Raw genomic sequence first — 55,609 nt, 5'->3', positions numbered from 1 at the left:
GACACGTTCTGCACGATCATGTCGATGTTGATCTCGGCGTCGGAGATCGCCCGGAAGATCGTCGCGGCCTCGCCCGGCTTGTCCGGCACGCCGACGACCGTCACCTTGGCCTCGGAGGTGTCGTGCGCGACACCGGAGATGATGGCCTGCTCCACCGGCTTGTCTCCCTGCTTGATGGGCTCACTGCTGACCCACGTGCCCTGCAACCCGCTGAAGCTGGACCGGACGTGGATCGGGATGTTGTAGCGGCGGGCGTACTCCACACAGCGGTGGAGCAGCACCTTGGAACCGGAGGCCGCGAGCTCCAGCATGTCCTCGAAGGAGATCCAGTCGATCTTCTTCGCCTTCTTCACCACGCGCGGGTCGGCGGTGAACACGCCGTCCACGTCGGTGTAGATCTCGCACACCTCGGCGTCGAGGGCGGCGGCCAGCGCCACGGCCGTGGTGTCGGAACCGCCGCGGCCGAGCGTGGTGATGTCCTTCTTGTCCTGGCTGACGCCCTGGAAGCCCGCGACGATGGCGATGTTGCCCTTGTCGAGGGACTCCCGGATGCGGCCCGGCGTGACGTCGATGATCCGCGCTTTGTTGTGGACCGAGTCGGTGATGACACCCGCCTGGCTGCCGGTGAACGACTGGGCCTCGTGGCCCAGGTTTTTGATCGCCATGGCCAGCAGGGCCATGGAGATACGCTCTCCGGCGGTCAGCAGCATGTCGAACTCACGCCCGGCAGGCATCGGGGATACCTGCTCGGCGAGATCGATCAGCTCGTCCGTCGTGTCGCCCATCGCGGAAACGACGACGACCACCTGGTGGCCGTTCTTCTTCGCTTCCACGATCCGCTTGGCGACGCGCTTGATGCCCTCGGCATCGGCTACGGAGGAGCCTCCGTACTTCTGCACGACAAGGCCCACGTGCGCTCCTCGCTCAGTCAGTCACTATCCGCACATACGCATATGTACTGCGGTCGGCTCAGTCTAACGAGCGTCCGAAATCGACCTTCGTGATGCCACATGGTGAGACCCGGACGCCCAGCACGACCCTGCCCACCCGGACGATGAACACTCGGCAAAGTGGTCCAGGTCACCCGCCACCGGCCGTCTTTAAACTTCAAGCACTAGGGTTCGCCTGTGCGCGTACTGCTGGTGGAAGACGATGAGCCGGTCGCCGAGTCGCTCCGGCGCGGACTGCTGCGTTACGGCTTCGAGGTGGCTTGGGTCACCACGGGCGGGGCGGCCCTGGGGCACGCGGAGCCCTACGACGTCGTACTCCTCGATCTCGGTCTGCCCGACACCGACGGCCTCGACGTGTGCAAGGCGCTGCGCGAGCGCGGGAACGTGCCGATCATCGTGATCAGCGCGCGCAGCGACGAGACGGACCGGGTGGTCGGCCTGGAGCTCGGCGCGGACGACTACGTCTCGAAGCCGTTCGGGGTGCGGGAGGTCATCGCGCGGATAAGGGCGGTGATGCGCCGCGCCCAGCCGCGCACCGAGGTCGCGGCGGCCGGTCCCGACCGCTACGGCAGCCGCCTCACCATCGACCGCAAGGCGGCCCGGGTCCGCTTGGACGGCGCGGAGGTGGCCCTCGCCCCCAAGGAGTACGACCTGCTGGCCTTCCTCACCGAGGAGCCCGGCGCGCTGATGTCGCGCGAGCAGATCATGGAAGCGGTCTGGGACGCGAACTGGTTCGGCCCGACCAAGACCCTCGACGTCCATGTGGCGGCCCTGCGGCGGAAGCTGGCGGGCGCCGTCACCATCGAGGCGGTACGGGGCGTCGGCTTCCGGCTGGAGATCGCAGGGGACGCGTCGCCCTCATGAACCGGCAGCTCATCCAGAGTTACATCCTGCTCGTCGCGGTGGCGATCCTGCTGTTCACGGTGCCGGTGGCGTTCACGCTCACGGATCAGCTCCGGGACGACACCGAGCAGTCCCTCCTGCGCGAGGCGAACACCATGGCGGTGCTGCTGGGCAACGGCACCAGTTCCTCGTGCCAGGCCCTGCACGACGTCGCCAGAGCGTACGGCGACGTCCAGGCGACGCCCACGGCCGCCTGTGACCCGAAGCTGAGGACTCCCGTCGCGGACGCGGCGCTGACCCGGGCCGTGCGGGACGGCAAGCCGACCACCGACTGGGGTTCCGACTTCGTCTGGGGCAGCCATCTGACGGTCACCGTCCCCGTCGAGGGCGAGAAGGCCGCCGTACGGATCGTTTTCTCGACCTCGGACATGACCAGGCGGCTCTGGAGCATCTGGGGCTTCCGGGCCGGGCTCGCCGTGCTGGTCATCGCGGCCGCCGCCGCGATCGGCGCGTACGCCGCCCGCCGGATCACCGCCCCGCTCCGCGAACTCAACGCCATGGCCAGCAAGTTCAGCGACGGCGACCTGACCGCGCGCTCGCCGGTGACGGGCCCGCCGGAGACCCAGACGCTGGCCCGCACCCTGAACCAGGGCGCGGAACGCCTGGACACCCTGGTCGCCTCCCAGCGCATCTTCGTGGCGGACGCCTCCCATCAACTCCGCACGCCCCTGACGGCGTTGCGGCTGTCCCTGGACAACATCGCGGACGGCGTGGACGACGAGTTCGTACGGGAGGACGTGGAGCAGGCGACGGCCGAGGTGGTCCGGATGAGCCGCCTGGTGAACGGGCTGCTGGTGCTGGCGCGGGCGGAGGCGAAGGTGTCGGCCGCGGAGCCGTTGTCGCTCGGGGACATCGTCGCCGAACGCCTCGACGTGTGGAGGCCGGCCGCCGACGAGCGCGGAGTCACCATCGCGCTGGGGGGGAGTACCGCCGACGGCCGGCTGCTGGTGCTGGCCAGCCCCGGTCATCTGGACCAGGTGCTGGACAACGTGCTCTCGAATGCCCTGGAGGTGTCGCCGGACGGCGCCACGATCACGGTCGCCCACGAGGCGCGGGGCGACGAGATCCTGCTGACCGTGCGGGACCAGGGGCCGGGCATGTCCGACGCGGAGAAGTCCCGCGCCTTCGACCGCTTCTGGCGCGGCCAGGGTCTGACCGGGCGCTCCGGGTCGGGACTCGGCCTCGCCGTCGTCAAACAACTGGTGACCGACGACGGCGGGACCGTGACACTGGCGGATGCGCCAGGGGGTGGGCTGGTGGTGCGGATCAGCCTTCGGGCATCGCCGAAGAGTGGTGGTTGACGATCTTCCACTTGCCGTCGCGCTTCTCGTACTCGTAGGTGTAGCGGGCCTTGACGACGCGCTTGGCGCCGGTGTCGGGGTCGGTGAGCGTGAACTCGTACACGCCCGCGTCGAGGGCGGAGTTGGCGTCGAGGACGTTGATGTGCGTCTCGATCTTCTTGCCGACCGGCTTGTTCTTGAGGAAGTGCTCGAAGTAGTCGACGATGCCGGCGTGGTCGGTGCGGACCTTGTTGGAGACGGTCGGCAGCAGCACCGCGTCCTTGGCGTACCGGTCGGCGACGGTCTCGGCGTCGCGGGTTCGCAGGGCGGCGTTCCAGCCGTCGAAGAGGGCGGCGATCTCGGCCTTGGCGGGCTTCTTGGCGTGCTGCTGCTTCTCCGGCCCGGCGACACCGACCCCGGCGGCGAAGGTGCCGACGGCGACGAGGGCACCGGCGGTGACGACGGCTACACGCTTGGTTATCGGGCGAGGGGTCATCTCATCTCCAGTGCGGGCGAGGGGGGTTGGCTCCCGGTGCGGTTTTCGGTGCTCCGCTTCGGAAGTGACTCCAGGTTCGCGTGGCGCTGGTTAGGGGTGGTGCAGGTGAGATGCAGGGGAGAGCCAGGAAGGGGACAAGGTACGGAGGGTGATCAGCCGGTCGCTTCCGGTGGGGAGGCCAGACGGGCGTAGTGCGCTCGGAGCTCTTCGAGATGCGGGGTCTCGCCCAGCAGTCGTTCCCAGTCGGCGATGAGCTGGGCGAGCAGCTCGCGGGCGCGGTCGGAGGCGCCGACCGTACCCCACAGGAACGTGGCGAACGCCCGGCGGGTGTTGAGGGCGGCCCGGCTGGTCTCACCGTAGAGACGCTCCCTGCGCGCGATGCACCGCTCGAAGAGAACCGTGGCCTCCTCGATGTCCCCGGCGGCCGCGCGGACCCAGATGAGCTCCCAGTGGACATGGTCGTAGAACCTGTTGTCCTCGCCCTGGGCCGCCTCGACCCTGGCCAGCCATGTCTCGATCGCGTGGGCGGCTTCGGCCGCGTGGGCGCCGTCGTCCTCCTCGACGCTGTACCGCAGCGCCTTGGCCCACGCCGACCACACCCCGAGAGCGACCTCGTGTTCGCTCCCCAGGACCCGTTCGGCTCGCGTCGCGTTCCTCTTCGCCAGCTTCAGCGCCTCCTGCAACTGTCCCGCGTCCAGGAGAACTTCGGCCAGGTCCGCCCGGATCTCGAACGTCCCCGGGTTTCGCGCGCCGAACACCCGCGCGTGGTCGGCCAGATCCCGCTCCAGCAACTCGATCGCGCGGGCGTGATCACCGGCGTACCCATAGCCTTCGGCACGGTTCCGGCGAAACGAGAAGGTGAACTCGGCACGGGGCCCGAACGCGCGCTCCGCCGCCGCCACCGCCCGCTCGTGCAGTTCCGTCCTGCGGCTGTGCCCGTACTCCTGGGAGGACTTGAGCCCGCCCAGGTTGAACAGCCAGGCTTCGTGCTCGCCGTCGCTCTCCGGATCGGTGTGACCGGCGAGCGCCTCCAGATGCGTGAGCCACCGCACGTCCGCGTCGATGCCGCGGAACCTGTCGGCGTTGCTCAGCAGCACGAGGGCGGCGTCATGCCCCGCCCCGCCCTCCGCCCGCGCCACCGCCTGCACCAGCCGATGCACCGAGATCGTGTCGTCCTCATGCACCTTGACCAGACTGTGCGCGGCCAGCCGCCGCACGGCCTCCGTGACCTCCACCGGCGTCCCCATCGCCTCCAGATAGGCCCGCGGAATCCCCTCCGACGCCCACCACCCCACCACCCCCAGAATCCGCCCCGCCAACGGCGTATCGGCCAGCCGGTCCAAGGAGACCCGCCACACCCGCGCCACCGTACGGTCCTGATCGGTCCCCTCCGCCGACTGCGCGAACACCTCCTCGGGATAGGCGCCCAGCAGCTCCAGATACCGCCCCGCCGAGATCCCCGCCTCCGCGCAGTAGGCGGCTGCCTGCTCGACGGCCAGCGGCAGATACCCCAACTCCCGGCACAGTACGTCGACTTCCTCCCCCGGCCCGTCGATCCGCGCGAACAGCTCGGCCGCCTCCGCAGGTGACAGCACGTCCAGCGCCAGGGGCCGCGCCATCTTGTGCCACCCACTGGCCCGCCGCGTCGTGACCAGGAACCGCCCGCCCGTGGCCCGCCCCAACAGCCCCCGTACATCCGCCGGATCGGCCACGTTGTCCAGCACCAGCAGCCACCCCTCGTGCCGCGCCAGCCACTGCACCGCCCGCTCCCGCAACGCCTCCCGGGAGAGCACGTCCCGCAGCGCCGGCTGCAAGGCGACCGCCAACTCCGCGAGCCCCGTGTCCAGATCGGCCGCCGTCTCCGCGGTGATCCACCAGACCGGGTTGTACGACCCCACGCGCCCCGCCGCCCAGTGCGCCGCCAGCGTCGACTTGCCGATGCCGCCGAGCCCGTGGACGGCCTGGACGACGACCCCGTTCGCCTCCCTGAACGCCTCGTCGAGAAGCGCCAGTTCCCGCGCGCGGCCCACGAACAGCGACGTCCGGTCCGGCAGGTTCACCAGCCCCTCGGGCGCCGTGGCCGGCAGCGCGAACGCCTCCGCCGGAAGGTTCACCGACTTCTCGGCGTACAGCGCGACCGAGCCGTCCCCGGTCAGCGCCTGCCGTACTCCCTGCCCGGCCGCGATGGACCGCCGACCCACCGCCTCGGCCCCCGACTCCCCCGTCATACGGTCATCATGGCGCCCGCGAGCACGCAGACGCACCACGTTCCGGGCGAAGGAGACCGAACCATGACAGGCGACTGGCAGGGCGACGTACTGCTGGGAGGCATCGTTCTGCTCGGCTCCTCCGTCCAGTGGCTCACCGGCATGGGCTTCGCCCTGGTCGCCGTACCCGCCCTGATCCTGCTGCTCGGACCGGCGCAGGGGGTGGTGCTCGCCAACTGTGCCTCGGGGATCATCTGTGTCGTCGGGCTGGTGGGCGGGTGGCGGCGGGTGCGCCCGGCCGCGATGGTGCCGCTGTGCGTGGCGGCGGCCTGCACGGTGCCCGCGGGCGCCTGGATGACACGCCGACTCCCGGAACCTGTGCTCCTGTTGGTCATGGGAGGACTGGTGACCGTCGCCGTCCTCCTGGTCATGCGCGGCGCCCGCCTCCCGGCCCTGCGCGGCACGAAAGGTGCGGTTGTGGCCGGGGCGGCGGGCGGTTTCATGAACTCTGCGGCGGGCGTGGGCGGCCCGCCGGTGTCGTTGTACGCCCTCAACGCCGGTTGGACGGTACGGGAGTTCGTGCCGAACGCGATGTTCTACGGCGTGGTCGTCAACGCCTTCTCGGTCGCGGCGAACGGGGTGCCGGAGCTGAGCGCGCCGAGGTGGATCGCGGTGGTCGCGGCCATGACGGCGGGCGGCGTCATCGGCAGGACGCTCGCCTCGCGCATCCCCGAGCAGCGGGCCCGCCTGCTGGTCCTGCTGCTCGCGCTGACGGGCGGGGTCACGGCGCTGGGCAAGGGGTTGTGGGGGCTGTGATCAGTCCACGAACTCCTTGAGGGGCTCGGTGTCGAGGGTGATGTTCACCGGGTCGGGGAGCTGGACGGTGGCGCCGGCGCCATGCTCCGGAGACCGTGCGGCTGGAGTTCACCCATGGAAAGGTCCAGGTCAAGGCCGTGCCGGATGGCAACCACAGTGAGATTTACATGTGGCTTCTGGAGCAATGCATGCAGTTGCGTCCTGACCTCCGGCCATGGGGTGCGACGGGGACGGCAGGGCAGGGCTAGGCTGGGCGTAAGCCACGATCGAGGTTCCTTCGATCCGTAGGTCAGGCCCCGGAGCCGGTGTTCGTAGCACCGACCGGGGCCGAATTATTTGCTTGTTCGCCGCGAACCTAGAGCGGTAAACCCCACGGGAAGGGCTCGGGGCCCGAGGCTCAAGCTCCGGGCTGAACTGCGGAGATGAACGCCGACCAGGCGGGGGCGGGGATGTGGAGTTCGGGGCTGGAGGGGAGCTTGGAGTCTCGGACGTGGATTGCGGTGGCGAACGCTACTTCGACGCAGGCGCCGCCTTCGGAGTCGCTGTAGCTCGACTTGAACCAGTTCAGCTGCTCACTCATGGCTGATCCACCATCCGCTCGATGAAACGGGTCGACTCGCCTGGGCTGAGGGCCTGGGCGCGGATCATGCTAAGCCGCTCGATCGCACGACTGACAGCTTCTGGATCAGCCGACAGCTCGCTGCCCAACTGACCCTCCGCATACGCGAAGCGCTCGTGATCACGGGTTTCCAGTAGCACCAGAGGGCCCATGAGTGCCGCTGCCACCGCCCGCTCGAAGGGGAGCACCTGCACCACGACGTTCCACGGACGGGACACCTCAAGCAGGTGACGCAGTTCCTCAGCGCCCACCTGGGGAGCACGCAGTACCGCCTCGTAGAGAACGAAGCTCAAAGCCACTGGTGGCTTTCGGCTGTTGAGGATCGCCTGCCGTTCCACGCGGGCCGAGATCCGCTCCTCGACGGTCTCCTCGTCCAGGGGCGGGACGTGGTTCTGGCTGAGCGCCCGTGCGTACGCCTTCGTCTGCAACAACCCAGGGACATGCATGGTCTCGTACCACCAGAGACTGATCGCCTCCTTCTCCCGCTCCATGAAGTCCTGCGCCCGCGCCGGGAACTTCTCCCTCTGCAGGTACTCCTTGGCCGAGCTCAGCAACCCCTCCGCCCCGCACATGTCGTCCGCCACGTCCAGCACACGCGGCGTCGGCATCCGCACGCCCTGCTCCATGGCCTTGATCGTGTCCGGTGAGTAGTTGGACGCGGCGGCGAGTTGCTCACGGCTGACGCTCGCCTTCGTGCGCCAACGCTTGAGCTGGTTGCCGCTGTAGCGCCAGGCCACCGGCGCCGGCGGCGGGGAGTTGTACTGACCTGACACAGGACGCACCTCCGACCGATACACCCCGGCGTGTATCACCTCAGTCACTACCGAGCGTAGCCTCGCCGACGCCACCGTGTGACCATGACGAACGCAATCGACCCCCTTGAGTGGGTCCCCGCATCCGGCCACCAACTCTGTCTCGCCGGGATCCACTTCGACGCCGTACGGATCGAGGGGGTGCGTGGGGAGCGGGTCGCCGCGAGACTCATCGAGGCCACCGACGGCGACGCCGGGCCGATCGTGTGCGAGGTGCTCGGGTTCCGGTGGATGTACTTCCTGCTCGCGCCCGGCGAAGTGCGTGCGTACAGCTGGCCGTTGGGGGTGCAGCGGTTCGGCGGGAGAGGGTCGCGGACCGTCACGTACATCGGGATTCCGGCGCTGGACGGGAACACGTGGCCGCTCAGGTGGTACAGCGAGCCGACGGTTACGGCACCCTTCGTGGAGACGGGGTGCTTGCGGGCGGTGCTGGAGGATGCGGGGCTTTAGGTCAGGATTCCTCGGCATGTGCAACGGCCAGATTGTCGCGCACGAGCCGTGTCGTCGGGTGGTCCTCGCCCAGCACTCGGAGACAGGCGGCGAATGCGTGCTCGTACAACGGAATCGCCCTGTCCGGATCCCCTGCCGCCCGGTACGCGTAAGCCAGGTTGTTCCGCGAGAGCAACGTGTCCGGATGATCCTCACCCAACACCCGCACACGATCCGCCAACGTCCGCTCAAGCAACGGAATCGCCCGCCCCAGGTCCCCCACCGCCTCATACGCGGAACCCAGGTTGTTCTGCGAGGACAACGTGTCCGGATGATCCTCACCCAACACCCGCACACGATCCGCCAACGTCCGCTCATGCAACGGAATGGCCCGCCCCAGATCCCCCACCGCCTCATACGCGCCAGCCAGGTTGTTCCGCGAGGTCAGCGTGCGCGGATGATCCTCACCCAACACCCGCACACGATCCGCCAACGTCCGTTCTAGCAACGGAATGGCCCGCACCAGATCCCCCTCCGATTGATATGCGGCGGCCAGGTTGTTCCGCGAGGTCAGCGTGCTCGGGTCATCCTCACCCTTCAGTCGCGTGGCCGCCGCCAGAGAGCGCTTGAAGTACCCAATGGCCTGGCTCAGCTGCCCTTGCCCTTCAACGAAGCTCCCCGCCAGCGTGAGCATCAGGTCAATCTCGGCAGTGTCCTCCTCCGGGTTCACCACGTCGAGGAGCGCTTCGACGTGAGGGAGCAGGGCCCTCCAGGTTGGCCAACCTGCGACGTTTCGTTTGGGATCGTCCGGTAGCCCGACCAGCATCAGCTCCACGGCCCGATCACACGCAGCCCTGATGCGGTCCGGTTCGCGATGCGGATCACCTCCCGACTCCGACGGCGTTCGCGCCACCGTCTGGACCAAGCGATGCACGCCGATTCCCGCCTCGTCGAGCGTGATCATGTTGTAGTCGGCCAACAGCCCGAGGAGTTGTGCGAGGTCGAGCGCGTCCTCGGCCAGCGGCGCGAGCAGGGTGCGTGGAATGCCCGTCGGGGCGTACCACGCGGCGATCCTCAGGATCTCCACGGCCCGAGGGTCCCGTTCCTGGAGTGCGTCCAGGGTGATGCGCCAGATCCGGGCCACCGTCCGTGCGGGGTCCGAACCACCCGGCGCCGCGTCCGTGGTGCGGTCCGGGTGGCTGCGCAGCATGTCCCGGTACTCGGCGATCGTGATCCCGGTCTGCCCGATGAAGGCTCCCGCCTGTTCCAGGGCGAGGGGGAGATGGCCCAGGTCGTCCGCGAGCGCGCGGGCCTCGTCCTCGTCGTCGGCACCGCCGAGGCGGGAGAGAAGCGCCAGCGAGGCGTCCTCGTCCAGCACGGCCAAGGGGATCGGATCACAGACCCAGCCCCTCTTGTACCGGCTGGTGATCAAGTGGCGGCCCGCAGCCCGGAGTTGGCCTGTCCAGGCATACACGTCCTCCGCCCTCTCCGCGTTGTCGAAGACCAGCAGCCACCCCGGATGCGTCTGCAACCACCCGACCGCCCACTCGGCGGCTTGAGCCGTCGTGAGGTCGCCCTCCGTCTCCCCGCCCCGCAGGCGGAGCGTGAGTGCCGCGAAGCCCGCCTCGATCAGCTCAGGCGTGTCCGCGCGGATCCACCACACCATCCGGTACGCCCCCACGTGGTCGTGGGCGTAGTGCAGGGCCAGTGTCGTCTTCCCGACTCCGCCCAGTCCGTGCACCGTCTGGGTGATCGTCTGCGAATCCGCGGCCAGAGCACGCTCCAGGGCCGCCATCGCCTCCGCCCTGCCGACGAAGATCGGCGACGGCAGTTCCGGCAAGTTGTTCACGCCTCGCCGGACCTCGACGTCGTACGCCGTGCGCGCCCGCTCCTCATCCGCGGCCGTGACCTCCTCCGGGATCAGCTCCGCCCCGGCCGCCCTCACCTCCACGGCGAATCCCGGGCGAGCCGCCAGCGACGCCACCGACACCGCCGTCAACTGGTCGGCTTCATAGTCCCGTTGCCGGTCGGTCGTCACGACTCCGACGAGCCGCCCCCTCGCGAACAACGCCGCCCCCGACGCCCCCGCCCACCGCGACTTCTCGTCCGGCTTGCTGGGAACGGCGACATCGTCGACGTATGCCGTGATCAGCCCCTCGGACTTCAGCCCGGTCAGTGTCTCGATGTGGCCGCGGATCTCCTTGGTGTCCCGGAGACCGTCACGGACCTCCGACCGGGGGAAGCCGACCGCGACGCACCCCAGCCGCTTCTCCCCCACCACCGACCTGTCAATCCTGCCCCATCTGACAGGTTCGACGCCCGACAGCGCTCGCCACCCCGGGTCCGTGATCGCGACCAACGCCGCGTCGGCCTGCGGCTCCCTCTTCAGGTCAGGAAGCGTCTCCGGCCAGCGCACCTCAGCCGCCGCCCACGCCGCCCCCTCGTCACCCAGCCGCCGGACCTCCACCTGGTCGCAGCCCAGCACATTGTGAAGTGCCGTCAGGACCAACCCATCCGCAACCAGGTAGCCCGTCCCCGCACACTTCCCGACCGGATTCCAGACCTCCACGACCCGCCGCACGTCCACAGGCCAACACCCCCGTGCCCCCCGTTATTTGGGGCGTTCCCCCGAGTCGTCCTTGATACGCAGATCCGTCCCCTCGGCGTCGACCGGCTGGAGCGTGATCTTCACTCGGTTCGTCGTGCCCTTGGACCGTGCGAGTTTCGCCTCCGCGCTGAACGGCAGCACCAGGACCTTCGCCCGCGCCTCTCCGTCCAGCTTCACGTCCACCGCGAACTCGATCTCCACCGCGCCCGTCCGGAACTGGATCTCATCCCCCGCCCCGTCCCGCGCCGCCTGCCGCAGCTCGGAGCGGATCGCCCCGATCGCCTCCGCCAGCCCCGCCCACGCCTCGTCCGCCACCGAACGCCCCCGTCCCCGTAAACGCGTTGTGGGGCGCAGCGTACTCGCCGCGCCCCACAACGTACGGAAAAAGGAAAAAGGCGGTTACTTCCCCGGACGTACCCCCAGCGGTTCCCCGATCTCCTCCGCCATCACCTTGCCCGCCTCGAACTCCAGGGTCTCGTCGCCCATGCTCTGGTCGGTGTCCAGGCCGTCCAACTCCTCCAGGGGCTGGTTCAGGCGGACGTGGGCCAGGACCGAGTGCAGGGCGCGGAGGGTCGCCGACGCCGTCGTGCCCCAGTTGGAGAAGTAGGAGAACTGCCACCACCACAGGGCCTCCGTGGTGCGGCCCGCGCGGTAGTGGGCCATGCCGTGGCGGAGGTCGGTGATGACGTCCGTGAGGTCGTCGGAGATGCGGGCCGGGACCGGGGACTTGCGCGGCTCGTAGGGGTCGAAGACCTCCGAGTACACGTCGATCGGCTCCAGCAGGCGGGCCAGGTTCTCGCGGAGTTCGTCCACGTCCGGCTCCGGGCCCAGGTCGGGCTCGTAGCGCTCGTCCGGCACGATGTCCTCGTGCGCGCCCAGGCGGCCGCCGGCCAGCAGGAGCTGGGAGACCTCCAGGAGGAGGAAGGGGACGGCCGAGTCGGGCTCGTCGCCCTTCGCCACCTCGGTCACCGCCACCAGGAAACTCTCCACCTGGTCGGCGATCTGGACCGCGAAGTCGTCGGGGTCCTGCGCAGTGGCGTGCAGTGTGGCGTCAGACATCTAGGAGTCGTCTCCCCTCGAAGGCGCGGCCGAGGGTCACCTCGTCCGCGTATTCCAGGTCGCCACCCACCGGGAGGCCGCTGGCCAGGCGGGTGACCTTGAGGCCCATGGGCTTGATCATGCGGGCGAGGTAGGTGGCGGTCGCCTCGCCCTCCAGGTTCGGGTCCGTGGCCAGGATCAGTTCCGTGACCGTCCCGTCGGCCAACCGCGCGAGAAGTTCTCGTATACGCAGGTCGTCGGGACCCACGCCCTCGATGGGGCTGATGGCGCCGCCCAGGACGTGGTACTTGCCCCGGAACTCCCGGGTGCGCTCGATCGCCACCACGTCCTTCGGCTCCTCCACCACGCAGATGACGGAGGGGTCGCGGCGGGGGTCACGGCAGATGTTGCACAGTTCCTCCTGCGCGACGTTGCCGCAGGTCGCGCAGAAGCGGACCTTCGCCTTGACCTCCATCAACGCCTGCGCGAGCCGCCGTACGTCCGTCGGTTCCGCCTGGAGGATGTGGAAGGCGATCCGCTGGGCGCTCTTGGGACCGACGCCGGGCAGCCGCCCCAGTTCGTCGATGAGGTCCTGCACCACGCCTTCGTACAACGGACTGCCGTCCTTCCTGGGGTTCCTTACACGTACGTACGGTAGTTGGCGGACCGCCCTCTGAGGAAGGCGGGCTCGGTCCTGGGCCTGTCCTAGAACGGCAGGCCGGGGATGCCGCCGCCCAGGCCCTGGGCCAGCGGGCCGAGCTTCTGCTGCTGGAGGGTCTGCGCGTTCTCGTTGGCCGCCTGTACGGCCGCCACGATCAGGTCGGCGAGGGTCTCGGTGTCCTCCGGGTCCACCGCCTTCGGGTCGATCTTCAGGGCGCGCAGCTCACCGGAGCCGGTGACCGTCGCCTTGACCAGGCCGCCGCCGGCCTGGCCGTCGACCTCGGTCCTCGCCAGTTCCTCCTGCGCGTTCGCCAGGTCCTGCTGCATCTTCTGGGCCTGCTGGAGCAGCTGCTGCATATTGGGCTGGCCACCACCGGGGATCACGATCAGCTCCCGCTCTTAGGTCTGTGTCTTGTCCTCTGTCTTGAGCCTACGTGCTCCACGCAGGCATCGCCCCGGCACTCTTTCGAGTGAGATGACGACGAGTCCTATACCTGATCAAGGCCCACTTCCGGGCGGAAAAGAGGTGAAAGCCGTCCCTTCGCCACCCATTGGGAGGTAGGAAAGGTCCGGCACGTCGGCATCATGCGTCACACGTGCATTACGCAGCGTGATCAGTCGTGATCGGTCGTGGAGGGAGTGCCGGGTGGGTCAGCCGGAGATGCAGCCCGAGGGTCCGCCTCAGGACGAGCGGGGCGGGGAGGCGGCCGGGCCGCGGCCGGGCGACCTGACGGGGCGGACGTTCCCCCTCGGGGACTGGGGCGAGCCCGCGCCCCGGCTGGACGAGCTGTACCGGTGGGTGGAGCGCGGGGCGCTCGACACCGCCGCCTGGTATCTCGCGGACCGGGTGTGGAAGCGGCGGGGCGCGCGGGCCCTGCGGGGCGGGGCGGCGGCCGGTGCGCTCGCCGGGGCCTCGCTGCCGCTGCTCGACCTCACCGGGGTGGTCGGCTCCGTCGCGGCCTGGGGGTATCTCGCGCTGCTGCTCGCCGTCGCGTGCGTCGCGGTTGATCGGTTCTTCGGGGTCACGTCCGGGTGGATAAGGGACGTGGCCACCGCGCAGGCCGTACAGCGGCGGCTCCAGGTGCTCCAGTTCGACTGGGCCTCGGAGAGTGTGCGGGAGGTGCTGGGGCCGGCCGAGGGGACCGCCGGGGAGGCCGCCGAGCGGTGTCTCGGGGTGCTGCGCCGGTTCTCGGAGGACATCACCGAGCTGGTGCGTGTGGAGACGACGGACTGGATGGTGGAGTTCCGGACCGGGTCCGCGCCGCTGGGCATCCAGACGGCGGTGGCGGGGGCGCCGCGGGCGGACGCGAACGTGGTGCAGGGGAGGTTTCCGTTGCCTCCGGGGGCGGGGGGCACGCGGCCGAACATGCCTCGGCAGCGGCCGCCTGAGCCCAGGTGACGGGGAGCAGCCGGGTTGTCGTGCGGGTGCGTCGCGGCTGGGCGCGGTTCCCCGCGCCCCCGGGTGGGCGCAGTCACCCCGCGATCAGCAGCTCAGCCCCCACCAACACGTCCACCACCGCGCACCACTCCGCGAAGGTCGGCGCGACCACCCCCTTCAGCCTCTCCAGCGTCAGATGCGCCAGGTCCCACACCCCGTGGCCCAGCCATCCCGCCGCCACCACCCACCGCCCCACCTCCGGGTCCACCACCAGCCCCGTCACCGCCAGCGCCCCGAAGCCCACCACCCCCGCCGCCTGCAAGCCCCACGCGCGCGGCGCGCCCCGCAGCGGCCCCCACAGCAGTACGGCCAGTGCGATGCCGATCATCGCGCCCGCCGGTGAGACCACGTCCAGGGCCTGGAGGCCGAGGACGAGGACCAGGCCCCCGCCCAGCACCGGCCAGGTCGCCCTGGGTGTGCCCAGTTGGTTGATCACCACGTAGAGGAGGGGCAGCAGCGGCAGCACCTGCCCGAACCCCTCGACCGAGTCCGCCAACGTGTCCGACGCGCTCGCCGCCGCCTGGGCCGCCCAGAGCGCGAGCGCCGCGAACGTCGGCCAACGGCGGGTCAGCGGTGCCGTGTTGATGTGCGTCATGCCGTTCAGGGTCGCGGGGGCCGAAAAACGGCAGTAGTGCCGAGCACGCACGTCGTCGTATGACATCTGTCATCTCCCCGCTGCCACAATGACCGCGTGGACGAGGGGGCGGGGCTCGCGGGTTTCCGGCGGTACACGTGGTGGGCCGTGCCGGGGACCGTGCTGTGTGTGCTGGTGGTGGCGTACGGGACCTGGGCGCTGGACGGGGACGTGCCGCTGTGGGCACGGGCGCCGGTCGTGCCGGCGCTGGCCGTGCACGCCGTGGCCGCCGTCGTGCTGCTCGGCGGGTCGATGGCGGAGCGGGCGCCGGGCTCGCGGCCGCGCGCGGGATGGATCGTCACCGCCTGTCTCGCCGCCGCCGTGCTCGCCGTACCGCCGTTGGCGCGGCACAACTACGGGCTGTGGGCGGTCGCCCCGGCCGTGACCGTGGCGATCGTCGCGGCCGGTCTGCCCGCCGTCCCCGGCAGACGGTGGCTGATCGGGGCTGCCGTCGCGTTCGCGCTGCTGCCCGGCGGCGCGGTGAGTCTGGCCGCCGGCGACGGCGAGTTGGCTTACGCGGCCCTCTTCCCGGCCTTTCTGACGGCGTTCACCGTGTGGACCGTGCTCGGGCCGCTGTGGGCGTGGCGGATCGCGGGGCGGCTGGACCGGGCGCGGCGGCTGGAGGCGGAGCTGGCGGTGAAGGACGAGCGGCTGCGGTTCGCCTCCGACCTCCATGACATCCAGGGCCATCACCTGCAAGTCATCGCCCTGAAGGCCGAATTGGCGTCGCGGCTCGCCGAGGCCGATCCGCCCCGCGCCGCCGCCGAGATGCGGGAGATACGGCAGCTGTGCGCGGACGCGCTGCGGGACACGCGGGCCGTCGTGCAGGGCATTCGCCGTACGACGCTCGACGACGAGATCGCCAACGCCACCCGGGTGCTGGCGGCGGCCGGGATCGATGCGCGGATGTCGCTCGAACCTGCCGCGCGGGAGGGGCAGTTGGGTGACCCCGCCCGCGGTCTCCTCGGGCTCGTGATGCGTGAGGCCACCACCAACGTGCTGCGCCACAGCCAGGCCCGCACCGCCGAGGTCGACTACCGACGCGTCGACGACCGGGTCCGGCTGCGGATCGCCAACGACGGGGCCGTCACCCGTCCCGACAGCGCCGACGGCACCGGGCTGCGGGGGCTCGCCGAACGACTGCGGGGCGCGGGAGGGGAGTTGACCTGGGAGCGGGCGGACGGCGACCGTTTCACGGTGACCGCGACACTGCCCGTGCAGGGGGCCGCCGAGTGAACCGGCCCGACACCGCCCACCCAAGGGACCGCCGAGCGACCCCGCCCGACACCGCCCACCCAAACAACCGCCGAGCAACCCCGCCCTACACCGCCCACCCAGGGGCCGCCCAGTGATCCGGCTCCTCCTCGCCGACGACGAGGATCTCCTGCGCGGTGCCCTCGCCGCCCTGCTCTCCCTGGAGGACGACCTCACCGTGGTCGCGGAGGCCACGACCTCCACCGACGCCGTGCGGCTCGCCCTCGAACACCGGCCCGACATCGCCGTACTGGATCTGGAGATGCCGCCCACGGACGGGCTGCGGGCCGCCGAGGAGATCCGGGCCGGGCGGCCGGGCACCCACGTCGTCCTCGTCACCCGGCACGCCCGGCCCGCCGTGCTGCGCCGCGCGCTGGCCGCAGGGGTGCGCGGGTTCGTGCCGAAGACCACCCCCGCCGCCCGGCTGTCCGAGATCCTCCGGGACATCGCCGCGGGGCGCCGCTACGTCGACCCCGACATCGCCGCGTCCGCGCTGACCGAGGACGACTGCCCGCTCAGCGCACGGGAGTTGGAGGTGCTGCGGGCGGCCCGCACCGGGGCGTCGGTGGCGGAGATCGCCCAGCAGGTCCATCTGGCGCAGGGGACCGTGCGCAACTACCTCTCCGCCGCGATGTCCAAGCTGGGGGCCACCACCCGGCACGCGGCGGCCCATCACGCCTGGCAGCAGGGCTGGATCTAGAGGTCAGCCCGGTCAGGCCGGTCAGGCCGGTCAGGCCGGTCAGGCCGGTCAGGCCGGTCAGGCCTGTGGGTCGGGGAAGGCCACCGGGCTTCTGAGCCCCTTCGTGTTCACCGCCCGTACCCCGAAGAAGACGTTGTCCTTCGACAGGTCGACCTCGTACGTCGTCACGTCGCCGACCGGGACGACATGCGTCCACTCGGGCGCCGTCGTCTCCCGCCACACGATCTCGTAGCCGGCGAGGTCCGGTTCCGTGCCCCGCGTCCACACGAGCCGGGTGGAGTTGGTGAGCAGGGTCGTGACGATCTTCGCGCCCCTCGGGGTGCCCGGGGCCTGCGCCAGCGTCCACAGGGCGGCGCCGTTGACCTTGGCGACGCGGGCGGTGAAGTCGAAGTCGCAGAACTCGGGGAGGTCGCCGTACTGCTTGCCGTCCTCGACACGGACGTCCTGGTGCTGGTGGGCGAAGTCCTCGGCGGGCTCGGTGAAGCGGGCGGCGGGGTAGGCGCGTTCGAGGAACGGGATGTGGTCGCCGCCGCGGCGGTAGCGGTCCCGGCGGTAGACGACGCGGATGTGCATGCCGGTGGCGTCGTTGTCGGCCACGTCCCGTACGAAGCGGGCGAGTTGGCGGGTGGCCGAGTCGTTCTCGCCGCCCACCGAGCGGCGGATCGCGGCCTGCTCGGCGGTCTCCGAGGACGGCACGCCTTCCGCGAAGAGCCGGATGGTGTACGGGTCGCGGGTGCCGTCGTCCGCGGTCGGGCTGCCGACGATGTCGTTGGTGAACATGCCCTGGACGTCCGCCCCTGCGGCCTTGAACTGCTGGGCCAGGTAAGCCGATCCGAACAGGCCCTGCTCCTCCCCCGCCACCGCCGCGAACACGATCGTCGCGGCGGGTCGGCGTTTCGCCATCACCCGCGCCAGCTCCAGGACGACCGCCACCCCGGACGCGTCGTCGTCCGCGCCCGGCGCGTCGGAGGTGGCGTCCATGACGTCGGTGACCCGGGAGTCGTAGTGCCCGGAGACGACGTAGATCCGGTCCGGCGTCACCGAGCCGCGCAGGGTGGCGACGACGTTGGTGATCCGGGTCGGCGTCGGGATGCGCGGGCCCGGTTCCTGGACGTACGACTGGAGTTCCGCCGTCATCCGGCCGCCCGAACCGGCGGCGTACGAGCGCAGCTCCGCCAGCAGCCAGTCGCGGGCGGCGCCGATGCCGCGGGCCGGGTCGTCCTGGGTGGAGAGGGTGTGGCGGGTACCGAAGGAGACGAGCTTGCGGACCGTGGCCTCGATGCGGGCGGGGTCGATCTCCCTTAACAGTGCTCGGAGTTCACGGGTCGGGGGCTGGGCGGTGGCCGGTGGCCGGCCGCCGAGCGGTGCCGCCTCGGCTGCCCCGGCTGCCTCGGCCGCGCCGGTACCCGCGGCCAGCGCGGCCCCTCCCGTCACGGTCAGGACCGTTCTTCTGCTGGGACGCATGCACTCTCCCGGGGTCGGTGGGATCAGTGGGCTCAGTGGGTCAGGTGTCGTCACCCACACAACTCCTCTTGCCGCTCGCACGGAAGATGGCCGTACTCGCGGATCACGTCCTGGCTCGTGGCCTCGTCGAGGTAGGCGAGGAAGGCGGCGGCGAGCGAACCGGGCCGCGCGGCGCGGTGGGTGTAGGCGTACTCGACGCCCCGGTAGGGGTAGCGGTCGGTCTTCACGGACGGGGCGATGCCGTCGAGCGGCACGGTCCGCACGCCCTCGTGGCCCGCCGCGACGGTGAGTTCGCTGTAGCCGATGGCGCCGGGCACCTTGCTCACCGCCTCCAACACGTCCTGTGTGGAGTCGAGTTCGCAGCGCACGACGGATGCCGAGCGGTCGTCCTGGTGGACGCAGTCCAGTGACGTGCTCGGCACCCGCTCCCAGGTGCCGAGGACGCGCTGCTGGAAGGTCTGCCGGGTGCCGGAGTCGGCGTTGCGGCTGACGAGGGTGACCGGCAGATCGGGGAGGGCGGGGTCGAGTTGGCGCCAGCGAGTGATCTCGCCGCCGTAGAGCCGTCGTACGTCCTGTTTCGACAGACCCTGGGCGCCGAGGGCGATCCGGTCGTTCACGACGAGGGTGAAGGCCGACAGGGCCACCTTCTCGCCGTGCAGGCCCAGCCGGTCGCCCATGGCTCCGTCCGAGAAGGCGATGACGTCCTTCGTCCCCTCGGCGGCGAGTTCGGCGACCCCGGCCTCGCTGCCGCGCGCCTGGACGGTGATGTCGGCGCCCTCGCAGTCCTTCTCGTACTCCTTCGCGAGCGTCCTGACCACGGGCGCGAAGGCGGTCGAGCCGGTCACCGTGAGGCTGCCCTGTTCGCAGCCGAGCGGGGGTCTGGTGTCGTCGCGGGCGACGATGATGCCGGCGAGGGCGACGACGGAGAGCGTGAGCAGGGCGGTGAACAGCCGCGCCGGGCCGCTGAGCAGGGGCGGGGTCTCGTCCGGGGTCGCGCTGCGGTTGGGGTGCACCTCGCCCTCGCGCAGCCCGCCGGTGAGCCGTATCCCGCGGCCCACGTCGCCGCCGGACAGCAGGACGAGCAGCTTGAAGTGGTCGCCGCGGTTGAGCGGGACGCGGGGGATGCGCAGCCGGTTGCCCTCGTAGCCGAAGCCGCGTTCCGGGGTGAAGTGGTCCATGAGGTGGTCGCGGTCGGTGGGCTGGGTGACCGAGACGCCGCGGATGGTGCGGTCGGTGAAGACCGCGGTCAGGCCGTGCGGGGCGGGGCCCGTGTAGTCGTCGCGGTCGATGCCCTGCGAGCCGTCGTTCTCGACGCGGAGGAGGACGAGCGTGGCGTCGGCCATGTCCGGGGCCTCGTTGAAGAGCCCCAGACGGACGTTGGCCCGCCCCGAACGGACGTCGTCACCGATCGGGTTGTCCATCTGGACGCGGTACCCGATGCGCTTGCGGCGCGGCACCCGGCGCTCGTACCAGACCATGACCCCGGACGCGGCGATGCCGAGGACGGCGGTCCCGACGGCGACCAGGTTCTCTGCGCTCAGCCATTCCACCGACGGGACCGTACGAGCGTGCGACCTCAACGCCCTTACCGCGACGCGTACTCCGCGTTACTGCTTGGTGTACGTCAGCTTCTCGCCGTTGCCGGTGTTGACGCGCTCCAGGGTGCCGTCCGGCTTCAGGGTGATCTCGGTGGCCGCGCCCGGCGAGCAGGAGGTGGCGGGCTCCCCGACCGTGACCGTGGACGGGCCGATCTCCAACGGGCCGTCGCTGCCCGGTGATTCGGTGAGCGCGGCCTGGAACACGCAGTGGTAGTCGGGGCCGTCGGCGACGAGGGAGAGCACCGCGTCGCCCACCTCGCCCTGCTGAATGGTGAGTTGGCGGGTGTGGTGGCCGTCCGCGTTGTCGATGCCCGCGGTCCAGGTGCCGAGGTAGCCGGCGGGGACGGTGCCGTCCGCCGGGGCCGAGGTGGTGGGCGTCGGCGAGGGCTCCGTGGAGGTCGGCGAGGGGCCGGGTGTCGTGGGCGCGCTGGTGGTGGGCGTGGGCTTGGGGTCGGCCTGGTCGTCGCCGCCGCTGCTCATCAGCGCGTAGACCGAGCCACCGGCGCCGAGCGCGACGACCAGGGCGACGGCGACGAGCGCGATCGTGGACCGGCCGTTGCGGCGCGGGGGTTCCGGCTGCGGGTGCGGTTGGTTCGGGTACGGGGTGCCCCCTGGGCCGTAGGGCGGAGTGGCGCCGGGGCCGTACGGCGGGGTGGCGCCTGGGCCGTAGGGCGGGGTGGCGCCGGGGCCGCCGCTGTACGGGTTGAACTGCGCCGGGACGCCGGGCGCCCAGGGCTGCTGGGGGTGACCGTAGGCAGGGGTGGACGGGGGCGGCGGCGCGTACTGCTGAGGCTGCTGCGGCTGCTGCGGCTGCTGCGGCTGCTGCGGGTAGCCGTACGCGGGATGGGCGGGCGGGGCCGGCGGAGGGGTCGCCCCGCCGTACTGCCCGACGGCCGTGGGCAGGTGATTCAAGGGCGCCCCGCCCCCGGGCTGCCCGGGCCCGGGCGGCGCGTCCTCGGCAGCGGCAGAGCCATGCTCGGGCGCCACCTCACCGCCCAGGCCCTGAGCGCCTCCAGCTCCCTCGACGCCTCCGACACGCGCACCGCCCTGAACGGCCCCGGCCTGCCCAGCGGCCCCGGCCTGCCCAGCGGCCCCGGCCTGCCCGGCAGCTCCGAACTGCCCGGCGGCTCCAGCCTGCCCAGCGGCTCCAACCTGCCCAGCCGCCCCAGCCTGCCCGGCAGCTCCGACCTGCCCGGGGGCTCCGGCAGACCCAGCAGCCTTGGCAGACCCCGCAAACCCACCAGCCCCAGCCTGCCCAGCGGCCCCAGCCTGCCCACCAGCCCCAGCCTGCCCAGCGGCCCCAGCAAACCCAGCAGCCCCCGCCCCCGCAGCCCCGGCACCCCCGCCGCCAACACCACCCCCGCCACTCCCGTCCCCCTCCGGATCCTCCGTCTCCAGCAACCGCACCGCATGCCGTCCGAGTTGCGCCACCAGGGCGCTCGGCAGCCACGGGTCGCGGGAGCGGCCGCCGGAGACCGTGTCCTCGGCGCCGGTGCGGTCCAGGACCTGGTCCAGGGTCGGGCGGCCGGCCGGGTCCTTCTTGAGGCAGGCCAGGACGAGATCGGCGAGGCCCTCCGGGACCCCCTCCAGGTCGGGTTCCTCCTGGGCGATCCGGAACATGAGCGCGTGCACGCCACTGCCCCCGGCGCCGAAGGGAAGCTTGCCGGTCGCGGCGTACGCGAGCACGGAGCCCAGGCAGAAGACATCGCACGCGGGCGTGATCCGGTCGCCGCGCACCTGCTCGGGCGCCATGAATCCGGGCGAGCCGACCAGCGCGCCCGTCCTGGTCAGGCCCCCGTCGGTCACCGTCTCCAGGGCGCGCGCGATGCCGAAGTCGATGACCCGCGGCCCGTCGATCGTCACCAGCACGTTGGAGGGCTTCAGGTCACGGTGGATGATCCCGGCGGCGTGGATGTCCTTGAGCGCGTGCGCCAGCCCGGCGGCGAGGATCTTCACCGACCGCTCGGGCAGCGCCCCGTGGTCATGGCCGACGACCTGCTGGAGGCTCGGCCCGGCGACGTACCCGGTGGCGACCCAGGGCACCGCGGCCTCGGTGTCGGCGTCGAGGACGGGTGCCGTCCAGTACCCGCCGACCTGCCGGGCGGCCCGCACCTCCTGCCGGAACCGCGCCCGGAACTCCTCCTGCGCGGCGAGTTCCTCCCGCACCAGCTTCACGGCGACGGTCCGCCCCCGCTCCGACCGCGCGAGATACACCTGCCCCATCCCGCCGGCCCCGAGCCGCGCCAGCAGCCGATACGCCCCGATCCTCTGCGGATCCCCGGCCCCCAGCTTCTCCATCGCAGGCCCTCCCCGTACTCCCCCGACACGTGCCTGTGCGTGGGGCTCACGATAGTGCGGTCGTACGAGGTGACGGACGCCCCGGGTCCGACGGTTCCGTAACGCCGCCCCCACACCATCCGCGACCCCAAGCCCGACAACCTGTCGCGGAAACCCCCCGTCCACAGAACAGGACGCCGATACCGCTTCCGCATCGCGGACATTTACGCTCACCCGCATGACCCCTCAGCCAAACCCCGAGGTCGGCGCCGCCGTGAAGGCCGCGGACCGCGCTCATGTGTTCCACTCCTGGTCCGCGCAGGAGCTCATCGACCCGCTCGCCGTCGCCGGCGCGGAGGGGTCGTACTTCTGGGACTACGACGGCAAGCGGTACCTCGACTTCACGAGCGGCCTCGTCTACACGAACATCGGCTACCAGCACCCGAAGGTCGTCGCCGCGATCCAGGAACAGGCCGCAACCCTGTCCACGTTCGCGCCCGCCTTCGCCATCGAGGCCCGCTCCGAGGCGGCCCGGCTGATCGCCGAGCGGACCCCCGGCGACCTCGACAAGATCTTCTTCACCAACGGTGGCGCGGACGCCGTCGAGCACGCCGTGCGCATGGCGCGGCTGCACACCGGGCGGCCCAAGGTGCTCTCCGCCTACCGCTCGTACCACGGCGGTACGCAGCAGGCGATCAACATCACCGGCGACCCGCGCCGCTGGGCCTCCGACAGCGCCTCCGCCGGCGTCGTGCACTTCTGGGCGCCGTACCTGTACCGCTCCCGCTTCTACGCGGAGACCGAGGAGCAGGAGTGCGCGCGGGCGCTGGAGCACCTGGAGACGACGATCGCCTTCGAGGGGCCGGGAACGGTCGCCGCGATCATCCTGGAGACCATCCCCGGCACCGCCGGGATCATGGTCCCGCCGCCCGGATACCTCTCGGGCGTCCGCGAGATCTGCGACAAGTACGGGATCGTCTTCGTCCTCGACGAGGTCATGGCCGGGTTCGGCCGCACCGGTGAGTGGTTCGCGGCCGACCTGTTCGGGGTGGTGCCCGACCTGATGACCTTCGCCAAGGGCGTCAACAGCGGGTACGTCCCGCTCGGCGGCGTCGCCATCTCCGGCGCGATCGCGGAGACCTTCGGCAAGCGCGCCTACCCGGGCGGTCTGACGTACTCCGGGCATCCGCTGGCCTGTGCGGCCGCCGTCGCCACGATCAACGTGATGGCGGAGGAGGGCGTGGTCGAGAACGCGAAGAACCTCGGTACGGCCGTGGTCGAGCCCGCCCTGCGCGAGCTCGCCGAGCGGCACCCCTCCGTGGGCGAGGTCCGCGGCGTCGGCATGTTCTGGGCGCTGGACCTGGTCAGGAACAAGGAGACCCGCGAACCGCTGGTGCCGTACAACGCGGCCGGCGAGGCGAACGCCCCGATGGCCGCGTTCGGCGCCGCCGCCAAGAAGCACGGCATCTGGCCCTTCATCAACATGAACCGCACCCATGTGGTGCCGCCGTGCAACGTCTCCGAGGCCGAGCTGAAGGAGGGCCTGTCCGCGCTGGACGCGGCGCTCTCCGTGGCGGACGAGTACACGGAGTAGCCGCCGGGCTTTCCCGGCGCTACGCGGGTAAACACCGGGAACCCGAACGCGTAAGGTGGCGTGCTCGTAGACATACACGTGCACGCCACCCGACCGCCATCAGGGAGAGGCCCGACCATGCCCGGCAACGGCGCCGTGACCCGCAACACCCTGCGGCAGCAGATCGCCGACGCGCTCCGCGACGAGGTGCTGGGCGGACGGCTCCAGCCGGGGCAGGAGTTCACGGTCAAGGAGATCGCCGAGCAGTACGGGGTGTCGGCGACGCCGGTCCGCGAGGCGCTGGTCGACCTCGCCGCGCAGGGCCTCCTCGAAGCCGACCAGCATCGCGGCTTCCGGGTCCACGAGTACTCCGTCGCGGACTACCGCGGCATCATCGAGGCCCGCGCCCTCGTCATCGACGGCATGTTCAAGGCGCTCGACGACGGCCATCTGGGCCTGGTCGACGAGCCGGACGCCACCCGTATCCCGGCCCTGCTCGCCGGTGTGCGGCGGCGCGGCGAGGAGGCCCAGCGGGCCGCCGGGGCCGGTGACCTGACCGTCCTGATCGGCTATGACCTGCGGTTCTGGCGCGAGTTGAGCGCCCTGTTCGGCAACCCCTACCTCTCGGACTTCCTGCACCGGCTGCGAGTGCAGTCCTGGGTGTGCGCGGTGCAGCACCTGCGCCGGATGGACGACCTGCGCGGGGAGCTGTGGGCCGACCACACCGGGCTGGTCGACGCGCTGGTCCGCCGGGACACCAAGGTCGCGCGGGAGATCGTCGCCGCGTACAACGCGCAGTCGCTGGCGGTCATCGAGCGCATGGCCGGGGAATGAGCCTCGTGCGATGAGCGGGGTACCCGGGGTGTGGGTATGGGGACTTCACGACTACTCTTCCCTGACCACTCCGCTACACGGAGCTATGTCCGTCGTGCCGCACCGAGCTATCCGAGGAGCCCTCTTTGGCCTGTGACCTGTGGCTGGTACCGCTCGTCGACGTGTTGTGCCACACGCCCGACAACCCGTTCGCCGAGGAACTCGCGCAATACAACAAGGTGCTCGCCGAGGCCGGGCTGCCGCCGGTGCCGGTGTACCAGTACATGCCGGGACTGTCCGGCGAGGTCGCCCCGGTGGCCGGCTTCGACTACGACGCCCTGCACTTCCTGCGCCGCGCGTACCTGCTCCAGGTCTGCGGGCTGCCGGTGACGCCGGTCGACGAACTCGGCGGGGACTACGAGCAGTTGCTGGAGATGTTCGAGGCGACGGCCCAGCAGTCGCATCTGGTCTGGCACTACGACCACGCGGGCGCCTACGTCCCCGTCGACTTCCCGCATCCGCTGGCCAACGACGAACTCCTCGCGGGCGGCGGCCCCTTGGGCTCCGCGCAGACCCTGCTGCGGGAGCTGGCGCTGATCGGCCCGTCGATCGGCATAGACCCCGCCAACCCCCCGGCGGCCCCGCAGCCGCCGCTGGGCCCCACGGAGCTGGAGGAACCGGCCGTCCCCGCCCCGTACGACCCCAGTCCCTTCGCCCGGGAACGGCACGTCTGGCTGGGCCTGCACGCGGCGGCGACCCGGAGCCTGGCGCAGGGCTCGATGATCATCTTCAGTTGAGGTCCGCCGGGCAACGGCTCTACCGCAGCTGGGACAGGCCCTTCTGCAAGTCCTCGGCGTTCATGACCGGCGTCAGTTCCAGCTCGGCGTCGAGGTCCATGAAGAAGGGCTCGCCGGTCGGCGGCATCTGGGAGCTGTCCTGCATGTCGAAGACCAGGTAACAGGTACGGACCCCGTGGTCGAGCGTGAAGTAGGCGGCCTCGGGCTTGAGGTGCTCCATGGTCTCCTGCATCAGCTGGGGCAGTTTGCCGCTGCGGATGAGGTCGTTCGCCTTCTCGGTGTTCAGGGACGCCTTGAGCAGGACGCGCATCGCACTCACCTTCTTCTGTCGGCTGACACGCGCACGTTTACATCGTATGCCCGATATGTCGGTTCCTGTACTCCACGGGAAGGACACCGAACGCCTCCCCCGGTGCGACGCGCCCCGCAGTCGCCCGGCGCACGCTGGAACCCACCCGAAGGGAGACGGCGATGATCCTGGTGACCGGTGCGACAGGGCACGTGGGCAGTGAGCTCGTACGACGACTGGTGGCGTCCGGCGTGCCCGTACGGGCCATGACGCGGCGCCCCGACGAGGCCCGCCTGCCCGCCGGCGCGCGGCCGGTGTACGGCGACGCGGGCGACCCGGCGAGCCTGCCGGCGGCGTTCGCGGGCGTCTCCGCGGCCTTCCTGATGTCGGCCCAGCCGGTCGGCGCGGCCCCGGCCCCGACCCATGACCTGGCGCTCGCGGAGGCGGCCCGGCAGGCGGGCGTACGACGGCTGGTCAAGCTCTCCGTCCTGGACGGCGGCGCGGGCAGCGACCCGATCGCCCGCTGGCACGCGGCGGCGGAGGCCGCGGTCATCGCCACCGCCCCCGTCTGGACCCTGCTGCGCCCCGGTCGCTTCATGTCCAACGCCCTCCAGTGGGCGGGCCAGTTGAGCGCGGGCGACGAGGTGGCGATCCCGTTCGCGGACCGCCCGGCGGCGAGCATCGACCCGGCGGACCTGGCGGAGATCGCGGCCCTCGCCCTGACGACCGACGAACACACCGGCACGACCTACGAGTTGAGCGGCCCCGAGGCCCTGACGCCGACGCAGGAGCTGGCGCTGCTGGGCCAGGTCCTGGGCCGCGACCTGCGGGTACGCCCCGTACCGCCCGAGGCGGCCCGCGCGGGCATGGCGAGGTACGGCTTCCCGCCCGAGGTCGTCGACGCGATCATGCACCGCACCCTGGACGACGACCGCGGCGCGGACGTCCTCCCGACGGCGGCGAAGGTACTGGGCCGCCCGCCGCGGACGTTCGCGCAGTGGGCGCGGACGCACGCGGCGGCCTTCCGGTGAGGCTCAGAACACCGGCGTCCCGGCCTGCGTCAGCTTCCAGTTGGTGACCGCGAAGTCGGCCGGGTCCAACGCCCCCTTGGCCGTCACGTAGTCGATCATCAGCTGCCGGATCTCGTTGGTGGAGCTGTAGGCGATGTCGGCGGTGGCGATGTGCGGATACCCCGAACCGCCGTTGGCCCGGTAGTTGTTGACCGCGACGACGAAGACCTGGTCGTCGGCGACCGGGGCGCCGTTGTACGTGAGGTTCTTGATCCGGGAGCCCTCGGCCTGCGCGATGTCGATCTCGTAGTCGACGCCCGCCGCCGTGTCGTACATGTAGTCCCAGAACTTGTTGGCGTTGGTGAGGGTCGCGGTGTCGACCTTGGTGCCGGCCGGGACCTGGTAGTAGTACTTCGCCGCGAACTCCAGGTAGTCCTTGAGCTGGGCGCCCGTCAGCTTCTTGCCGTACAGGGTGTTGTCGTAGATGTAGAGCCCGGCGATGTCCTTGATGGTGACGCTGCCCTGGGGGATGTCGGCCGTGCGGCTGAAGGGCGCGGCGACGGAGATCAGCGGGAGCGCCGCGTCCGACGCCGAGAGCCCGGCCTTCACCGTCTCCATCTGGACCTTGTGGATGAAGTCCATGATCGGCACGTCCTTCCAGCAGGACTCCGCCGCGGAGAGGTCCTGCGTACAGGTGCCGACCGCCGTGTTCACGTACTTCACGACCAGTTCGTGGTCGGCCTCCAGGACCTTCTTGATCTCCGGGTCCTCGTCCACGTCCTTGGGGTTGAGGGTCTGCGCCGTCTTGCTCGTCACCTTCCACTGGCCGTGGTGGAGTTCGAGCTCGAAGTCGAAGACGCTCAGCCGGTAGCCCCAGCAGTACGGCTCGGACAGCAGCACCTCCTCACCGGTCTCCGCGTTCTTCACCGTGTACGAGGGCACCTCGACGTGCGTGTGGCCCACCAGGATCGCGTCGATGCCCGGCACCTGCTCGGCCACCAGGTTCGAGGCGTTCTCGACGTACGGGAGCGAGTCGCCCCAGGACGTGGAACCGTCGAGCCCGGAGTGATCGGTCAGGAACACCACATCGCATCCGAGCGCCCTCAGCCGCGGCACGTACTTCTTCGCCTGCTCCACCAACCCCGGGAAGACCATCTTCCCGCTCACGTTGTCCTTGTCCCACAGGGCGATACCGGGGTTGGTGAGCCCGAGGATGCCCACCTTGATGTCCGGCGCGCCCGGCACACAGATCCGCTTCACGGTGTACGGCTGGAAGGCGGGCTTCAGCGTCTTGGCGTCCAGCGCGTTGGCACCGAGCAGCGGGAAGTGGCACTGCTGCTCGAACTTGCGGAGCACCTCGATGCCGTAGTTGAACTCGTGGTTGCCGAGGGCGGCGGCGTCGTAGCGCATGTGGTTCATGGCGACGGCCATCGGGTGCTTCGGCGCACCTTTGTCGGTGATGGGCTGCACGCGCGCGAAGTAGTAGGCCAGCGAGGTGCCCTGGATGATGTCACCGGCGTCGACGAGCAGCACCCGGTGCTCGCCCTTGGCCGCCCGCTGCTGCTTGATGAGCGTGGCGACCCGGGCCACCCCGACGGAGTTGCCCTTGGCGTCGCTGTAGGCGGCGTCCTTGTAGTAGTCCCAGTCGAAGACGTGGCTGTGCAGGTCGGTGGTACCGAGGATGGAGAACGACCAGGTCTTCGGGGACTTGGCGGGCCTGTGCTCGGCGGCCTGGGCGGGCGTCGCGGCCACGGTGCCCGCGGCGGCGACGGCGGCACCGGTGACGGCCGACTTCTTCACGAACGCACGGCGGTTCATGGGGCTGACGGGCATGCGGTCTCCTGAGACGGGAGGAAAGGGGGCGGAGCGAGGAGTGAGCCATGCGGGGACTACACGCGTAGATGCTGGTCGTACGGCGGGTGCGCCGGGAACCAGGAACGACCCATGACCAGGTCAATTTCGGTGCAGGTCAAGGGAAAGGAGCGGTCAATGAGAGACCGCCGGGCAGGCGGCACGGCTTTGTGAAGACGTCGGTGAACGGGCCGCCCGCCCAACCGCCCCTGTGGCAGGATCCCGGCCCATGCAGCCTCTGGTGTCCGACGATCCGTCGTACATAGGCCCCTACCGTCTGATCGCCCGGCTCGGTTCGGGTGGAATGGGCCGGGTCTATCTGGCGAGGTCCGAGGGCGGACGTACCGTCGCGGTCAAGCTGGTGCACGCGGGCTTCGCCCAGCACCCGGGATTCCGCCGCCGCTTCGCCCGCGAGGTCGCGGCCGCACGGAAGGTCGGCGGCGAGTGGACGGCAACCGTACTGGACGCCGACACCGAGGCCGAGAAGCCCTGGGTGGCCACCGTCTATGTGCCCGGCCCGCCTCTCAACGCCGTGGTGGAGGGCGGTTTCGGCCCGCTGCCATCGGCCTCCGTGCACGTTCTCGCGCACCGCCTCGGCCTCGCCCTCCAGGCCATCCACGAGGCTGGGCTCGTACACCGTGACCTCAAACCGGCGAACATCCTGCTGACCGTCGACGGTCCCCGCATCATCGACTTCGGACTCGCCCGCGGCTACACGGCGAGCCTGGGCGGGAGCCTGACGGAACCGGGGGCGGTACTGGGAACGCCGGCCTTCATGTCACCGGAACAGGTGCGGGGCGAGACGGTGTCCCAGGCGAGCGACGTGTTCTCGCTGGGCTCGGTCCTGACGTACGCGGCAACCGGACGACTGCCCTTCAAGGGCCAGGACGCCGGGCTGCACAGCATGATGTTCCACATCGCCTACGAGGATCCGGACCTGGACGGTGTGCCGGAAGGCCTCGTCGACCTGGTCCGGCAGTGTCTGACCAAGCAACCCGAACGACGCCCTTCCGTAAGGGAGTTACTCGACCGCACCCGCAATGCCGTGGCCCGCGCCTGGCTGCCGAACGAACTCCTCGTCCGCCTCGGCCGCGACGTGGCCTGGTTGCTGGACGCGGAAGTGCACCTCGCGGACGACGACCCGGTGACGGCGGTGACGGTGCCGCCGCACGCGATGACGTTCCCGGACGTGTGGGGCGTCGAGGAGGACGGGGAACCGGGTCGGCGCCGGGACCCGCTGGACATGCCGGAGGCGGGGATCAGGCCGCCGAGCGTGCGGGCGACAGAGCCGGAACCACGACCGCGGCGTCGTCGCCGGGCACGCATCGGGCTCGCGGCCTGCGCTCTGGGGGTGGCCGGCACGTTGTCGTCACTGCCGTGGCTGGTCGGTCAGGTCAGCGCCGAGGGCCGGGACAACACGTTCGACGGTGTGTTCGGCGGCGGCGGTTGGGTCACCGAGGCAGGTGCGGAGGGACACGCCCGGATCGAGTCCCGGACCACCGTCGGCAAGGGGAGTCCCCTCGACTTCGTCGTCTCCGGCGGCAGGGTGACGTGCTGGGGGCGGAGCACGGTCCTCGCCCGCGAGGGCGACACCCTCACTCTGGGCACGGCGAAGGTGACGGCCGTGCTGCCCACGGGCGGCAACGCGAAGTCCTGCACCCCGAAAGGGCAGCAGACGCTGCGGGCGGACGACGACGGCACCGTGTCGTGGGTGTGGGCGGAGTCCGAGGCGGGTCCGACCCGGACGGAGTTCAGACTGAGCGACGAGGAAGCGCGGGACTACCTGCCCACCGCCTACGTCGGCACCTGGGACTCGGGCCGGGGGCTGCACCTCACGATCGAGCAGGGCGACTGGATCAGCGGGAGGGTCCTCGCACTGGACGACCGCTCCGGAAGGCACTGTGTGTGGTCCGCGGACGTGAACTCGTTCGCCGCCGGTGCGCAGAACGTCCTCATCCACCACGGAGCCCGTCTGGACCGGTCCGTCTCCGCGAAGTCCTGCGAGGCGCCGGAGACCTCTCGTCTGACACTCTCCTCCGACGGCCGGGAACTCTCCCTCGTCCCGTACACGAGGCACGGCCAGGAGCCCGCTGCCGCGGACATCGGCGAGCGTCTGCGCCGGGTGATGTGAGAACGCCCCGGCGGCCTCGCAGCCGCCGGGGCGTTCCCACCTCGCCTACAGGAACGAGTTGATCTCGATCGTCTCGTCGCGGCCCGGGCCCACGCCGATCGCGGAGATCGGGGCGCCGGACATCTCCTCCAGCGCCTTGACGTAGTTCTGGGCGTTCTTCGGGAGGTCCGCGAAGGTCTTCGCCTTGGTGATGTCCTCGGACCAGCCGGGGAGGGTCTCGTAGATCGGCTTCGCGTGGTGGAAGTCGGTCTGGGAGTAGGGGAGCTCCTCGACTCGCTTGCCGTCGATCTCGTACGCCACGCAGACCGGGATCTGCTCCCAGCCCGTCAGGACGTCGAGCTTGGTGAGGAAGAAGTCGGTCAGGCCGTTGACGCGGGTCGCGTAGCGGGCGATGACCGCGTCGAACCAGCCGCAGCGGCGGTCCCGGCCGGTGGTGACACCCCGCTCGCCGCCGATGCGGCGCAGCGCCTCGCCGTCCTCGTCGAACAGCTCGGTCGGGAACGGTCCCGAGCCGACGCGGGTCGTGTAGGCCTTGAGGATGCCGATGACCCGGCTGATCTTCGTGGGGCCGACGCCGGCGCCGGTGCAGGCGCCGCCCGCGGTCGGGTTCGACGAGGTCACGAAGGGGTACGTGCCGTGGTCGATGTCCAGGAGGGTGCCCTGGCCGCCCTCGAACAGCACGACCTTGTCCTGCTCCAGTGCCTGGTTCAGCACCAGGACCGTGTCGGCGACGTACGGCTTCAGGCGGTCCGCGTAGGACAGCAGCTCCTCGACTACCTGCCCGGCCTCGATGGCGCGGCGGTTGAAGACCTTGGTCAGGAGCTGGTTCTTGCCGTCCAGCGCCGCCTCGACCTTCTGCGTCAGGATCGACTCGTCGTAGAGGTCCTGGATGCGGATGCCGACGCGGTTGATCTTGTCGGCGTAGGTCGGGCCGATGCCCCGCCCGGTGGTGCCGATCTTCCGCTTGCCGAGGAAGCGTTCCGTCACCTTGTCGACGGTGACGTTGTACGGCGTGATGATGTGAGCGTTACCGCTGATCAGGAGCTTGGACGTGTCGACGCCTCGCTCGTTCAGCCCGTTCAGCTCGGAGAACAGGACCGACGGGTCGACGACGACACCGTTGCCGATGACCGGAGTGCACTCCGGGGAGAGGATTCCGGAAGGGAGCAGGTGCAGGGCATACTTCTGATCGCCCACGACCACCGTGTGGCCGGCGTTGTTGCCGCCCTGGTAGCGCACCACATAGTCGACAGACCCGCCTAGCAGGTCCGTCGCCTTTCCCTTGCCTTCGTCACCCCACTGAGCACCGAGCAGCACAAGTGCGGGCACGCGCGTACACCCCTTCCGGGCGGGGCATGTCCAAGGTCAGGGGCGTACGCGGCACAGCCCTGTGCCGCATACACCGGCGACCTTCTTCGGCCACCGTCGGCCGTGGTCGGCCGCGAACCCGTCGGACCCGGATGCCCCGGAATAGACGAAGCCCCTGGCGCAATAGCGCAAGGGGCTCTTGCACAAAGATGCTACCCGAGGAAGCGAGGCAGGACCGAGGTGGCGACTTCAGCGACTTCCGATCAGCTGCTGGTGGTCATCGATCCGGTCGCCCGGAGGACCGACGGCGAGTCGGTCCGGATCGCGAAAGACGTGCTCAGCGCGGGTGCGACCACGAAGGTCTGCATGCCGGAGGGGCCCGAGGAGTTCGCCCGGGTGCTGGCTCGCCGGGGTGCGCGGCGGCCGGTGGTGGTCGGCGACGACCGTGCGCTGCTGCGCGCGGTGTCCCTGCTGCACCGGCAGCGGGAGCTGGCCGGATGTGCCCTGTCCTTCGTGCCGGTGGGCGGCGCGCTGTCGGTCGCCCGTTCCCTCGGGGTGCCGACGGGCGCGGTGGCCGCCGCGCGGGCGGTCCTGGACGGCGTGGAGCGCCGCCTCGACCTGCTCGTCGACGACAGCGACGGGGTGGTGCTGGGCGCGCTGCGCATCCCCGCGCCGGCTCCGCGGCCGTCGGAACCGGCGGTGGAGGCGGCGGTGGCGGCGGCCGGGCGCCCCTGGCTGCGGACCTGCCAGACGCTCGTACGGACCCTCGTCCCGGCCCGCCCCGTCCGGGAGCCCGCGCCGCCCGCGCCCGGGCCCTCCCGGCTCCGGGTGGAGGTGGACGGGGTGACGCTGGTCGACCTGGGCCAGCCGGTGGAGGCGGTGTCGGTGACGCCGGGCGCGGCGGGGCTGGCCGAGGTGGAGGTGCGGCCGGTGTCGGTGGGCGCGGAGGCCTCCCTGCTGCGCGCCTCGGGCAGAACGGTGACGGTCACGGGCGCGGACTTCCGCTACGGCGCGGACGCGGGCGTGGCGGGCCCGGTACGACGCCGGACGTGGACGGTGTGGGAGGGGGCGCTGGGCCTGACGCTGCCGGGGCGGTGACGGCCCCGCATGGGGTTGTTACCGTTCCGGGCCGGCGATCACACCAGGAGGACGCGTGAGCCAGTACTTCGACGTGGGCGACGAGACCCTCTGGAACCCCTCCAACGGAGCCGCCCGCCTCTTCCTGCGCCATGTGCGGCTCTACGAGGAGGAGCTGGGCGTTCCCTCGGGGTTCGGTCCGATGGAGAACGACGAGTGCGAGATCGACCCGGCCGCCTTCGCGACGTACGTCGACGCCCTCCTCGACCTGCACGACCGCACCCGGCACTCGATCATCGACGCGCTCTCCGAGGGCTTCGTCGCGACGGTGCTGGTGCTCGCCGGGCGGGCCGGCATCGAGCCGCGGCGCCCGGCGCCCACCGACCGGCTCACGGGACTCACCGACGTCCAGGTGCCCGTGCCCGACGCCCAGGACAGGGCCGTACGCCTGCGTGAGCGGGCGGATCTGCTGCGGCGCGGGATGCCGGTCTAGCGCCGGCGCCGCTACTACGCCGGCAGCTCCAGGCCTGCCCCGGCCCTACGCCGGCAGCGCGTCCGACTCGTCCTTCAGGCCCACCCCGGTCGCCCCCAGCTCCCGCGCGCGTCCCATCAGCGCCGCCAACTTGCCCGCCGCGCCCTCGTACGACAGGCCCAGGGGCGGTCGGATGTTGGACAGGCAGTTGCGGTCGGCGTCGGTCGTCGCGCCCGGCACCGGCCGGTACGTCAGATACGCGCCCAGCGAGTCCGCCGCCGACATGCCCGGCCGTTCGCCGATCAGGACGACCACCATCGCCGCCCCCATGGCCGCCGCCACCGCGTCCCCCAGCGCCACCCGCGCCTGCTCGGCCAGCACGACCGGCGCGATCCGCCAACCGGGCAGCCGGGTCACCGTCTCCGTGACCACCGTCGCCGCGTGCTCGTGCACGGCCCGGCTGGACAGCCCGTCCGCGACGACGAACACCACGTCCCACTCCCCCGCCGGCAGATGCGCCCGGTCGGTCGCGTCCAACCGGCGTCCCAGATCCGGGCGTTGGAGATACGTCAGCCGGTCACCGGCCGCGCTGCGCACCCGTACCGTCGGAAGGCCCGGCAGCCCCGCCGCGACCCGGTCCGGCTCGAACGGCGAGTGCACCGCGTCCCGCGCGGCGGCGTGCGCGGCCTGGAGTTCCAGCCGGTGCCGGGTCGGGAGGGCGGAACCCGCCCGCCCGAGGCCGATCCGGGCCTGCGTACGGCCGCGCAGCGACCGCCACAACTCGCCTTGCCCCAGGGCCAGTTCACTCATGCCGCGAGCTCCCTTCCGGCGATCTCCGTCAGTGCGTGCGCGTCGACCTCGCGGATGCCGCCGGCTTCGTCGAGCAGCCCCATCGTCGCCAGCCACGCCTCGAACTCCGGTGCCGGGCGCAGCCCGAGGACCTCACGGAGGTACAACGCGTCGTGGTACGAGGCGGATTGGTAGTTGAGCATGATGTCGTCGCCGCCCGGCGTGCAGATCACGAAGGACGCGCCCGCCACGCCGAGCATGGTGAGCATGGTGGCCACGTCGTCGTCATCGGCGTCCGCGTGGTTCGTGTAGCAGATGTCCAGGCCCATGGGCAGGCCGAGCAGCTTGCCGCAGAAGTGGTCCTCCAGGGCGGCGCGCAGGATCTGGCGGCCGTCGTAGAGGTACTCCGGGCCGATGAAGCCGACGACCGTGTTCACGAGCAGGGGGTCGTAGCGCCGCGCCACCGCGTACGCCCGTGCCTCCACCGTCTGCTGGTCCACCCCGTGGTGCGCGTCGGCCGACAGGGCGCTGCCCTGCCCGGTCTCGAAGTACATGACGTTCCGCCCGACCGTGCCGCGCTCCAGCTTCAGGGCCGCCTCGTACGCCTCGTCGAGCAGCCCGAGCGTGACGCCGAAGGAGGCGTTGGCGGCCTGGGTGCCGGCGATCGACTGGAAGACCAGGTCGACGGGGGCGCCGCGTTCCATCAGGTCCACGCTGGTCGTGACGTGGCACAGGACGCAGGACTGGGTGGGGATGGCGTACCGCTGGATGACCCCGTCGAGGAGGTCCAGCAGGTCCCGTACCGCCTTCGGGCTGTCCGTGGCCGGGTTGATGCCGATCACGGCGTCTCCCGACCCCAGCAGCAGCCCGTCCAGCAGGGCGGCCGCGACACCCGCCGGGTCGTCGGTGGGGTGGTTGGGCTGGAGGCGGGTGGCGAGGCGTCCCGGCAGGCCGATCGTCGAGCGGAACGCGGTGACGACCCGGACCTTGCGCGCGACGGCCACCAGGTCGGCGTTCCCCATGAGCTTGGAGACGGCCGCCACCATCTCCGGGGTGAGCCCGGGGGCCACGGCGGTCAGCGCCGGACCGTCCGCCGCGAGCAGCCACTCCCGGAACTCCCCGACCGTCATCCCCGCCACCGGCGCGAACGCGGCCGCGTCATGCGTGTCCAGGATCAGCCGGGTGACGTCGTCGCTCTCGTACGGGATCAGCGGCTCGGTCAGGAAGGTCGTGAGCGGCACCTCCGCCAACGCCCAGCGCGCCGCGACCCGTTGCCGGGCCGACTCGGCCGCGAGCCCGGCGAGGCGGTCGCCGGAACGTTCCGGGCTCGCGGCGGCCAGCAACTGGGCGAGGGACGTGAAGCGGTGCCGCTCGCCGCCGAGGGTGGAGGTGTGGACGCTCATGGCGGCGACCGTACGAGCCGCGTGTTGCGAGCAGATTTCCGCAGATTTCCTCGGACTTCTAAAGGTCTGGTTGACAAACATTTAACGCCCCGAGACCCTTGGCCGACTCATTCGGCCGACAGAGTCCAGCCCGGTACACCAGCGCGTCAGCAGGAGAGGGGCCTAGCCCGATGGCAGTGGACGAGGGAGTCGCCCCAGCGGCGAAGACAGACGAGACAGGCACGGTTCACCGGCTCAAGCCCAACGCCGTGGGCCTGCTGGGCGTGGTCTTCATGGCCGTCGCGACGGCCGCGCCGATCACCGCGATGACGGGCAACGTGCCCTTCATGGTGTCGGCGGGCAACGGCATCGGTGCCCCGGCGAGCTACCTCGTCGCAATGGTCGTACTGGCAATCTTTTCCGTCGGCTTCACCTCGATGGCGAAGCACATCACCTCCACCGGAGCCTTCTACGGCTTCATCTCCTACGGCCTCGGACGCACCGTCGGACTCGCCTCCGGGCTGCTCGCCACGTTCGCTTACGTCGTCTTCGAGCCGGCCCTGATCGGCATCTTCTCGACCTTCGCGACCGAGACGCTGAAGGACCAGACGGGCGCGGACATCCCCTGGTGGGCGTTCGCGCTCCTGATGCTGGCGGTCAACGCCATGGGCACCTGGTTCGGCGTCTCGGTCGCCGAGAAGCTGCTCGTCGTACTGCTCGCCACCGAGGTCACGATCCTCGCCGCGATGGCGATCTCGGTCGCCTTCCACGGCGGTGGCCCGGACGGCTTCAGCATCGACCCGGTCAACCCGGTCAACGCCTTCAAGGGGACCAGCGCGGGGCTCGGGCTCTTCTTCGCCTTCTGGTCGTGGGTCGGCTTCGAGTCGACGGCGATGTACGGCGAGGAGTCCCGCAACCCGAAGAAGATCATCCCCAAGGCGACGATGATCTCGGTGCTCGGCGTCGGCGTCTTCTACGTCTTCGTGTCCTGGATGGCGATCACCGGCACCGGCCAGTCGAAGGCGGTCGAGGTCTCCACCGCCAACCCCCTCCAGCTGTTCTTCGGCCCCACCGAGCAGTACGTGGGCCACTGGGCGGTGAACGTCATGCAGTGGCTGATGATCACCGGCTCGCTGGCCTGCGGCATGGCCTTCCACAACTGCGCCGCCCGCTACATGTACGCGCTGGGCCGCGAGGGCGTCCTGCCCTCCCTGAAGAACACCGTCGGCCGCACCCACGCCCGGCACGGCTCCCCGCACATCGCGGGCCTGGTCCAGACGATCGTGACCGCGCTGCTCCTGCTGGCCTTCGCGGCCGCCGGCAAGGACCCGTACACCGGCACGTACGTCCTGCTCGCGATCCTCGGCACCATGGCGATCCTGGTCGTGCAGGCCGTCTGCTCCTTCGCGGTGCTGGTCTACTTCCGCCGCAACCACCCCGAGAGCCGGCACTGGTTCAGGACCCTCACCGCCCCGCTCGTCGGCGGCGTCGCGATGCTCGCGGTGGTGGCGCTGCTGGTGTCCAACATGGGCGCGGCGGCCGGTACGGAGTCCGGCTCGCTGGTGCTGAAGGCGACCCCGTGGCTGGTGGCGCTGGTCGCGGGAACGGGCATCGGATACGCCCAGTACCTCAAGCGCCGGGACCCGGCCCGCTACCAGCTCCTCGGCCGGACGGTCCTGGAGGAGACCAAGGAACGCTAACCGTCCGGGAACAGCTCCGCGCGGCGGACCTGCCAGCGCTCCATCATCTCGGCGAGGTCCTTCTCGATGAACTCGAAGAAGGCGAGCGTCTCGGCCAGCCTGCGGCCTGCCGGAGTCCCGGCCCCCAGGCTGGCCACACCTTCGCGCAGGGCGTCCTCCCAGCGCTTGATGACCGCCTCGCGGTTGGTGATGGCCTGGTACCACTGGTCGCTGTGCACCCGGTACCGCTCACGGCGTGAGCCGGGCTCGCGCTCCCGCGACAGCATGTGCACCTGGGACAGATAGCGCACGGCGCCCGAGACCCCGGCCGGGCTGATCTGGAGCCGTTCGCCCAGCTCGGCGGAGGTGAGGGCGCCGCTGTCGGAGGCGAGCAGCGCGGCGAAGACCCGGGCCGGCATGCGCGCCATCCCCGCCTCGACGAGCTGCGCGGCGAACCGCTCCACGAATCTGGACACCGCTTCGGGGTCCCGACCTGCCACGTCACTCATCCCCTCACCCTAACCGGCGTTCATACGCTTCCTTAACTTCACAAATTTCTGAAAGAAGCGTACGTTCTGAAGAATGACGAAGGCAATCACCGTCTCCGGCCTGCACAAGTCGTTCGGCCGGACCCACGCGCTCGACGGCCTGGACCTGGAGGTCGAGACCGGCGAGGTGCACGGCTTCCTGGGCCCCAACGGCGCCGGCAAGTCCACCACCATCCGTGTCCTGCTGGGCCTGCTGCGCGCCGACGCGGGCGCCGCGCAGGTGCTCGGCCGCGACCCGTGGGCGGACGCGGTCGAGGTGCACCGCAGGATCGCCTACGTCCCCGGCGACGTGACGCTGTGGCGCAACCTGTCGGGCGGCGAGGTCATCGACCTGTTCGGCAGGCTGCGCGGCGGCCTGGACCCGGCCCGCCGCGCCGAGCTGATCGACCGCTTCGAACTCGACCCCACCAAGAAGGGCCGCACATACTCCAAGGGCAACCGCCAGAAGGTCGCCCTGGTCGCCGCGTTCGCCTCGGACGTCGACCTGCTCATCCTGGACGAGCCGACCTCGGGCCTTGACCCGCTGATGGAGGAGGTCTTCCAGCGCTGTGTGGAGGAGGAGCGCGACCGGGGCCGGACGATCCTGCTGTCGTCGCACATCTTGAGCGAGGTCGAGGAGCTCTGCGACCGCGTGAGCATCATCCGCAACGGCCGTACGGTCGAGACGGGTTCGCTGGCCGACCTGCGCCATCTGACCCGGACGAGTGTGTCCGCCGAACTGGCGGGCGCCCCCAACGGGTTGGCCTCGCTGCCCGGCGTCCACGACCTCGACATCCAGGGCCACCGCGTCCGGCTCCAGGTCGACACCGACAAACTCGACGCCGTGCTGCGGCAGTTGTCCGAGTCGGGAGTGCGCTCGCTGACCTCGACGCCCCCGACCCTGGAGGAGCTGTTCCTGCGCCACTACCAGGAGGACGCGTCGTGACGACCTCCCTCGCGGGCACCGGCGTCCTGCTCCGCTTCTCGCTGCGCCGCGACCGGCTGACGATCCCGGTCTGGGTCGCGGTGAACGCGCTGATGATCCTCTCCATGCCCGCCTCCCTGAAGGGCCTGTACGGCACGGACGCCGAGCGGGCCGACCTGATCCACCAGGTGGCGACCAACGCGTCCTTCCGCGCCCTGATCGGCCCGGTCTTCGACACCGATCTCGGCGCGCTGACGGCCTGGCGCGTCGGTGTCTACGCCGGGCTGGTCGCGGCGGCGATGAGCCTGCTGATCGTCGTACGGCACACCCGCGACGAGGAGGAGAGCGGCCGCCAGGAGCTGGTGGCGTCCGGGATGGTGGGCCGCAGGGCGTCGCTGACGGCGGCGCTGCTGGCGGCGGCCGTCGCGAACGCGGTCCTCGCCCTCCTGGTGACGGCGGGCCTGGCGGGCCAGGGCGCCGTGGGTGCGCTCGCCCTCGGCCTGGGACTGGCCGCGGTGGGCATGGTCTTCGCCACGATGGCGGCGATCGTCGCGCAGCTGACGGAGAGCGCGCGGCTGGCCCGCGGGCTGACCTCCGGCATCCTCGGTGCGGCGTTCGTGCTGCGCGCGGCGGGCGACTCGGCCTCGGACGACGGCAGTTCGGTCTTGACCTGGCTCTCCCCACTGGGCTGGCTGGAGAACCTGCGTCCGTACGCGGACGAACGCTGGTGGGTGCTGCTGCTGTTCGCGGCGGCGGTACTGCTACAGGCCTGGCTGGCCTACGCGTTGGCGGGCCGCAGGGACGTCGGCATGAGCTTCTTCCCGACCCGCCCGGGCCCGGCGAGAGGACGGCTCGGCACGGCGGGGGCACTGGCCTGGCGGTTGCAGCGGGGCAGTGTGTACGGCTGGAGCCTCGCCTTCTTCGTCGTGGGTGTGGTCTACGGCGGCCTCACCGACGGCGTCGCGGACCTGGTCGGCGACAACAAGAACGCGCGCGAGATCTTCGAGCGGATGGGCGGCCAGAGCGGCCTGGAGGACGCGTTCCTGGCGTCGATGGTCGGGATGATGGGCCTGATCGCGGCGCTGTACGTCGTCCAGAGCGTGCTGCGCCTGCACGGCGAGGAGACGTCGGGCCGCGCGGAGCCGGTGCTGGCGAACGCGGTGAGCCGCCTGGGCTGGGCCGCCGGTCATCTGGTCATCGCCTTCGGCGGGGCGGTGCTGCTCATGCTGCTCACCGGTCTGGGCTTCGCCGTGGGCTACGGCAAGGAGATCGGCCCGATCCTGGGCGCGTGCCTGGTGCAGGTGGCCGGGGTCTGGGTCATCGGCGGCCTGGCGGTGCTGCTGTACGGGCTGCTGCCGCGGGCTGCGATGGCGGCGTGGGGTGTCGCCGGGGCCGTCCTGCTCATCGGCTGGGTGGGCCCGGCGCTGGATGCTCCGCAGGCGGTACTGGACCTGTCGCCGTTCGGGCATCTGCCGAAGTTGCCGGGTGGGGGGATGGAGTGGGGGCCGGTGGTGGTGCTGCTGGGGCTGGCTGCGGTGCTGGTGGCTGCCGGTCTGACGGGGCTGCGGCGGCGGGACATGACGGCGTGACGGGGTTCAGTCGACGTACTGCTTGAGCTTCTCGGTGTCGAGTTCGATGCCGAGAGGGTCGGGGAGCAGAATCGTGGCGCCGAAAGGCTCTCTGAGGCGACTGCGGTATCCGACCTCTGGATCAGGATCGCTGTACAGGGCGACGGTGCAGTTGTCACGGTCGACCAGCAGATAGAACGGGATGCCCGCGGCGCCGTAGGCAACGGGCTTCTCCCGGCGGTCACGCCTGTCCGTGTCCGAGTCGTACGAGGTCACCTCAAGTACCAGGAAGACACCGCTGGGGTCGGCCCACTCGCCATGACCGGCAAAGTGCTCCTCGGGCACGAGAACGGCGTCCGGACGGACACGCCCCTCGCGGTACTGCTCCACCTTCAGCCCTTGGCCTTGGTACAGGTCCAAGTCAGGCCTCGCTTGCATGCACCGCCGCATCAGCCACAGCACGATGGTGTTGTGGTCGCCGTCAGGCACCTTCTTGACCCCGATCCGTCCGTTGATGAACTCGAACCTGACGGCGTCGTCGGTCTCCTTGGCCGCGAAGGCGGCGATCCTCTCGAACTCCTCCACCGACATCTGGGGCGACTGCATTGCGCGCTCTGCCATAACGGTCATGGTGCACCCCCTCTCAGGCCGTGGCCAGTGTGGCGAGGCGCGTACGCCCCAGGCGCCGGATCGCTCGATGATCAGCCGAACGAGTGATCACCCCACCTCAACGGCCAGCCCCTCCACCCCCCTGATCACGAAGTTCGGCTTCCGCACCGGCTCAGCCGCCAGGCTCAGGGTCGGAGCCTTCTCCAGCAGGGCCGTCATGGATGCCCCCAGCTCGATACGGGCCAAGGGCGCGCCGATGCAGTAGTGGATGCCGGCGCTGAAGGAGATGTGCGGGTTGTCGGCGCGGGCGAGGTCGAGGCGCTCGGGGTTCTGGAACACCGCCGGGTCGTGGTTGGCGGAACCGAAGAGCATGGCGATCTCCGCACCCCTCGGGACGACCGTCCCGTCGACCTCGATGTCGTCCAGCACCCAGCGTTCGAAGAGCTGGAGCGGGGTGTCGTAGCGCATCAGCTCTTCGATGGCGGTGGGGACGAGGGAGTGGTCGGCGCGGAGGGCCGCGAGCTGGTCGGGGTTGCGGAACAGCGCGTACCAGCCGTTGACCGTGGCGTTGACCGTCGCCTCGTGCCCTGCGTTCAGCAGCAGCACGCAGGTCGAGATCATCTCCTGCTCGGTGAGCCGGTCGCCCTCGTCGTGGGCGGCGATGAGGCCGGAGACGAGGTCGTCGCCGGGGTGCTTGCGCCGCTCGGCGATGAGCTCCCGCAGATAGTCGGAGAACTCCACGGAGGCGCGTACGGCCTTTGCGGCGGCCTCCTCGGACGGGTTCAGCTCGTACATCCCGCAGATGTCCGCCGACCAGGGCCGCAGGGGGCCACGGTCGGCCTCCGGGATGCCCAGCATCTCGGCGATGACGGCGACGGGCAGCGGTTCGGCGACGTCGGCGAGCAGATCGCCGCCGCCCTTCTCGACGAGCGCGTCCACCAGTTCTCCGGCGAGCCGGGCCACGTACGGCTTCAGGCCCTCCACCGTCCGCGGCGTGAACGCCTTCGACACCAGGCGGCGGATGCGGGTGTGGTCCGGCGGCTCCAGGTCGAGCATGCCGTGGTCGTTGAGGGTGTGGAACGGCTCGTGCTCGGGGGGCGGCGGGGTGCGGTTGAAGTCCTCGTGGGTGAAGCGGTGCTGATAGGTGCGGCCGAGGCGCCGGTCCCGCAGCAGAGCCGACACGTCGGCGTGCTGCGGGACCAGCCACTGGTTCGTGGGCTCGTAGTACTGGACACGGCCCCTTGCGCGCAGGTCGGCGTAGGCGGGGTAGGGGTCGGCGAGGAAGTCCGGGTCCCACGGGTCGAAGGCTGCCATGACGGGACGCTAGCCCGACCCTCCCCCTCCTGACCAGGGGTGTCTGGACGTCAGACCCAGACCGGAGTGTGATCCGCGGCGTAGCGGGCACCGAAACCGCCGTGCGGAAGGATCTCGGCGATCGCTTCGAGGTCGGCGTCGGTCAGGGTGAGGTCCGCGGCGGCCGCGTTCTCCTCGATGCGCCGCACGCTGCGGGTGCCGGGGATGGGCACGACGTGCTCGCCGCGGGTCAGCAGCCAGGCCAGGGCCAGCTGGGAGACGGTGGCGCCCTTGGCCGCGGCGAGGGCGGCGAGGCGCTCGACGGCCTCGACGTTCTTCTCGAAGTTGCCGGGCTGCCAGCGCGGGTCGCCGCGGCGCATGTCGGTCGCGTCGTACTCGTCGGCGGGCTTGGCCGTGCCGGTGATGAAGCCGCGGCCGAGCGGGGAGTACGCGACGAAGCCGATGCCGAGTTCGTCGAGGACCGGGAAGAGCCGCTCGACATCCCGCTCGAAGAGGCTGTACTCGGTCTGGAGCACCGACACCGGCTGTACGGCGTGAGCGCGGCGGATGGTCTGCGGGCCCGCCTCGCTGAGCCCGAAGTACTTGACCTTGCCCGCGTCGATCAGCTCCTTGACCGTCCCGGCGACCTCCTCGATCGGCACGTCCGGGTCGACGCGGTGCTGGTAGAAGACGTCGATGTGGTCGACGCCGAGGTAGCGCAGGCTGTTGTCGGCGACCTTGCGGATGTTGTCGGGGCGGCTGTTCAGACCGAAGCCCTTGGACACGTCGGACAGGTCGAAGCCGAACTTCGTGGCCAGCACGACCTCGTCCCGGAAGCCCTTGACCGCCTTGCCGACCAGGATCTCGTTGGAGCCGGTGCCCCAGCCGTAGAGCTCGGCGGTGTCGATGAAGGTGACGCCGAGCTCATGGGCACGCTGGATGGCGGCGACGCCCTCCTGCTCGTCGCCGGGTCCGTAGGCCATGGTCAGGCCCATCGAGCCGTAGCCGAGCGCCGAGACGGTGAGGCCCTGGCCGCCGAGTGTCCTCTGCTGCATGACGTACTCCTGCCCATCAAGTCAAACCAAAATGTTTGCTTTGGTCGACTGTACGCCCGCACGGCAGCCTTCGCCAAACAGAACGTTTTGGCTGGGTAACCTCAAGGCATGACCTCTTCGACGACCGCGGACTCGACCCGCGACCGCATCGTCGCCGCGGCGCGGGCCGAGTTCGCCCGGTACGGGATCGCCGGCGCCCGCATCACCCGTATCGCCAAGGCCGCGAAGACCAGCACGGAACGCCTCTACGCGTACTTCCGCAGCAAGGAGGAGCTCTACGGCTTCATCGCCGAACGGGAGCTGGCCGCGGTCACGGAGGCGACCCGCCTGGACCCGACCAACCTGCCCGAGTACGCCGGCCGCGTGCACGACTACTTCATACGGCACCCCGACCGCTACCGGCTCATGAGCTGGGGCCGACTGGAACTGGCCGGCGACACCGCCGACACCGCGACCAGGGAGACGATCCGCCGCAAGGCCGAGCAGATCCGGAAGGCGCAGGAGGCGGGCCATCTGGACCCCTCCTGGGAGCCCATCGACATCCTCATCTTCCTCAACCAGCTCGCCTCGGCCTGGGCGGGCCAGCTCGATCTGGTGGACGCGGCGGCGGACCAGACCCACGACCGCTCCCTGGCGGCACGCCGGGCGGCCGTGGTGCGGGCGGTGGAACGCCTGTTCCCGGCGACGGGGTCGTAGCGGTCAGGGTCGGCCGAAGTCGGGCAGCGTGACCGTGCCGTCCTCCGCGAGGGGGAAGCCGGGGTTGTGGGCGACCTCCCAGGCGTGACCGTCGGGGTCGGTGAAGGCGCCGGAGTAGAAGCCGATGTCGTTACGGGCGGCGGGCTTGGTGACGGTGCCTCCGGCGGCGCGGGCGGTGTCGAGGAGGGCGTCGACCTCGCTGTCGTCACGGACGTTGTGCGCGAGGACGATGCCGCCGAAGGCGGGCGGTTCCTTGCCGGCGTCCAGACCGCAGTCGGCGGCGAGCTTCTCCCGGCTCCAGAGGACCAGTCCGAGACCGCCGGCCTGGAAGAAGACGGTCTCCTGAACCTCCTGGCCACGCCAGCCGAGGGCTTCGTAGAAGGCTTTGCTGCGGGCCAGATCGGATACGCCGAGGGTGATCAGGGTGACTCGCTGTTCCATGACGAGGGGCCCTTCAAGTGGTTGATGAGGGCGGTGAAGGCGGGGGCGGGGACGGTGAGGGTGGCTCGGGTGGGGTTTTTCGAGTCGCGGAGGGATATGTGGGTGGGGAGGATGGCGATCTCGACGCAGGTGTTGCCGTCACCGCCGTCGGAGTACGTCGACTTCCGCCAGTTCATCAGAGTTCCTTGGTCAGTCGATGGATGAAGTCCCGTGACGCCACCGGGTCCAGCGACGCCTTCTCCACCCTACGAAGCAAGGTGCGGAGGTGCTCCAGCTGCGGTTCGGCGTCGATGAACGCGGTGCCGGTGGGTGAATCGCGCAGGCCGGTGTCCAGCTTGGGCACCGGGCCGCCGAGGTACATCATCGACGCACCTGTACCGCCGAAGCCGTCCTGGTCGATGGGGATGACCCGCACTACGGAGTGGCCGCTTTCGATCTCTCCGAGGATGAACCGGAGTTGGGCCTGCGCGGCCTGACGATCAGCCACCCGGACCCGCAGAGCGAACTCGTGCACAACGGTCTCGTACGGCGTCGGGGTATCGCCCTCGATGACGGCTCGCCGTCGCATCCTGTGCTCCACACGAGGTGCCACTTCGCTCTCGGGCAGCTCGGGGCGCATGTACCGGAACACCGCGCGCGCGTAGTCGGGGGTCTGCAACAGCCCCGGGACGTGCGTGATCACGACCTCGCGAATGAAGGTGGCGTGGTGCTCGACCTCGGCCATGTCCAGGAACGCCGGCGGCAGTACACCGCGGTAGTCCTCCCACCACCCCTGCGTACGGTCGACCGCCATGGCGACCAGCGCCTCGATCAGGGCCTCGTCCATACAGCCGTAGTTGGCGGCCAGACGCCGGACCCGCTCGGCGCTCACGCCCGCGACGGCGGACTCGATCTGGCTCATCTGAACCGAGTCGACTCCGAGCAACGCCGCGGCCTCCCGCGCTTTCATGCCCGTGGCCTCACGGAGTTTGCGCAGCTCAGCACCCAGACGAACCCTGCGGGCCGTGAGATGCCTCTTCGGCGGCACTGACGCCTCCCCGCCCCAACTTCCCTGCGAACGTCCCTCGTTCGGAGACCGAGAATACGGCAACGGCTTGCACTGTCCTAAATTTAGGAGATACCGTCAGTGACGCATCGCTCACTCTGCGGAAGTGCACCGCTACATCCCTGCGGCACCGCCACCGCACACCCCCACCCCGAAACGGAGTTACCGCATGCCCGAAACAGCCTCGCCCCCCGACCCCTGGGAGTACTCCCTCTACATCCCCAACGACCCCAGAGCCGTCACCGTAAGTCGCCGCACCCTCCGCCTCATCCTGACCATGCACGGCCTCATCACCCTCGTCGACGCAGCGGAGCTGCTCGCCGCCGAGTTGATCTCCAACGCCGTTCTCCACACGGACGGCCCCGCCGCCCTGCGCATCCGCTGGCGGGACGGCGTGCTGCGGATTGGCGCGTGGGACGCCGATCCCGAACCCCCGGACCCTCCCCAGAAGTTGACCGGCGACCTGGACGCCGAATCCAGCCGCGGCCTCGCCCTCGTCGCCGCCACCTCCGACCTCTGGGGCTGACAGCCGCTCTCCAGGTTCGGCAACCGCGGCAAGTACGTGTGGTGCGAACTGGCGACGACGGCGTAACCGCGACGCGCAACCGATGGTTGCACGTCACCGCCTCCCGGGCTTACAGTGATACGCAACCAAAGGTTGCGAAAGGGCCGGGTGAGAGCCATGGAGTACGGCAGCATCGAGCGGGAGATCCACATCGACGCCACACCCGAGGTGGTCTACGAGGTCGTCAGCAGACCCGAGCATCTGCGGGAGTGGTGGCCCGACGAGGCCGAGCTCAAGCCCGTGCCCGGCGGCACCGGCGTCATCTCGTTCGGAGACAGGAGCACGCCGGACGCGAAGGTCGAAGCGCTGACCGTCGTGGACGCCGATCCGCCCCGGCGGTTCTCGTTCCGGTGGGTGTACGACGAGGGCGAGACCCCCACACCGGTCAACTCCCTCCTCGTGACCTTTGATCTGACCCCCTCCGGCTCGGGCACGCTGCTGCGCTTCAGCGAGGCGGGATTCCGGGAACGCGGCTGGGAGGCCGCCGTACTGGAGAACGCCTACCGCGAGCACTCCACCGGCTGGGACCACTTCCTGCCGCGCCTGGTCGCCTACGTGAACCGGCTGGAGTCCACGCCGTGAGCGTCACCGTCGACGACGAGCTGTGGTCCGCCGTAGGAGACCCGACCCGGCGCCGGATGCTCGACCTGATGCTGGCCGACGGCTTCGGCACGGCGACCTCGCTCAGCGACCGACTGCCGGTCACGCGCCAGGCGGTCGCCAAACACCTCGGCGTGCTCCACCGGGTCGGGCTGGTCCACGCGACCCCGTCCGGCCGCGAGCGCCGATACGAGGTGGACGAGGAGCAACTCGCCCGTGCCATAGCCCAGTTGGCGTCGGTCGGGGCGAGCTGGGACGCCCGACTGCACCGCATCAAGCGCATCGCCGAGGCGATCCAGCAAGACCGGGAGAACCCGCCCCAGGTCCAACCGGAGAACATGACATCAGAGAGAGGTACCGAAAATGCCTGACATCCTGCACCGGATCGGAATCACCTCATCCCCCGACGCCGTCTACACGGCCCTGACCACCGTCGACGGACTCGCGAACTGGTGGACGCGGGACACGGAGGGCGACCCCCGGGTCGGAGGCGTCATCAAGTTCCGCTTCGTACCCGGCGGGTTCGACATGAAGGTCCTGGAGGCCCAGCCCGCCGAACGCCTGGTCTGGGAGGTCGTCGACGGGCCCGAGGAATGGATCGGCACCCACGTCCGCTTCGAGCTGAAGCAGGAGGGCGACTTCACCATCGTGCTGTTCCGGCACGAAGGCTGGCAGGAGCCGGTGGAGTTCATGTACCACTGCTCCACCAAGTGGGCGACCTATCTGATGAGCCTCAAGAGGCTGATCGAGACCGGCAAGGGCGAACCCGCGCCGGACGACGTCCAGATCAGCGACTGGCACTGAACGTCCCGCCGAAAGCGCCGTCAGCGGAGCACGTCGAAGACGTTCTTCTGCAGGCCGTTCGCGTACGCCTCGTGCTCGACCAGCTTCAGGCGCTGCTTGTCCTTGTCCGTCGTCGAGAAGAGGCGCTTGCCGGCGCCGAGGAGGACCGGGAAGACCAGCAGGTGGTAGCGGTCGATCAGGTCGGCGTCGGCGAGGGAACGGGTCAGGGAAGCGCTGCCGTGGATGATGATCGGCCCGCCCTCGGTCTTCTTCAGCTCGGCGACCTCGTCGAGGGAGCGCAGGATCGTCGTGTCGCCCCAGTTCGAGACGAGGTCCTCGTCCTTGAGGGTCGTCGACACCACGTACTTCGGCATCACCTTGTACTCGGCGAACTCCTCCATGCCGGGCCACACCGGGCTGAACGCCTCGTAGCTGGTCCGGCCCAGCAGCATGGCACTCGCTTCCTGCTGCTCGCGTCCCTTGATCTCGAACGCCTCGGGGAGGAACTCGATGTCCTGGAACGTCCACCCGGCGTTCCGGTAACCGGCCTCGCCGCCCGGCGCCTCCACGACGCCGTCGAGCGAGATGAAAGCGGTGCTGATGAGGGTGCGCATGTCGGTTCCTCCGTTGTTTCTCTGTCTGCCCGGTGCTGTCTCGTGTCCAGCTGTGATCTACGACCGCTGATCATGGAGAAACTCATCGGCTGACGCCCACCCTATTTTTCAAACCCTCCTACGGCCCCTATCCCGGCGTCACGAGCCGCGCCTCGTACGCGAACACCGCCGCCTGCGTCCGGTCCCTGAGCCCCAGCTTCACCAGCACCCGGCTGACGTGGGTCTTGATCGTCGACTCCGCCACCACCAGCCGTTCGGCGATCTCCGCGTTCGACAAACCCTGCGCGATCAGGACCAGCACCTCCGTCTCCCGTTCGGTGAGGTCGCCGTAGGCCTCATGGGCGGAGACCATCAGCCGGGGGCCGTCGGAGAGCCGCGAGAACTCGGTGATCAGGCGCCGGGTCACGGAGGGGGCCAACAGGGCCTCCCCGGACGCCACCACCCGTACACCGTCCGCGAGCTGACGGGCCGAGGCGTCCTTCAGCAGGAAGCCCGAGGCGCCCGCCTTCAGCGCCTGGTAGACGTACTCGTCGAGGTCGAACGTCGTCAGCACCAGCACCTTCGCCGCGCCGTCCGCCGCCACGATCTCGCGCGTCGCCTCGATGCCGTTCAGCTCCGGCATCCGGATGTCCATCAGGACCACGTCCGGGCTCAGCTCACGGACCTTCGCCACCGCCTCACGGCCGTTGACCGCCTCACCGACGACCTCGATGTCCGGCATCGCGTTGAGGAGCACCGAGAAGCCCTCGCGCACCATCATCTGGTCGTCCGCGATCAGCACGCGGATCGTCATGCGTCACCCTCGCTCACACTCGGCACCGGCAGGTACACCGCCACCTCGTAACCCCCCTCGTCCGTCGCGCCCGCCGTCATCTCGCCGTTCAGCATCGAGACGCGCTCCCGCATCCCCGTGATGCCGTGGCCGGCGCCGGGAGACGGCTTCAGCAGCGCCCCGGCCGGTGGCGGACCGTTGACGATCCGCAGGCCCAGCCCGCCCAGGACGTAACCGATCTCCACCTGCGCGGTCGCGCCCGGAGCGTGCCGCAGCGTGTTGCTCAGCGCCTCCTGGACTATGCGGTACGCCGACAGCTCCACCCCCTGCGGCAGCTCACGCACCGCGCCCGTCACCGTCTTCTGCACGCTCAGCCCCGTGTCCCGCACGTTGGCCAGCAGCCCGTCGAGGTCGGCGAGCGTGGGCTGCGGGGCGTCCGGGGCCTCGTAGTCCTCGGCACGGACCACGCCCAGCACACGGCGGAGTTCCGTGAGCGCCGCCACCGCGTTCTCCCGGATCGTCGCGAACGCCCGCTCCAGCTCCGGCGGCGGGTTCTCCACCCGGTAGGGCGCCGCCTCCGCCTGGATGGCGACCACCGACATGTGGTGCGCGACCACGTCGTGCAGCTCGCGGGCGATCGTGGAGCGCTCCTCCAGCAGGGTGCGCCTGGACCTCTCGTGCGCCGTGACCGTCTGCTGGGCGGTCACCTCCTGGCGGGCCTCGCGGCGGGTGTGCCAGACGGCGACGACGAGCAAGACCAGCGCGGAGAGGAACAGCATGGGCGCGGTGTCGTCGCCGTAGTAGTAGTCCGGGCCGAGGATCACGTCCGCCACGAAGCCGTAAGCCGCGGTGACCGCCCACATGTACGCGGCCGTGCGCGCCTTGGTGCGTATCGCCACGACGGTCAGCACGGTGAGATGAGAGGCGAAGGTCGCGGGCAGCCAGGGATAGCCGTCCATGTAGCTGCCGAAGACCTGGCTGACCGGCGTGGCCGCCATGGACAGCCAGAACGCTCCGACCGGCCGGAGCATGGTCAGCAGGATCGGGAGCACGGTGAGCGGCACGAGCAGCCCGGCCACGCTGGTGTCGACCGCGGCCATGAGCATCGCGATCACGGCCGCCGCGGAGATCACGGCGTGCGGAGTCCAGGCCGCGTACGGGCGCAGGGGGCCCGGCAGCCGGCGGGCCAGCGGGCCGTCGAGCCGCATCCGGGACAGCGGGCGATAGGCGAAGGCGTCGTGGAACAGGTCCTGCCGCAGCCCGCGCAGGGCTTCCGCTGCCAGCCGGTACTCCGGGCTGCGCGGGCCTGCCCCGTCCCCCGGCGGCGGTGTCTGCATGTGGGTCGTCTCGGTCACGTACAGAACGGTAGGCGTCGGCCGGGGATCGGTCGTCACCAGTGAGAGGGGTCCTTCGGGGTCCGTCTCAGGTACTACGGGTGGCACGGACCGGGCATCTGCCGGTCAGTACCCCGACGGTCGCACCAGCCCCGACTCGTACGCGAACACCGCCGCCGGCGTCCGGTCCCTGAGCCCCAGCTTCACCAGGATCCGGCCCACGTGCGTCTTCACCGTCTGCTCGGCCACCACCAGCCGCTGGGCGATCTCCGCGTTCGACAAGCCCTGCGCGATCAGCGTCAGCACCTCCGTCTCGCGCTCGGTCAGATCGCCCACGCGTTCCTTCAGCGGGGGCTTCGGGCGGTTGTCGAGGCGGGAGAACTCGGTGATCAGCCGCCGGGTGATGCCGGGCGCGAGCAGCGCGTCACCGGCCGCCACCACCCGCACCGCCTCCGCGAGCTGGTCGGCGGAGGCGTCCTTCAGCAGGAAGCCCGAGGCACCCGCGCGCAGCGCCTCGTACACGTACTCGTCGAGGTCGAAGGTCGTCAGCACCAGCACTCTGATCTGCGGGGTCGCCTCGGTGATCCGGCGGGTGGCCTCGATCCCGCCGAGCTCCGGCATGCGGATGTCCATCAGCACGACGTCCGGGTCCAGCTCCGCGACCTGCTTCACCGCGTCCAGACCGTCGACCGCCTGTCCGACCACGTCGATGTCGGGCTGGGTGTTGAGCAGCACGGTGAAGCCCTGCCGGACCATCTGCTGGTCGTCGGCGATGAGGACGCGGATGGGGCTGCTGCTCGTCATGCGGTGCCTTCCTCGGGGTCGGCGGAGGGATCGGGGGCGGAGGCGGAACCGACGGCCGGGGCCTCGGCCCACGGGGGTGACGTCGGCAGGTACGCGGCGACCTCGAAGCCGCCGTCGGGTGCCGGGCCCGCGCGCAGCGTGCCGCCGAGCATCGCGGACCGCTCCCGCATGCCGAGCAGGCCGTGGCCGGCGCCGCGGGAGGGCGGGACCCGGCCGGTGGGCGGCGAGTTGGTGACCCGCACGTCCACGCCGTGCCTGTGGTGGACGAGCCGCACGGTGGCCGTGGCACCGGGGGCGTGGCGCAGGACGTTGCTCAGCGCCTCCTGCACGATCCGGTACGCCGACAGCTCCACGCCCTGCGGCAGCTGCCCGCGGGTGCCCCGGACCTCGACCCGGACGGTCAGCCCGGCCGCCCGGGTGTTCTCCACCAGGGCGTCGAGCCGGTCGAGGGTGGGCTGCGGGGTGTGCGGGGCGGTGCCGGTGTCGGTGCCGGGCGCGCCGACCGGATCCGGGGTGTCGGGGTGCTCGGAGCGCAGCACGCCCAGCACCCGCCGGAGTTCGGTCAGCGCCTCCAGCGCGTTCTCCCGGATGCCCTCCAGGTTCTCCTTGAGCTCGTCGGACGGGTTCTCGACCAGGTGCGGGGCGACCTGGGCCTGGATGGAGATCACCGACATGTGATGGGCCACCACGTCGTGCAGCTCGCGGGCGATCCGGCTGCGCTCCTCCAGCACCGTGCGCCGGGCGCGCTCCTCGGCGGTGAGCGACGTCTGCTCGACGAGCTGCGCGCGGGCCTCGCGGCGACCGCGCAGGGCGGCGCCGAGAAGTACGACGATCCCGGAGAGGATGACCGCGATCACACCGGTGGGCGTGTAGTCCGGACCACCCCACAGGCCTTGCAGGACATAGGTGGCGAGCACGGTCAGCGCCAGCGCCTCCATGGCGACCCGGGTGCGGACGCGCAGGGTCAGCAGCAGGAGCACCAGCAGATGGGCGATGATCCCGGCCGGCGTCCAAGGCCAGGTGAAGCCCCCCGCCGGGCCGCCGAGCTTGCCGTGCACGGCCACGGCACCCACCACGGTGGCCGCCAGAGACAACCACCACGCCGGTATCGGGCGCCACATCGCGAGGGCGACGGCGCCGCCCTGGGCGAGCCCGATGACGAACGCCCCGGTGGACTGCAACGAGCCCTGGTCCCCGAGCTGGGCGACGGCGCCGAGCGTGATGCCGAACGCGGCCAGCCACAGCAGCCCGTGCGGCAGCCAGCGCACCCAGACCGATGGGGGCAGCGGATCCGCGCCGGTGGTCCGCAGGTCGTCGCGCAGCACACGCAACCAGCGCCCTACGCGCCCCACCACCACGTGCTGGATCCCCGTTTCCGTCACACGGCTCAGCCTAGACATGCCGCTTCTCCCTCGCCGTACCCCGTTCGGACGGGCGGCTGCTCCGCACCACCCGAGTTCTCCCACCCCGCCGACGCCCCTGCTCGTAGCCTCGGAACGCCGTCCAGCAGACGGCGAGGACGGCGGCGAACACCGGCAGCCAGGCCACCCGCGCCGCGACCCAGCCGAGGCCGTCCGGGACGGTGTGCAGTCCTGGCAGGCGCCCGACGAGGAGCCCGGTGGCCGTGGTGGCCATCAGCGCCGTCTGATGCCACAGGAAGATCGTCATCGCGGAGAGGTTCACGAGGGCGACCGCCGCCCAGGCGAGCGGCCGACGCATCGCCCCGTGCAACCGGTCGCGCAGCAGCAGGGCCAGCCCGCACTGGGCCAGGCCGAAGGTGACGGCGACCAGCGTCGGCGGGTTCAGGTTGGACACCGCGGCACCGGGGACGCCGACCATCGACGCCGGATAGCCGCCCCACGCCACGAGTGCCGTCGTCGCCGCCGCGCCGCCCGTCAGCAGGATCCAGCCCGCCCGGCGGCGCTCCAGCTCACCGCGCGTCCAGGCCGCGCCCAGCGTGAACGGCACCAGCCAGCCCGCGGCCTCGTTGACCCAGCCGAGCCAGGACGGACCGCCGAGGCCGAAGCGGATCAGGTCGACGTGGAGGACGACGGCGAGCGGCCACAGCGGGCTCAGCCGGGTGAGCAACGGGGTCGCCGCCGTCAGCGCGGCGAACACCACGAGGAACCACAGGGGCGACAGCGCCAGTTTGACGAGCGTGTGGACCGTGCCGAACTCCGCACCGGTCAGGAGCAGTCCGGCCGCCGTCACCGTCCACAGGGTGAGGACGGCCGCGACCGGTCTGAACAGCCGGGACAGCCGCGCGGTCAGCCAGGCGCCGTACGTCGTCCCGCGCGCTCTGGCGGTGGCGTAACTCCTGGTCGCCACATGGCCGCCGACCAGGAAGAACACCGCCAGCGTCTGGAACGCCCAGGAGATCGGGGCCAGCCATGGCATGTGCTGCAACGGGCTCGCCGTGCGCAGGCTCCGGCCGTCCGCCACCAGGGCGGTCACCAACCAGTGGCCGAGGACCACGCCGAGGATCGCGAAGGCCCGCAGGGTGTCCACGGCCCTGTCCCGGTCGGCGGGCGTCGCCGCGTCCACGCGGACGGCACCGGCATGCAGGCCCTCGCGTATGCCCTTCCGGGCCGGGCTCTGAGGCAGGTCACGCACGGGTCACCTCCGAGGTGTCGCCCAGGACGATCCGGGCCAGGTTGGTCAGAGAGACCGAGCCGGGGTCGAAGTAGTCGCTGTGGCCGCCGTCCCCGGCCGCGAAGCGGTTCGCGCCGAAGGACGGGGACATGGGGTCGGTGCCGAAGCCGATGGTCGTGCCGAAGAGGTCCGTCTTGATGTGCGGTACGTCCGCCACCCAGTCGTCGGTGCCGCGCGCTGCCCAGACGCGGGCGCGGGTGTGCAGGGCGGCGGCGGTGTCGGCGCCGGTGCCGGGGCTGCCGAGGAGGACGAGGTCGGTGGCGTCCAGGTCGGTGGCGGCGCGGGCGCAGACGACCGAGCCGTAGGAGTGGCAGAGGAGGGAGACGGTGGCCTCGTCCTGGTCGGCGATGCCTTTGAGCCGGCGTATGAACTCCCGGAGTTGCGGAGCGGCTTGGTCTGCTCTTCCGGTGGTCGTGACCGTCGTGCTGATGGTGTCCGGGGTCTGGTAGCCGAGCCAGGCGATGACGGCTGTACGGGGGTCGGTGCGGGTCAGCTCGTGGTGGAGGGCGGTCGCTTCGGCGCGGAAGCGGGCGTAGGTGTCGAGGGAGGTGTCGGAGCCGGGGACCAGGACGGCGATGTGGTCTGCGTGGGCCAAGTCGCCGAAGACCTCGGTTACTTGGCCTTCGCCTCGGCCGTCGAAGCGGAGAAGGTGGTGGGTGGGGGTGGCCAAGGATCGGTCGGCTGCGGCGCGGTGCTTGTCGCCGTGGGCGGCGGCCATGCGGGCGGCTTCGGCGGCGTTGGCTCTGTTGGCCGCGTAGGCCTTGTCCAGGGTGGCTGCGCTCAGGTGGGGCAGAGTTGCCGGCGGTGGGGCGGGGATCGCCGGGCGGGCCGCGGCGGAGAGAGGCAGTACTACGGCGGCGGTGATGAGGGTCGCGAGGATGGCTCGGCGCCATGTGTGCCTGCGGCGGGGTGGGGGTGCGGGTAGGGGCGTTGCGCTCGCCCGCGCTGGCGGGGCGCCTCCCCCGGAGGGGGGACCCCCAGCGCCCACCCGTGCCGGCCCAGCGGCACGACTGCCCGCAGACGGCGTGGACTTACGAGCAATGAACCCCACGTCCGTTCCCCCTCCCAGTCCGCCCGTCCGTCGGGCCTCTCTGACTGGGAAATTACGGATCCGGACGCCTCGTCCGCGTCCCGCCGCGGAGCTCACCTCCGGCGTAGCTCTCAGGTACTACGGGTATGAAAGGGGCCCATGAAAGGAGCCCTCCCCGACTCTCCCCAAAGGCACCCTCACCGCCCCGTCACCACGCCAACTGCGCGATCTCCTCCGCCACCACCGCACACGCGTCCGCCGCCGGATCGATCAGCGGGAAGTGACCCACGTCCTCCAGCAGCGTCACCCCCACCACCTCCCCCGCCTTCGCCGCCGCGTCCGCGTACGCCTCGGCCACCGCCTGCGGCACCACGTCGTCCGTGCGGCCCTGGACCAGCGTCGTCGCGATGCCCGTCGGCAGCAGCAGCGCCGGGTCGGCGTACGGCCGACGGGACGCGAAATGGTCCTCGCCGCCCAGGAGTTGCAGTGAGGCCCCACCGCACACGCCCAGCTTCTCCGCCACCGTGAAGTCCGCGATCGGGGCCAGGGCGACCACACCGCGCAGCGGCGGGGGCCGGTCCACGCGCCACCCGGAGTCGGGCGGCAGGACGTGCCGGGCCGCTGCCCACAGCGCGAGGTGGCCGCCTGCCGAGTGCCCGGTGATCACCGTGCGGCGCGAGTCGGCCTGCGGGAGGGCGGCCCGTACGAGCGCGGGAAGGGCGTCCAGCGCCGCGGCCACGTCGTCGAACGTGTCCGGCCATCGCCCGGCCACCGGACCGCCGGCAGTGTCCTGCCCCGGCAGCAACGCCCCCCGCCGGTACTCGACGTTCGCCACGGCGAACCCCCGCCGCGCCAGATAGTCCGCGAACGGGGTGACGTGCCGCCGGTCGTACGGCGCCCGCCACGCGCCCCCGTGCAGCACGACGACCAGGGGGGCCAGGA

Annotated in this window: 56 protein-coding genes and 1 pseudogene (2 of these 57 cut by a window edge); 23 read left to right on the top strand and 34 right to left on the bottom strand. The window is 70.8% G+C overall.

Annotated elements, in window-relative coordinates; translation table 11 throughout:
* Window positions 1-911 carry the 5' portion of an aspartate kinase gene (locus EJC51_RS26695; RefSeq protein WP_059194087.1) on the bottom strand. It extends 367 nt beyond the left edge of the window, so only the first 911 of its 1,278 coding nucleotides appear in the window; its start codon is at window positions 909-911; its stop codon lies beyond the left edge, outside the window.
* 216 nt (window positions 912-1,127) lie between these two features.
* Between EJC51_RS26695 and EJC51_RS26690 the strand changes: the two genes are divergently transcribed.
* Together EJC51_RS26690 and EJC51_RS26685 are read left to right on the top strand one after the other, a co-directional pair.
* Complete coding sequence (locus tag EJC51_RS26690; RefSeq protein WP_126273410.1) at window positions 1,128-1,814, top strand: response regulator transcription factor; 687 nt, start codon at window positions 1,128-1,130, stop codon at window positions 1,812-1,814.
* Window positions 1,811-3,154, top strand: coding sequence for a sensor histidine kinase (locus tag EJC51_RS26685; RefSeq protein ID WP_126273409.1), 1,344 nt, complete (start codon window positions 1,811-1,813; stop codon window positions 3,152-3,154). The genes EJC51_RS26690 and EJC51_RS26685 overlap by 4 nt, the downstream gene beginning before the upstream one ends.
* Here EJC51_RS26685 and EJC51_RS26680 read toward each other — a convergent pair.
* Window positions 3,120-3,629 (bottom strand): SgcJ/EcaC family oxidoreductase, encoded by a 510-nt coding sequence (locus EJC51_RS26680; RefSeq protein ID WP_126273408.1) that lies wholly within the window; start codon window positions 3,627-3,629, stop codon window positions 3,120-3,122. The two genes, EJC51_RS26685 and EJC51_RS26680, sit on opposite strands and share 35 nt — an antisense overlap.
* Before the next feature lie 152 nt (window positions 3,630-3,781).
* The gene (locus EJC51_RS49225; protein WP_126273407.1) at window positions 3,782-5,857 is read right to left on the bottom strand and encodes a tetratricopeptide repeat protein; all 2,076 of its coding nucleotides are present in this window, start codon (window positions 5,855-5,857) and stop codon (window positions 3,782-3,784) included.
* A 63-nt stretch (window positions 5,858-5,920) separates the two neighbouring features.
* Here EJC51_RS49225 and EJC51_RS26670 point away from each other — a divergent pair, with 63 nt between their 5' ends.
* Both EJC51_RS26670 and EJC51_RS48850 read left to right on the top strand, forming a co-directional pair.
* Window positions 5,921-6,652: a sulfite exporter TauE/SafE family protein gene (locus EJC51_RS26670; protein WP_126273406.1), complete on the top strand. Its 732-nt coding sequence runs from the start codon at window positions 5,921-5,923 to the stop codon at window positions 6,650-6,652.
* Between the two features lie 95 nt (window positions 6,653-6,747).
* A pseudogene (locus tag EJC51_RS48850) lies at window positions 6,748-6,882 on the top strand (Uma2 family endonuclease); the annotation flags it as partial.
* 167 nt (window positions 6,883-7,049) lie between these two features.
* Here EJC51_RS48850 and EJC51_RS26655 read toward each other — a convergent pair.
* Together EJC51_RS26655 and EJC51_RS26650 are read right to left on the bottom strand one after the other, a co-directional pair.
* A complete protein-coding gene (locus EJC51_RS26655; RefSeq protein WP_126273405.1) occupies window positions 7,050-7,232 on the bottom strand; it encodes a DUF397 domain-containing protein in 183 nt (60 codons plus the stop codon).
* Complete coding sequence (locus EJC51_RS26650) at window positions 7,229-8,044, bottom strand: helix-turn-helix domain-containing protein (RefSeq protein WP_126273404.1); 816 nt, start codon at window positions 8,042-8,044, stop codon at window positions 7,229-7,231. Before EJC51_RS26650 ends, EJC51_RS26655 begins: the two co-directional genes overlap by 4 nt.
* 78 nt (window positions 8,045-8,122) lie before the next feature.
* On the opposite strand from EJC51_RS26650, the gene EJC51_RS26645 reads away from it, so the two are divergent.
* A complete protein-coding gene (locus EJC51_RS26645) occupies window positions 8,123-8,533 on the top strand; it encodes a hypothetical protein (protein ID WP_126273403.1) in 411 nt (136 codons plus the stop codon).
* A 1-nt stretch (window position 8,534) separates the two neighbouring features.
* On the opposite strand, the gene EJC51_RS49220 is transcribed toward EJC51_RS26645, so the two are convergent.
* The 5 genes from EJC51_RS49220 to EJC51_RS26620 form a co-directional block, all read right to left on the bottom strand.
* Entirely contained in the window at window positions 8,535-11,099 is a 2,565-nt protein-coding gene (locus EJC51_RS49220) for a tetratricopeptide repeat protein (protein ID WP_126273402.1), read from the bottom strand.
* 24 nt (window positions 11,100-11,123) lie between these two features.
* Window positions 11,124-11,435, bottom strand: coding sequence for a trypco2 family protein (locus EJC51_RS26635; protein WP_126273401.1), 312 nt, complete (start codon window positions 11,433-11,435; stop codon window positions 11,124-11,126).
* 84 nt (window positions 11,436-11,519) lie between these two features.
* Window positions 11,520-12,179 carry a DUF5063 domain-containing protein gene (locus EJC51_RS26630; protein ID WP_126273400.1) on the bottom strand — a complete coding sequence of 220 codons (660 nt, stop codon included), beginning with the start codon at window positions 12,177-12,179 and terminating at the stop codon, window positions 11,520-11,522.
* Window positions 12,172-12,771: a recombination mediator RecR gene (gene recR, locus EJC51_RS26625; RefSeq protein WP_059194093.1), complete on the bottom strand. Its 600-nt coding sequence runs from the start codon at window positions 12,769-12,771 to the stop codon at window positions 12,172-12,174. The genes EJC51_RS26630 and recR overlap by 8 nt, the downstream gene beginning before the upstream one ends.
* Before the next feature lie 92 nt (window positions 12,772-12,863).
* Entirely contained in the window at window positions 12,864-13,202 is a 339-nt protein-coding gene (locus EJC51_RS26620) for a YbaB/EbfC family nucleoid-associated protein (protein ID WP_079309378.1), read from the bottom strand.
* Between the two features lie 262 nt (window positions 13,203-13,464).
* On the opposite strand from EJC51_RS26620, the gene EJC51_RS26615 reads away from it, so the two are divergent.
* Entirely contained in the window at window positions 13,465-14,217 is a 753-nt protein-coding gene (locus EJC51_RS26615; protein WP_126273399.1) for an SLATT domain-containing protein, read from the top strand.
* 73 nt (window positions 14,218-14,290) lie between these two features.
* On the opposite strand, the gene EJC51_RS48270 is transcribed toward EJC51_RS26615, so the two are convergent.
* Window positions 14,291-14,851: a hypothetical protein gene (locus EJC51_RS48270; RefSeq protein WP_165951246.1), complete on the bottom strand. Its 561-nt coding sequence runs from the start codon at window positions 14,849-14,851 to the stop codon at window positions 14,291-14,293.
* Window positions 14,852-14,947: 96 nt separating this feature from the next.
* Here EJC51_RS48270 and EJC51_RS26605 point away from each other — a divergent pair, with 96 nt between their 5' ends.
* Both EJC51_RS26605 and EJC51_RS26600 read left to right on the top strand, forming a co-directional pair.
* Window positions 14,948-16,126: a sensor histidine kinase gene (locus EJC51_RS26605; protein WP_244362861.1), complete on the top strand. Its 1,179-nt coding sequence runs from the start codon at window positions 14,948-14,950 to the stop codon at window positions 16,124-16,126.
* Between the two features lie 112 nt (window positions 16,127-16,238).
* A complete protein-coding gene (locus tag EJC51_RS26600; RefSeq protein WP_126273397.1) occupies window positions 16,239-16,844 on the top strand; it encodes a response regulator transcription factor in 606 nt (201 codons plus the stop codon).
* 57 nt (window positions 16,845-16,901) lie between these two features.
* Here the strand turns inward: EJC51_RS26600 and EJC51_RS26595 are convergent, their stop codons facing one another.
* From EJC51_RS26595 to EJC51_RS26585, 3 genes are read right to left on the bottom strand one after another with little or no spacing between them, the layout of a single operon-like run.
* A complete protein-coding gene (locus EJC51_RS26595) occupies window positions 16,902-18,308 on the bottom strand; it encodes a M20/M25/M40 family metallo-hydrolase (protein ID WP_126273396.1) in 1,407 nt (468 codons plus the stop codon).
* A gap of 50 nt (window positions 18,309-18,358) precedes the next feature.
* On the bottom strand, window positions 18,359-19,858 hold the full coding sequence (locus EJC51_RS26590; protein ID WP_126273395.1) for a PstS family phosphate ABC transporter substrate-binding protein: 1,500 nt from the start codon (window positions 19,856-19,858) through the stop codon (window positions 18,359-18,361).
* Between the two features lie 57 nt (window positions 19,859-19,915).
* The gene (locus EJC51_RS26585) at window positions 19,916-22,204 is read right to left on the bottom strand and encodes a serine/threonine-protein kinase (protein ID WP_126273394.1); all 2,289 of its coding nucleotides are present in this window, start codon (window positions 22,202-22,204) and stop codon (window positions 19,916-19,918) included.
* 217 nt (window positions 22,205-22,421) lie between these two features.
* Between EJC51_RS26585 and EJC51_RS26580 the strand changes: the two genes are divergently transcribed.
* The 3 genes from EJC51_RS26580 to EJC51_RS26570 all read left to right on the top strand — a co-directional run bounded on the left by EJC51_RS26580 (window position 22,422) and on the right by EJC51_RS26570 (window position 25,366).
* Window positions 22,422-23,777, top strand: a complete 1,356-nt coding sequence (locus tag EJC51_RS26580) for an aspartate aminotransferase family protein (RefSeq protein WP_126273393.1) — start codon at window positions 22,422-22,424, stop codon at window positions 23,775-23,777.
* Between the two features lie 117 nt (window positions 23,778-23,894).
* Window positions 23,895-24,590 carry a GntR family transcriptional regulator gene (locus tag EJC51_RS26575; protein WP_126273392.1) on the top strand — a complete coding sequence of 232 codons (696 nt, stop codon included), beginning with the start codon at window positions 23,895-23,897 and terminating at the stop codon, window positions 24,588-24,590.
* 125 nt (window positions 24,591-24,715) lie between these two features.
* Entirely contained in the window at window positions 24,716-25,366 is a 651-nt protein-coding gene (locus tag EJC51_RS26570) for a hypothetical protein (RefSeq protein ID WP_126273391.1), read from the top strand.
* Window positions 25,367-25,385: 19 nt separating this feature from the next.
* Here EJC51_RS26570 and EJC51_RS26565 read toward each other — a convergent pair whose 3' ends face one another.
* Entirely contained in the window at window positions 25,386-25,676 is a 291-nt protein-coding gene (locus tag EJC51_RS26565) for a DUF3303 family protein (protein WP_126273390.1), read from the bottom strand.
* Between the two features lie 161 nt (window positions 25,677-25,837).
* On the opposite strand from EJC51_RS26565, the gene EJC51_RS26560 reads away from it, so the two are divergent.
* Window positions 25,838-26,686 carry an NAD(P)H-binding protein gene (locus EJC51_RS26560; protein WP_126273389.1) on the top strand — a complete coding sequence of 283 codons (849 nt, stop codon included), beginning with the start codon at window positions 25,838-25,840 and terminating at the stop codon, window positions 26,684-26,686.
* A 3-nt stretch (window positions 26,687-26,689) separates the two neighbouring features.
* Here EJC51_RS26560 and EJC51_RS26555 read toward each other — a convergent pair whose 3' ends face one another.
* Complete coding sequence (locus EJC51_RS26555) at window positions 26,690-28,498, bottom strand: bifunctional metallophosphatase/5'-nucleotidase (RefSeq protein WP_126273388.1); 1,809 nt, start codon at window positions 28,496-28,498, stop codon at window positions 26,690-26,692.
* A 247-nt stretch (window positions 28,499-28,745) separates the two neighbouring features.
* On the opposite strand from EJC51_RS26555, the gene EJC51_RS26550 reads away from it, so the two are divergent.
* Window positions 28,746-30,647 carry a serine/threonine-protein kinase gene (locus EJC51_RS26550; RefSeq protein WP_126273387.1) on the top strand — a complete coding sequence of 634 codons (1,902 nt, stop codon included), beginning with the start codon at window positions 28,746-28,748 and terminating at the stop codon, window positions 30,645-30,647.
* 45 nt (window positions 30,648-30,692) lie between these two features.
* Here EJC51_RS26550 and EJC51_RS26545 read toward each other — a convergent pair whose 3' ends face one another.
* The gene (locus EJC51_RS26545; RefSeq protein WP_126273386.1) at window positions 30,693-31,976 is read right to left on the bottom strand and encodes an adenylosuccinate synthase; all 1,284 of its coding nucleotides are present in this window, start codon (window positions 31,974-31,976) and stop codon (window positions 30,693-30,695) included.
* 219 nt (window positions 31,977-32,195) lie between these two features.
* Between EJC51_RS26545 and EJC51_RS48265 the strand changes: the two genes are divergently transcribed.
* Together EJC51_RS48265 and EJC51_RS26535 are read left to right on the top strand one after the other, a co-directional pair.
* Window positions 32,196-33,053 carry a diacylglycerol kinase family protein gene (locus EJC51_RS48265; RefSeq protein ID WP_207924807.1) on the top strand — a complete coding sequence of 286 codons (858 nt, stop codon included), beginning with the start codon at window positions 32,196-32,198 and terminating at the stop codon, window positions 33,051-33,053.
* A 55-nt stretch (window positions 33,054-33,108) separates the two neighbouring features.
* Entirely contained in the window at window positions 33,109-33,525 is a 417-nt protein-coding gene (locus EJC51_RS26535) for a DUF6086 family protein (protein WP_126273385.1), read from the top strand.
* A 45-nt stretch (window positions 33,526-33,570) separates the two neighbouring features.
* Here the strand turns inward: EJC51_RS26535 and eutC are convergent, their stop codons facing one another.
* On the bottom strand, window positions 33,571-34,314 hold the full coding sequence (gene eutC, locus EJC51_RS26530) for an ethanolamine ammonia-lyase subunit EutC (protein ID WP_126273384.1): 744 nt from the start codon (window positions 34,312-34,314) through the stop codon (window positions 33,571-33,573).
* Window positions 34,311-35,696, bottom strand: a complete 1,386-nt coding sequence (locus EJC51_RS26525) for an ethanolamine ammonia-lyase subunit EutB (RefSeq protein ID WP_126273383.1) — start codon at window positions 35,694-35,696, stop codon at window positions 34,311-34,313. The genes eutC and EJC51_RS26525 overlap by 4 nt, the downstream gene beginning before the upstream one ends.
* 170 nt (window positions 35,697-35,866) lie before the next feature.
* Between EJC51_RS26525 and EJC51_RS26520 the strand changes: the two genes are divergently transcribed.
* The gene (locus EJC51_RS26520) at window positions 35,867-37,375 is read left to right on the top strand and encodes an APC family permease (RefSeq protein ID WP_126273382.1); all 1,509 of its coding nucleotides are present in this window, start codon (window positions 35,867-35,869) and stop codon (window positions 37,373-37,375) included.
* Here EJC51_RS26520 and EJC51_RS26515 read toward each other — a convergent pair.
* Window positions 37,372-37,863: a GbsR/MarR family transcriptional regulator gene (locus EJC51_RS26515; protein WP_126273381.1), complete on the bottom strand. Its 492-nt coding sequence runs from the start codon at window positions 37,861-37,863 to the stop codon at window positions 37,372-37,374. The genes EJC51_RS26520 and EJC51_RS26515 overlap by 4 nt on opposite strands.
* A 73-nt stretch (window positions 37,864-37,936) precedes the next feature.
* Between EJC51_RS26515 and EJC51_RS26510 the strand changes: the two genes are divergently transcribed.
* The gene (locus EJC51_RS26510) at window positions 37,937-38,827 is read left to right on the top strand and encodes an ABC transporter ATP-binding protein (RefSeq protein ID WP_126273380.1); all 891 of its coding nucleotides are present in this window, start codon (window positions 37,937-37,939) and stop codon (window positions 38,825-38,827) included.
* Window positions 38,824-40,395 carry an ABC transporter permease gene (locus EJC51_RS26505; protein ID WP_126273379.1) on the top strand — a complete coding sequence of 524 codons (1,572 nt, stop codon included), beginning with the start codon at window positions 38,824-38,826 and terminating at the stop codon, window positions 40,393-40,395. Before EJC51_RS26510 ends, EJC51_RS26505 begins: the two co-directional genes overlap by 4 nt.
* A 6-nt stretch (window positions 40,396-40,401) precedes the next feature.
* Here the strand turns inward: EJC51_RS26505 and EJC51_RS26500 are convergent, their stop codons facing one another.
* From EJC51_RS26500 to EJC51_RS26490, 3 genes are all read right to left on the bottom strand, one after another.
* On the bottom strand, window positions 40,402-41,004 hold the full coding sequence (locus EJC51_RS26500) for a Uma2 family endonuclease (protein ID WP_126273378.1): 603 nt from the start codon (window positions 41,002-41,004) through the stop codon (window positions 40,402-40,404).
* A gap of 87 nt (window positions 41,005-41,091) precedes the next feature.
* Window positions 41,092-42,297 carry a cytochrome P450 gene (locus tag EJC51_RS26495; protein ID WP_126273377.1) on the bottom strand — a complete coding sequence of 402 codons (1,206 nt, stop codon included), beginning with the start codon at window positions 42,295-42,297 and terminating at the stop codon, window positions 41,092-41,094.
* Window positions 42,298-42,347: 50 nt separating this feature from the next.
* Window positions 42,348-43,331 (bottom strand): aldo/keto reductase, encoded by a 984-nt coding sequence (locus EJC51_RS26490; protein WP_126273376.1) that lies wholly within the window; start codon window positions 43,329-43,331, stop codon window positions 42,348-42,350.
* Between the two features lie 108 nt (window positions 43,332-43,439).
* On the opposite strand from EJC51_RS26490, the gene EJC51_RS26485 reads away from it, so the two are divergent.
* Window positions 43,440-44,027 (top strand): TetR/AcrR family transcriptional regulator, encoded by a 588-nt coding sequence (locus EJC51_RS26485; RefSeq protein WP_126273375.1) that lies wholly within the window; start codon window positions 43,440-43,442, stop codon window positions 44,025-44,027.
* A gap of 3 nt (window positions 44,028-44,030) precedes the next feature.
* Here EJC51_RS26485 and EJC51_RS26480 read toward each other — a convergent pair whose 3' ends face one another.
* Genes EJC51_RS26480 through EJC51_RS26470 form a run of 3 tightly spaced genes read right to left on the bottom strand, consistent with a single transcriptional unit; the run spans window position 44,031 to window position 45,495 of the window.
* Window positions 44,031-44,468 (bottom strand): VOC family protein, encoded by a 438-nt coding sequence (locus tag EJC51_RS26480; RefSeq protein WP_126273374.1) that lies wholly within the window; start codon window positions 44,466-44,468, stop codon window positions 44,031-44,033.
* Window positions 44,447-44,644, bottom strand: coding sequence for a DUF397 domain-containing protein (locus EJC51_RS26475; RefSeq protein WP_126273373.1), 198 nt, complete (start codon window positions 44,642-44,644; stop codon window positions 44,447-44,449). Before EJC51_RS26475 ends, EJC51_RS26480 begins: the two co-directional genes overlap by 22 nt.
* Window positions 44,644-45,495 carry a helix-turn-helix domain-containing protein gene (locus EJC51_RS26470; protein ID WP_126273372.1) on the bottom strand — a complete coding sequence of 284 codons (852 nt, stop codon included), beginning with the start codon at window positions 45,493-45,495 and terminating at the stop codon, window positions 44,644-44,646. Before EJC51_RS26470 ends, EJC51_RS26475 begins: the two co-directional genes overlap by 1 nt.
* 187 nt (window positions 45,496-45,682) lie before the next feature.
* Between EJC51_RS26470 and EJC51_RS26465 the strand changes: the two genes are divergently transcribed.
* The 4 genes from EJC51_RS26465 (at window position 45,683) to EJC51_RS26450 (ending at window position 47,482) form a co-directional block, all read left to right on the top strand.
* Window positions 45,683-46,039: an ATP-binding protein gene (locus tag EJC51_RS26465; protein WP_126273371.1), complete on the top strand. Its 357-nt coding sequence runs from the start codon at window positions 45,683-45,685 to the stop codon at window positions 46,037-46,039.
* A gap of 156 nt (window positions 46,040-46,195) precedes the next feature.
* On the top strand, window positions 46,196-46,660 hold the full coding sequence (locus EJC51_RS26460; RefSeq protein ID WP_126273370.1) for an SRPBCC family protein: 465 nt from the start codon (window positions 46,196-46,198) through the stop codon (window positions 46,658-46,660).
* Window positions 46,657-47,049, top strand: a complete 393-nt coding sequence (locus EJC51_RS26455) for an ArsR/SmtB family transcription factor (protein WP_126273369.1) — start codon at window positions 46,657-46,659, stop codon at window positions 47,047-47,049. The genes EJC51_RS26460 and EJC51_RS26455 overlap by 4 nt, the downstream gene beginning before the upstream one ends.
* Entirely contained in the window at window positions 47,042-47,482 is a 441-nt protein-coding gene (locus tag EJC51_RS26450) for an SRPBCC family protein (protein WP_126273368.1), read from the top strand. Before EJC51_RS26455 ends, EJC51_RS26450 begins: the two co-directional genes overlap by 8 nt.
* Window positions 47,483-47,502: 20 nt before the next feature.
* Here EJC51_RS26450 and EJC51_RS26445 read toward each other — a convergent pair whose 3' ends face one another.
* From EJC51_RS26445 to EJC51_RS26410, 8 genes are all read right to left on the bottom strand, one after another.
* Window positions 47,503-48,075, bottom strand: a complete 573-nt coding sequence (locus tag EJC51_RS26445; protein ID WP_126273367.1) for a dihydrofolate reductase family protein — start codon at window positions 48,073-48,075, stop codon at window positions 47,503-47,505.
* A gap of 127 nt (window positions 48,076-48,202) precedes the next feature.
* Window positions 48,203-48,868, bottom strand: a complete 666-nt coding sequence (locus EJC51_RS26440; protein WP_126273366.1) for a response regulator — start codon at window positions 48,866-48,868, stop codon at window positions 48,203-48,205.
* Entirely contained in the window at window positions 48,865-50,202 is a 1,338-nt protein-coding gene (locus EJC51_RS26435; protein WP_399579312.1) for a sensor histidine kinase, read from the bottom strand. The genes EJC51_RS26440 and EJC51_RS26435 overlap by 4 nt, the downstream gene beginning before the upstream one ends.
* 105 nt (window positions 50,203-50,307) lie before the next feature.
* Entirely contained in the window at window positions 50,308-50,985 is a 678-nt protein-coding gene (locus EJC51_RS26430) for a response regulator (protein WP_126273365.1), read from the bottom strand.
* Window positions 50,982-52,385 (bottom strand): sensor histidine kinase, encoded by a 1,404-nt coding sequence (locus EJC51_RS26425; protein ID WP_126273364.1) that lies wholly within the window; start codon window positions 52,383-52,385, stop codon window positions 50,982-50,984. The genes EJC51_RS26430 and EJC51_RS26425 overlap by 4 nt, the downstream gene beginning before the upstream one ends.
* Entirely contained in the window at window positions 52,378-53,598 is a 1,221-nt protein-coding gene (locus tag EJC51_RS26420; protein ID WP_244362859.1) for an acyltransferase family protein, read from the bottom strand. Before EJC51_RS26420 ends, EJC51_RS26425 begins: the two co-directional genes overlap by 8 nt.
* Entirely contained in the window at window positions 53,591-54,517 is a 927-nt protein-coding gene (locus EJC51_RS26415) for an alpha/beta hydrolase (RefSeq protein ID WP_244363451.1), read from the bottom strand. Before EJC51_RS26415 ends, EJC51_RS26420 begins: the two co-directional genes overlap by 8 nt.
* A 358-nt stretch (window positions 54,518-54,875) precedes the next feature.
* Window positions 54,876-55,609: the 3' portion of an alpha/beta hydrolase gene (locus EJC51_RS26410; RefSeq protein WP_126273362.1), read on the bottom strand. Its footprint extends 154 nt past the window's final position; only the last 734 of its 888 coding nucleotides appear in the window; its start codon lies beyond the right edge, outside the window; its stop codon occupies window positions 54,876-54,878.

The organism is Streptomyces aquilus (assembly GCF_003955715.1).
Classification (GTDB): Bacteria; Actinomycetota; Actinomycetes; order Streptomycetales; family Streptomycetaceae; genus Streptomyces; species Streptomyces aquilus.
The sequence above is the reverse complement of the archived record's forward strand: the minus strand, read 5'-3'. Positions and strand labels throughout refer to the sequence as shown.

Excerpts from the sequence above, each read along its gene's own strand:
- EJC51_RS26685 (WP_126273409.1), top strand. The coding sequence starts at position 1,811 with ATGAACCGGCAGCTCATCCAGAGTTACATCCTGCTCGTCGCGGTGGCG.
- EJC51_RS26680 (WP_126273408.1), bottom strand. The coding sequence starts at position 3,629 with ATGACCCCTCGCCCGATAACCAAGCGTGTAGCCGTCGTCACCGCCGGT.
- EJC51_RS49225 (WP_126273407.1), bottom strand. The coding sequence starts at position 5,857 with ATGACGGGGGAGTCGGGGGCCGAGGCGGTGGGTCGGCGGTCCATCGCG.
- EJC51_RS26670 (WP_126273406.1), top strand. The coding sequence starts at position 5,921 with ATGACAGGCGACTGGCAGGGCGACGTACTGCTGGGAGGCATCGTTCTG.
- EJC51_RS26655 (WP_126273405.1), bottom strand. The coding sequence starts at position 7,232 with ATGAGTGAGCAGCTGAACTGGTTCAAGTCGAGCTACAGCGACTCCGAA.
- EJC51_RS26630 (WP_126273400.1), bottom strand. The coding sequence starts at position 12,179 with ATGTCTGACGCCACACTGCACGCCACTGCGCAGGACCCCGACGACTTC.
- EJC51_RS48270 (WP_165951246.1), bottom strand. The coding sequence starts at position 14,851 with ATGACGCACATCAACACGGCACCGCTGACCCGCCGTTGGCCGACGTTC.
- EJC51_RS26595 (WP_126273396.1), bottom strand. The coding sequence starts at position 18,308 with ATGCGTCCCAGCAGAAGAACGGTCCTGACCGTGACGGGAGGGGCCGCG.
- EJC51_RS26585 (WP_126273394.1), bottom strand. The coding sequence starts at position 22,204 with ATGGAGAAGCTGGGGGCCGGGGATCCGCAGAGGATCGGGGCGTATCGG.
- EJC51_RS26580 (WP_126273393.1), top strand. The coding sequence starts at position 22,422 with ATGACCCCTCAGCCAAACCCCGAGGTCGGCGCCGCCGTGAAGGCCGCG.
- EJC51_RS26575 (WP_126273392.1), top strand. The coding sequence starts at position 23,895 with ATGCCCGGCAACGGCGCCGTGACCCGCAACACCCTGCGGCAGCAGATC.
- EJC51_RS26565 (WP_126273390.1), bottom strand. The coding sequence starts at position 25,676 with ATGCGCGTCCTGCTCAAGGCGTCCCTGAACACCGAGAAGGCGAACGAC.
- EJC51_RS26560 (WP_126273389.1), top strand. The coding sequence starts at position 25,838 with ATGATCCTGGTGACCGGTGCGACAGGGCACGTGGGCAGTGAGCTCGTA.
- EJC51_RS26555 (WP_126273388.1), bottom strand. The coding sequence starts at position 28,498 with ATGCCCGTCAGCCCCATGAACCGCCGTGCGTTCGTGAAGAAGTCGGCC.
- EJC51_RS26550 (WP_126273387.1), top strand. The coding sequence starts at position 28,746 with ATGCAGCCTCTGGTGTCCGACGATCCGTCGTACATAGGCCCCTACCGT.
- eutC (WP_126273384.1), bottom strand. The coding sequence starts at position 34,314 with ATGAGTGAACTGGCCCTGGGGCAAGGCGAGTTGTGGCGGTCGCTGCGC.
- EJC51_RS26525 (WP_126273383.1), bottom strand. The coding sequence starts at position 35,696 with ATGAGCGTCCACACCTCCACCCTCGGCGGCGAGCGGCACCGCTTCACG.
- EJC51_RS26520 (WP_126273382.1), top strand. The coding sequence starts at position 35,867 with ATGGCAGTGGACGAGGGAGTCGCCCCAGCGGCGAAGACAGACGAGACA.
- EJC51_RS26515 (WP_126273381.1), bottom strand. The coding sequence starts at position 37,863 with ATGAGTGACGTGGCAGGTCGGGACCCCGAAGCGGTGTCCAGATTCGTG.
- EJC51_RS26510 (WP_126273380.1), top strand. The coding sequence starts at position 37,937 with ATGACGAAGGCAATCACCGTCTCCGGCCTGCACAAGTCGTTCGGCCGG.
- EJC51_RS26500 (WP_126273378.1), bottom strand. The coding sequence starts at position 41,004 with ATGACCGTTATGGCAGAGCGCGCAATGCAGTCGCCCCAGATGTCGGTG.
- EJC51_RS26495 (WP_126273377.1), bottom strand. The coding sequence starts at position 42,297 with ATGGCAGCCTTCGACCCGTGGGACCCGGACTTCCTCGCCGACCCCTAC.
- EJC51_RS26490 (WP_126273376.1), bottom strand. The coding sequence starts at position 43,331 with ATGCAGCAGAGGACACTCGGCGGCCAGGGCCTCACCGTCTCGGCGCTC.
- EJC51_RS26485 (WP_126273375.1), top strand. The coding sequence starts at position 43,440 with ATGACCTCTTCGACGACCGCGGACTCGACCCGCGACCGCATCGTCGCC.
- EJC51_RS26480 (WP_126273374.1), bottom strand. The coding sequence starts at position 44,468 with ATGGAACAGCGAGTCACCCTGATCACCCTCGGCGTATCCGATCTGGCC.
- EJC51_RS26475 (WP_126273373.1), bottom strand. The coding sequence starts at position 44,644 with ATGAACTGGCGGAAGTCGACGTACTCCGACGGCGGTGACGGCAACACC.
- EJC51_RS26465 (WP_126273371.1), top strand. The coding sequence starts at position 45,683 with ATGCCCGAAACAGCCTCGCCCCCCGACCCCTGGGAGTACTCCCTCTAC.
- EJC51_RS26460 (WP_126273370.1), top strand. The coding sequence starts at position 46,196 with ATGGAGTACGGCAGCATCGAGCGGGAGATCCACATCGACGCCACACCC.
- EJC51_RS26450 (WP_126273368.1), top strand. The coding sequence starts at position 47,042 with ATGCCTGACATCCTGCACCGGATCGGAATCACCTCATCCCCCGACGCC.
- EJC51_RS26445 (WP_126273367.1), bottom strand. The coding sequence starts at position 48,075 with ATGCGCACCCTCATCAGCACCGCTTTCATCTCGCTCGACGGCGTCGTG.
- EJC51_RS26440 (WP_126273366.1), bottom strand. The coding sequence starts at position 48,868 with ATGACGATCCGCGTGCTGATCGCGGACGACCAGATGATGGTGCGCGAG.
- EJC51_RS26430 (WP_126273365.1), bottom strand. The coding sequence starts at position 50,985 with ATGACGAGCAGCAGCCCCATCCGCGTCCTCATCGCCGACGACCAGCAG.
- EJC51_RS26425 (WP_126273364.1), bottom strand. The coding sequence starts at position 52,385 with ATGTCTAGGCTGAGCCGTGTGACGGAAACGGGGATCCAGCACGTGGTG.